Source organism: Acinetobacter johnsonii CIP 64.6, from assembly GCF_000368045.1.
Classification (GTDB): domain Bacteria; phylum Pseudomonadota; class Gammaproteobacteria; order Pseudomonadales; family Moraxellaceae; genus Acinetobacter; species Acinetobacter johnsonii.
Window position 1 is genome coordinate 608,158 of sequence record NZ_KB849236.1, and the last position, 57,671, is coordinate 665,828.

Here is a 57,671-nt window from a genome sequence, read left to right on the forward strand (position 1 = left end):
GCGTGGTAATGCGAAAATTGGTACCACTGGTCGTGGTATTGGTCCTGCGTATGAAGACAAAGTTGCACGTCGTGCAATTCGTGTTGCAGACTTGGTTCGTGGTGGCGAGCATCTTAAAGCTCAGTTAACTGAACTTCTTGAGTACCATAACTTCCAATTAACACAATTCTACGGCGTAGAAGCAGTTAAATTAGAAGATGTACTTGCGCTGTGTGATCAATGGCGTGAAGTGGTTGCACCACTTGTGATTGATGTCACTACAGAGCTGCATAATTACCGTAAAAATGGTGATAACATCATGTTTGAAGGTGCTCAAGGCTCCCTTCTAGATGTTGACCATGGTACATATCCGTATGTAACGTCTTCAAACACGACTGCTGGTGGCGTAAGCTCAGGTTCTGGTTTGGGGCCTTTACATCTTGACTATGTATTGGGTATTACTAAAGCATACACAACACGTGTAGGTGCAGGTCCGTTCCCAACTGAGTTGGTTTATGACGCTGCAAATGACGTAGGTGATGCGATTGGTAAGCACTTAGGGACTGTAGGTTCTGAATTTGGTGCCTCTACGGGTCGTCAACGTCGTTGTGGTTGGTTCGATGCTGAAATCCTTCGTCGTTCTGTAGACGTAAACTCACTTTCAGGTATTTGCTTAACTAAACTTGACGTTCTTGATGGTTTAGAAGAAGTGAAAATCTGCGTAGGTTACGAAGCGGCAGATTCTGGTTGTGTTGGTTCTTCTGATGCGCTTGCATTTGAAACTTTAAAACCAATTTACGAAACAATGCCAGGTTGGTCTGAGTCTACCTTTGGTGCGAAATCAATGGATCAATTGCCACAAGCAGCGATCAACTATGTAAAACGCATTGAACAATTAATCGAATGCCCAATCGATATCATTTCTACAGGTCCAGACCGTGAAGAAACGATTGTCTTACGTCATCCATTTGACGCTTAAGCGATAAAGCATCGAATAAAAAACCCTGTCTAGTACAGGGTTTTTTATTTGTGCGGTACATCTGTACATGAGCTTGACAGATATTGATTTAAGCTGCTGAGCTGGAATGACTTTCCCGACTAAAGTTGCATGAATAAGCACGACATAGTGTATAAGTGCTTGTTAGAATAAAATGCACAATAAACAGATGAGCAGGCAGGATGCAAAAGAATATCGCGGGAACTATTTTTTACTCACTACTTTTTGCTATGGGTGGTGCGCCAACAATCGCGATGATGATTATTCAAGGGCAAACCACCGATCCAGACGTGATTTATAGTGCACTCATTGGATTGTCTGTGATTATTGCTTGTATCTTGGTGCCGATCATACTGCTCCAAAATGCATTTCTGTTTGCAAAGCGTAAAAGTGCGACCCTTGAGGAAAAAATTGAACCCTTAAGCCACCTGTATTTGGGTTTAAATATCCTGTGTTTGGTTTATTGGCTTTTGATTCAGTTTATGTAACTAGGTTTAAGGTAGTGTGTAGATATCGCTCTAGCACGGAAATTTGGCTTATTGTGCTTAATTGTGAAGATATTTTTACATAATTGCTATGATAAAACGCGGTGATGATATTTAACACTTTAAGTCTATTCAATATAATTCAGCACATTATGTAAAATGCTTTGAGATGGATGGAGTTAAGCAATAATGAAAAATAAAATATTAATGAGTTTGTGTGCAGCAAGTGTGGTTACCATTTCAGGTTGTGCAACTTTTGCGGAAGTGGCAGGTGCAGATACTGCAACATTAAATGCAGCAGCAACCCAAGGCTTCAACAAAACAGTGAATGAAGCACGAACCACAAAGACCTTAGATACCTCATCAACAACGTATAAGCGTATTTATGGTGTATTCAATCGCTTGAAACCATATGCTGATCAAATGAACCAAACTGGAACGAAATTTGACTGGCAGTTGGCAGTACTTAAGTCAAATCAGGTCAATGCCTATGTTGCACCTGGTGGTAAGGTGGTGTTCTATACGGGTATTGTAGATAAATTGAACCTAACTGATGCTGAAATTGCAGCGGTGATGGGACATGAGATGGTGCATGCTTTAGAAGAGCATTCGAAGAGTAAAGTGGGTGCGCAGGCATTAACGGATTTGGCCTTGGGAATTGGTCTAAGTGCGGCAGGTGTAGGTCAAACAGGTTCAGCAGCAGCGCAGCTAGGTAGTCAAATTGGTATTGGCTTGCCATACTCACGTAGCCTAGAAAGTCGTGCAGACCAAGGTGGTTTAATGTTGATGGCTAAAGCAGGCTATAACCCTCAAGCCGCAATTAGTCTGTGGGAAAAAATGAATAAGCTCGATGGAGCAGGCGGTTCTTCATTCCTGTCGACGCACCCCTCAAATAGTCAACGTATTGAAGCAATGCGTAAGAACTTAGCCGCTGCTCAAGCGGTTTATAACCAAAGACGTTAATTTGTTTTTGAGTAAAAAAGGACGCCAAGGCGTCCTTTTTTATTGTCAGTTGATGATTTTGAAAATCATAAATTATTTGTTACAGATGAAGTAGTGCTTCACCTGAACAGCTAATTAAGAAATATCTATGGCGCAGGATTAGGTTGTTGCTGATGAATAGCTTGAATACCCTGTAAAACTTCTTCCGATAAATCAATCTCAAAAGCTTGAATATTTTCTTTCAGCTGGTCTAAGTTGGTCGCACCAATAATCGTACTGGTCACAAAAAACTGCTGCTTGATGAAGGCTAAAGCCAGTTGTGTCGGTGTTAAACCATGACGTTCAGCCAATTGTGCATACTGTTCTGTTGCCCATTCACTCTCTGGGTTGCTATAACGACTAAAGCGGCTGAAAAGCGTCACGCGAGCATTCGCTGGGCGTGCACCATTACGGAATTTACCTGTGAGATAGCCAAAAGCGAGTGGGGAGTAGGCGAGTAAACCAATGCCTTCATATTTCGCAATTTCCGACATGCCAATTTCATAAGTGCGGTTCAGTAGGCTATATGGGTTTTGCACAGTGACAAATTTAGACAGGCCAAGCTGTTCTGCAATCTGTAGAAACTTCATAGTGCCCCATGGCGTCTCATTAGATAAGCCAATATAACGAATACGCCCTTTTTGAATCTCTGTTTCTAATGCTTGTAGTGTTTCTTGCAAAGAGGTCACGGTTTGCGTGTTATGGGCTTCACTGTTTTCATAGCCTAATTTTCCGAAAAAGTTGGTTGGGCGCTGTGGCCAGTGTAGTTGATATAAATCAATATAATCGGTCTGTAAACGCTTTAGGTTGCCATCTAGGGCGGTAGAAATGTCGCTTGCATTAAAACGAGTCTGTCCATCACGAATATGACTACCACCTTGAGATGGCCCCGCAATTTTAGAGGCTAAAAATAGCTTGTCCCGACCGCCGCGCTGGGCAATCCATTGGCCAATAATACTTTCGGTCGCACCTTGAGTTTCAGGTTTTGGAGGAACAGGGTACATTTCCGCAGTGTCCCAAAAGTTAATGCCTTGCGCCAAAGCATAGTCAAGTTGCTCAAAGGCTTCAGCTTGAGTGTTTTGCTCACCAAAGGTCATGGTGCCGAGACAAATTTCAGGAACCAAAATACCTGTATCGGCTAAGGGTTTAAATTGCATTCAACATTTCCTTTTATGGACTGCGTTTTTTCGGTCGAATTAGATTACACAGTTATGCCCAGTAGGTTAAATCACTATTTTTACAAAGTTTGTCATGATTTTGTCAAAGCAGAAGCAGATTTAAAGACATAAAAAAAAGCAAATCCTAAGATTTGCTTTTGGCTGTATCAGCTATGGAGGAAAGTCTTATTCTTCGTCTTCATAGTCATCAGCATTCGCTTTTGACTCTTCTAAAGAGGCATCGAAAATTAAGATGGCTTTACCATCAGTTTCGATCATGCCTTGCTCTTCGAGTGTTTTCAAAACACGACCAACCATTTCACGTGAACAACCGACAATACGTCCAATCTCTTGACGCGTAATACGAATTTGGCGGCCATTTGGTAAAATCATCGCTTCAGGTTGCGACGATAAGTCGATTAGGCAACGTGCAATACGACCTGAAACATCGATAAATGCAAGGTCAGTCACTTTACGTGTGGTATTTTTTAGACGGCGTACCAGCTGTGCAAATACTGCATAGCTCAGGTCAGGGTATTGTTTGCTGAGTTCATGGAAGTTTTCATAAGTCACTTCAGCAATTTCGCAGACATCACGGGTACGCACTTCAGCAGTACGTTGTGAGTTTGCTTCGAATAGACCCATTTCCCCAAAAAAATCACCCGCATTTAAATAAGCGACTACGATTTCACGTTCATCGTCTTCACGCAGAATAATGGAGACCGAACCTTTTAAAATCAAATATAAAGATTTAGATTCTGAGCCTGCATCTACGATGGTGGTACGCTTAGGATAACGATTAATATATGCGCGTTTTAATAATGCTTTGACTGACTCGGGGAGTTGACCTGGAGACAGCGCATCAGTGCTTAATTGTGAAAAGCTTGAAGTCATGCTAACGGTTCCGAAAATGGATAAAATATAGATCGCACAGACCTAGGGTGAACTTGTCACACAGTCAGAGCTGAAATTCCTTATCAACTCAATTTATGTTAGTGTAAAGTCACTTCGTCAATCTATAGCTTTTTTTAGGTACTTGCAATGCAAACAACTGTTCATTGGTTAGAGAATGTTGCTTTCGAAGCAAAAACTCAAAGTGGTCACAGTGTTATCATGGATGGATCGCCAGAATATGGGGGTGAAAACCGTGGTCCAAGACCAATGGAATTGATCCTGACAGGACTGGGTGGTTGCGCTTCTTTTGACATCGTGACCATACTTAAAAAATCACGCCAAAAAATTACCGATGTACGCTGTGAACTCAAGGCAGAGCGGGCAGATAGCATCCCTGCAGTGTTCACAAAAATCCACTTACATTTCGTGATTACGGGTCATGCGGTGAAGGAAAAACAAGTCGCAAAAGCTGTGGAATTATCGGCAGAAAAGTACTGTTCTGCGAGCAAAATGTTGATGGATGGTGGGGTTGAAATCACCCATGATTTTGAGATTATTGAAGCAAATTAAAAGCTGACTTTTAAGTCATTTGAGGCTGATCTGGTGATCGGCCTTTTTCATGCTTCACGCTTTTGTTTTGATTCCGTAAACTGGGACACAATTCATCACACGAATAAATAGAAAAATGCGTTGCTTGTTTGATTAATAATTGATCAAATAATTTTGGTTGTCACTGATTGATAGGTCGTTGTGGTCTTTAATACATAAATAATGTGGGGTGACGCTTGAAAATAAGGCGGAGAAGACCCATCTTATAACCGAGTCTTATGAGTTTATTATTAAGATAAACTAATGAAAAATAAGTTAAAATGTAGAAAAATTAATTAAATTTGAATTGAATTTTGAGCAATTGTTCCCATATATCCATCAAGTTCGAAATTTATTGTGAGGAAAACAAGAATGCGATTTGAAAAATTCACAAACCGCTTACAGCAAGCTCTCTCAGATGCTCAATCACTTGCAGTGGGGAAAGACCATACCGCAATTGAAGGTATTCATATTTTATCAACATTGTTAGATGAAACCTCTAATCTGAGTTTGTTGCAACAAGCGGGTGCCAATTTACCTGCTTTACAAAGCAAATTAAAACAAGCACTAGCTGATGCACCAACACTGACAAATCCTACAGGAGACGTCAACTTAAGTTCAGAGGCAGTCAAAGCACTAAATCTGGCAGATAGTTTTGCACAAAAAGCAGGCGATGAGTTTTTGTCTACCGATTGGGTGATGCAAGCCTTGGCCGAAGTGGGGGCAACTAAAACGCTACTCAACAGCGTGGGCGTACAAGCAGACAGCTTACGCAAAGTCATTTTAAAAATTCGAGGTGATGAGAAAGTCATGAGCAACAATCATGAAGATCAACGCGATTCTCTGAATAAATACACCATTGATTTAACTGAACGCGCACTGGCAGGTAAGTTAGATCCTGTGATTGGGCGTGATGATGAAATTCGCCGTACCATTCAAGTTTTGTCGCGTCGTACCAAAAATAACCCAGTGTTGATTGGTGAACCAGGGGTTGGTAAAACAGCCATTGTTGAGGGCTTAGCACAGCGGATTATTAACCGTGAAGTGCCTGAAAGCTTACAAGGTAAACGTGTTTTATCCTTAGATTTGGGTTCATTGCTTGCGGGTGCTAAATACCGAGGCGAGTTTGAAGAGCGCTTAAAAGCAGTACTGAAAGATTTGTCTAAACAAGATGGTGAAGTCATTTTGTTTATCGATGAATTACACACACTGGTGGGCGCAGGTAAAGGCGATGGTGCTATGGATGCAGGTAATATGCTCAAACCTGCTCTCGCGCGTGGTGAGCTACGTTGTGTTGGTGCAACCACATTGGATGAATATCGTCAGTACATTGAGAAAGATGCTGCGCTAGAGCGTCGCTTCCAAAAAGTGTTGGTCGATGAGCCGAGTGTGGAAGACACCATTGCGATTTTACGTGGTTTGAAAGAGCGCTATGAAGTGCACCATGGTGTGAAAATTTTAGACTCTGCCATCATTGCAGCAGCGAAAATGTCACATCGTTACATCACTGACCGTCAATTGCCTGATAAAGCAATTGATTTGATTGATGAAGCGGCTTCTCGTATCAAAATGGAGCTGGACTCTAAGCCAGAAGCTCTGGATAAACTTGAACGTCGTTTGATTCAATTGAAACTACAACTTGAAGCAGTGAAAAAAGATGAAGATGCAGGTAGTCGTGCGGAAGTTGCTCATCTTGAAAAGCAAATCAGTGAAGTTCAACGCGAATACAATGATCTAGAAGAAGTTTGGAAAGCTGAAAAAACCTTAGTTGAAGGTACCAAACAAGTTCAAGCTGAATTGGATCAGGCGCGTATTGCGCTGCAAAAAGCACAGCGTGAAAACGACTTGGGTGAAATGTCGCGTCTTCAGTATGGTGTGATTCCAGAGCTGGAAAAACGTCTCAATGAAGAAGAAGTCGTTGAGGAAAAAGAAGAGCCAAAACTACTGCGCAACAAAGTCACTGACAATGAAATTGCAGAAGTCGTTAGTGCTGCTACGGGCATTCCAGTGGCTAAAATGATGCAAGGTGAACGTGAGAAACTTCTCCATATGGAAGAGTTCTTACATAACCGTGTCGTCGGGCAGGATGATGCTGTGGTTGCAGTATCCAATGCGGTTCGTCGTTCGCGTGCTGGCTTATCTGATCCGAACCGACCAAGCGGCTCGTTCTTATTCTTGGGCCCAACTGGTGTTGGTAAAACAGAGTTGACTAAAGCACTGGCAAACTTCTTGTTTGATAGTGACGATGCTATGATTCGTATCGACATGTCCGAGTTTATGGAAAAACACTCTGTCAGCCGTTTGGTGGGTGCGCCTCCTGGTTATGTCGGCTATGAAGAAGGTGGTGTGCTAACCGAAGCTGTACGCCGTAAACCGTATAGTGTCGTGCTGTTCGATGAAGTGGAAAAAGCACACCCCGATGTGTTTAACATCTTGCTCCAAGTGTTGGATGATGGTCGCTTAACGGATTCGCAAGGTCGCGTGGTTGACTTTAAAAATACTGTGATCGTCATGACATCGAACTTAGGTTCGAGTGATGTGCGTGAGTTGGGTGACAATCCGTTGGATGAAGAAGTGCGAGCAGTGGTGATGAATGCCGTGACGCAACATTTCCGTCCAGAGTTTATCAACCGTATTGATGAGTTAGTGGTCTTCCATTCACTCAAAAAAGCGCAAATTCGTGGTATTGCCGATATCCAATTGGATCGTTTACGTGATCGTTTGGTTGAAAAAGATATGCGCTTAACGGTGGATGATCAAGCCTTTGACTTATTGATTGACGCTGGTTTTGACCCAGTATACGGTGCACGCCCATTGAAACGTGCCATCCAGCAACAGGTTGAAAACAACTTAGCACAAAAAATATTGTCGGGTTACTATGTGGCTGGAGACAATATTATGATCACTGCACATGATGGTCAGTTGAGCTTTGACAAAGTGAAAATGAGTTAATCGTGTAAATGGTTCATTGAAACTAAAAAACCCAGCTTCGGCTGGGTTTTTTATTGCGGGATAGAAATGTTAAAAGCTGACATTTTTAAGCCAAAATGTGACGTAAGTTTTCACATTTATGTGATGGGTATGGCATCTAAGTGATTTATTTGCAAAACAATTATCTTTATTTAAAGATTCTCTTTATAATTTATTTTAATAAAAAACAAACAACTTGAGATAGAAGAAATGACTCAATTGAAGTGGGGTATTGGAGGCGTACTTACGCTTGCTGTGGTCGCAGTAGGGGGGAATCTTTATGCGGATAAAAGCTTGAAGGCTTATTATCAACACAGCACCAAACAATCGAATGATTTAAAGTTGCAATATCAACAATTTCAAATGGGGGCTTTAAATGGCAGTGCGAACTGGACCGCTGAATTAGTCCTAGACCCATGTAAACCGAAAGAAGTGATCCAATTGAAGGGGCAGGATCATATTCAACGGAGTTGGAATGGATATGCGATTCGTTCAGATATTAATATTACGCAAGCACCCGGCGCACTTCAGTCTTTGTTGAAGGAACCACTTAAAGTACAAAGCAAAGTGAATTGGTTGGGTACTTTGAATAGTACCTTGACTACGCCAGTGATTACCCGCAATGAAGCTCAACTCCAGTCTAGATTAGACCCGATGACATTAAAGTTTCGTGCAAAACCAATCGAACAACAGTTAAAGATACTGGATTTACAGCTTGAAATTCCGAATTTAACAGTCACCGATCCAAATATACATTTGCAAATGGTGGGGTTAAAACTAGAAAGCAACCAAGGGCTGAATGGTGAATATCTTGAGGCGGGTGAAACCAAAATTCAGATGGATTTGTTGAAAATGTCAGATCGAGATATCAATAAACCTACCAATGCCGAACTAAAGAATTTTAGTATAGAAACGCAAAGTGAACTGACAGACCGAGTTGTAAACACTGAAATGTTATTGCGTCTAGATGAAATGAAAATGCCTTCAGCGCCCGCTGTCCAAAACGTACAGTTTAATTTTAATGTACTCGATATAAACCGACAAAAATTGCAGACGTTGTTTGATATTTTGGCGAAAAGTGAAAACAGTTGTTTGGCAAAAGAGGCAATGGAAAAAGATATGGAGCCTGCTTTATTGGCAGTGATTAATGAAGGTTTCCGTTTTGAATCCAAAGAGAACCAATTTGCTATTGGGGAAGGGGTTGCACAAGCGAGTGTGACGGGGCGTATTATGCCGAGCCACCAATCGACGGTGATGGGTATGGTGAAAATGATGCCGAGTTTAATGGAATACAGAGCAGATATTCAGTTTGATAAAAATATGATCTCGCGCATCATGAATAATTATCTGCAAAAAGGAGGCATCAGCATGTCTGATCAAGAGATCGAAACCATGCTTTCAACGATGCAGAGTTCAGGACAGGTGAAACGTGAAGGGAATGTCATGAAAATGTCAGTTGATTACAAATATGGGCAAACCAATTTCCTGACTGAATAATGCAAAATATGATGATCTAACATAATAAAAGGGACGCATTTCGTCCCTTTTTTACATCTGAAAATTGTCTAATGCAAAATTTAGCGAAGATGAAATGCCAGCGGGTATTTCATCTTCAGTGCATTAGTTTTTTGGGTGGGTGATTTTCCACGCACGGTGGATTTTTTGATTGCGCTTGAAGTCAGGCCCAATAGTTTCATTGGTAATTTCTTCGACATCAAAGAACGCCAAAATTTCTTCGTCCATTTCAAAACCACGGTAGTTGTTCGAGAAGTACAAAGTACCATCCGTGGTTAAACGGTTCATCGCGCGTTTGAGCAAGGATAAATGGTCGCGTTGTACATCAAAGGTGCCATAGAACTTCTTCGAGTTTGAGAAGGTTGGTGGGTCAATAAAGATCAGCTCATATTGCTCATGACCTTCTTTTAACCACTCAAAACAGTCGCTGGCAAAGAATTGATGTTGTTCATCTGCATGATCGACCGTTAAGCCGTTCAAGACGAAGTTCTCTTTAGACCAGTTCAAATATGTATTTGAAAGATCGACGCTGGTGGTACTTGCCGCACCGCCTAATGCTGCATGTAAGCTGGCTGTAGAGGTATAGCTATACAAGTTCAAGAAGTGCTTACCACGTGCTTCTTGTGCAATGCGTAAGCGGATTTGACGGTGGTCGAGGAACAAACCTGTATCTAAGTAATCAGTTAAGTTCACTAAAATTTTCGCTTTGCCTTCTTGCACGATAAAACGCTTAGAAGCAGTACTTTGCTTGGTATATTGAGTTTTACCTTCTTGGCGAGCACGTGTTTTGATAAAGATCGCATCACGGCCTAAACCTGTTACAGCACGAATCGCCTGTAAAGCAAGATTGAAACGTTTCTTGGCTTTTTCAGGATCGATTTTTTTCGGTGGCGCATATTCTTGGACATGTAAACGTTCACCATACAAATCGACTGCGACGTTAAAGTCTGGAAGATCGGCATCATATAAACGTAAACAGTGAATGTTTTCTTTTACTGCCCATTTCTTTAAGGTCTGCATGTTCTTTTGTAAACGGTTAGCAAAGTCTTCAGCGCCTTCAATTGCTTCAAACTGCTGAGGCTGCCATGTTTCCAAGAATGGCTTGATCACTGCAACAGGTTTAACTGAACCTGAACGCACGTAAATTGGCAATTTACCATTCATCAAACGCATGGTTTGCGGGTCATTCAGTGCCAATACATCAGCTTGCTCAACGGCTGCTGCTATGACCGCTGCGGTCTGATTTGGGAAGTTCTTTTGCAGCAAAGCAGATAAGCCTAAATATAAAGCACGGTTTGAGGCTTTATCACCCAAACGCTCACCATAAGGTGGGTTGGTCACAATAAAGGCTGTTTTTCCTTCGGCTTCAAAGTTTGGCCAATCGGCTAAAGTTCGTTCTTCGATTTGGATCTGGTCAAGTACACGTTCAAAACCAGCAGCAATAATATTTTGCTTGGTGGCTTTTACCGCTTCCCAGTCTGCATCAAATGCGTAGAACTTAGGGAGAGGTTGTTCCAAGGCTGTTTGATGGCGTTCAGCTGCTTCCGCTTTAATGCTCATCCACAGATCATGATCATGGCCATTCCAGCCATTGAAACCGAAACGACGAACTAAACCAGGTGCACGGTCAGTCAGCATCATCAATGCTTCAATAATGAACGTCCCAGAACCACACATTGGGTCAAGGAAAATATCGGGTCTTTTTGCAAGGAGCTTGGCTTTTTGTAAAATCGCAGCGGCTAAGTTTTCTTTAATTGGGGCATCGGTCATATAACGACGGTAGCCACGTTTATGCAGTGAATCACCAGATAAGTCTAAACAGTAGGTGTGTTCAGTTTTTCCTGCGAGTGCATAAATGGTAATTTCAGGTTGCTTAATATCAATACTTGGACGCTTACCGACAGCTTCCATGAATGAATCCACGATACCGTCTTTTACACGTAAAGTTGCAAACTGGCTGTTCACCTTAATTTCACGTTCAATATGTAAACGAACGGCGAAGGTGCTTTGTGGTGCAAAAATCAGCGACCAGTCAAAGTTCATTGCACCTTCGTAGAGCTCTTCAGCAACATCACGTGCGTCATGGCTAAATTCCAGTTCATGGACATGAATTGGTGTGAGTACACGTGACGCAAGACGCGACCACATACAAATGCGATAGGCATGTTCCAGTGTACCTTTGAAAACTAAACGCCCAGGAAAACGTTCAATGTTTTGAACACCTAAACCTTCTAATTCTTCTTGGAGTAAGGTTTCTAAGCCATCGGCACACGTAACCCAATAGCTGCTTAAACGCGAAGCGGTTTTCATAAATTTGAGAGACCAAAATAAAACAAAATAAACTCGCTAAAGTTTAACGTATTTTGCCTCTGAATGGTTTTTTAAATATGCCTCTACTCAGCGGAAATATCAAAATAAATGAATCACCATGTGAACAATAACGTTTTTGGTACGTATTTTGCTAAATCCTTGCAAGTTAAATTTGCTGACTGATTTCTGATAGATCGTCAGTAAATATTTTTCACTTGAAAGGGGATGAATATGTCGACCAAGTTAGATCGCGGTGTTGTAAGTCATGCTGATGCTTTTTCAATTGCAACTTTACTTTATGCACGTCTGCGCCGTGTATCGGGGCGTGTAATTGATGTGATGTATTTGGTGGAAAATCCAAGTTATGCACGTCAGATGGCAGAGCTTGCTTTAAGTACGGAAGATGCTGAACTGATTCGTCTGGTGAGTCGTTTAGACAGTGTCATGGATGTTTTTAACTATGAAGAAACCGCCGTGATCGAGAAACCTAAACAGGTCGACACGACACGACATGAGTTGGAAGCCACTGAAGAAGAAATCTACCGTGCCCAAGTGTCACATCACTATATTGGCGCTTTACGATAAGAATCACTGAAGTTGGATCGCTCTCGCAAGAGAGCTTTTTAAAATGTCCACTTGGGATAAGTGAGATAAGAAACTCTATAGAATTGATATTTATAGTAATTTGATGGACTCAGAATTTGGGTGATTTAGCCTTTAATGGTTTAATTTAACTGGTTGAAATAATAGATAAGAATTTCATAATCTTAGTTTTGAAGCCGATGATAATTAAGGCAATTGTTTTAAACTGAGGTCCAAATCAAAAAGAAAATCTGTATAATGCGTTAACTTAACGTACAAGGAATCTCTCATGCACTTGGCAGCATTGCATACTCCGAGTCAGATTCAACTCAACCAAGATGGTCATCTCAAACACTTCCTCACCATCGAAGGTCTTTCTAAAGAAACTCTTACAAAAATATTGGACACCGCGCAGTCCTTTTTTAATGACCAAAATCAGCTGATTACCAACAACCTCTTAGAAGGTCGAACGGTAATGAACCTTTTCTTTGAAAACTCAACCCGTACTCGTACTACTTTTGAAGCAGCGGCAAAACGACTTTCTGCAAATGTATTAAATATCGATATCGCACGTTCAAGTACTTCCAAAGGGGAGACGCTCAGAGACACTTTGTGGAACTTAGAAGCGATGGCTGCGGATATTTTTGTGGTACGTCATTCTTCGTCGGGTGCGGCACATTTTATTGCCCAAACCGTTTGTCCACACGTTGCAATTATCAATGCAGGTGATGGCCGTCATGCACATCCAACACAAGCTATGTTGGACATGCTGACCATTCGCCGTGAAACCAAAAAGAAATTTGAAGATATTTCAATTGCCATCATTGGTGATATTAAACATTCACGCGTGGCGCGTTCAGATGTTGCTGCATTACAAACACTGGGGTGTAAAGATATTCGTGTAATTGCACCGAATACGCTGCTGCCATATGGTTTTGACGAATATGGTGAAGGTGTACGTTTATTTAATAACATGGAAGCAGGGATTCAAGACTGCGATGTAATTATTACCTTACGCATTCAAAATGAACGTATTGATTCGCCTGCGCTGTCATCTCAAGCTGAATTCTACAAAATGTACGGTTTAAACAAAGAACGTCTTGCGATGGCAAAACCTGATTGCATCGTTATGCATCCGGGGCCTATGAACCGTGGTGTAGAGATTGATTCCAGTATTGCCGATGGTCCACAGTCTGTGATTTTAAATCAGGTGACCAACGGGATTGCTGTACGTATGGCAGTTTTGGCGCTTGCAATGCAAGGTCAACTGCAAGAGCAAGGTTTGTTAGACGCGATTGCGGGATAAGGAATAAGTCATGACTGTTGTAAAAATTGAAAATGTACGTGTTCTTGACCCAATTCATCAAACAGATGCGGTTCAAACGGTATATATCGAAAATGGCAAGTTGGTTGCTGAAACAGCCAATGTCACTGAAACGATTGATGGTCAAGGCAAGTGGTTGATGCCAACCATGGTGGACTTATGTGCACGCCTACGTGAGCCGGGTCAGCAACAGCACGGGACACTAAAATCAGAAGGTCGTGCTGCGCGTGAAAATGGTATTTTGCATGTGTTTACACCGCCAGACTCAAAACCGATTGTGCAAGACAATGGTGCTTTAATTCATGGTTTGATGGAAAAAGCGATGCTGGATGGCGGCATTTATCTGGAAGTGATTGGTGCTCAAACCCAAGGTCTACAAGGTAAGCAACCTGCAAATATGGCGGGTCTCAAAAAGGGCGGTTGTACAGCCGTTTCAAATGCCAATGCGCCTTTCGCAGATGACGATGTGGTGCTGCGCACTTTAGAATACGCAGCTGGCCTTGGCATGACGGTCGTGTTTTATGCCGAAGAACCGCAAATTGCCAAAGATGGCTGTGTCCATGAGGGCTTTGTGGCATCGCGTCAGGGCTTACCGACCATCCCTGCGATTGCTGAAACCATTGCCATTGCCAAGTATTTGTTAATGATTGAAGCGACGGGTGTTCGTGCTCACTTTGGCTTATTGTCTACAGGCGCTTCTGTTGATTTGATCAAAATCGCTAAAGATAAAGGTCTGCCAGTCACATGCGATGTGGCAATGCATCAGCTGCATTTAACAGATCAGCTGATTGATGGCTTTAACTCACTTGCACACGTCCGTCCTCCGTTACGTGCTGAGTCGGATAAAGAGCTCCTGCGCCAAGGTGTGAAAAGTGGAGTGATCGATGCGATTTGTACGCATCATGAACCGCTGAGCAGCTCTGCAAAGCTTGCACCATTTGCTGAAACACAGCCAGGTATTACCGCTTTTGATACCTATGTAACTTTCGGTGTGCAATTGGTGCGTGAAGGTTTATTTAGCCCTTTGGAATGGGTCGAAAAAGTCACGATTGCACCAGCCACGGTAGCCAATATGCTTGAACGTTGGTCTGCTGAAGCTGGTTGGGTGTTGGTTGATCCTGAGTTAGACTGGATTGTGAATAAAGACAATATTTTGTCGCAAGGTAAAAATACGCCTTTGATCAATCAAGTGGTGAAAGGAAAAGTTCTAAAAACTTTTGCAGCTTAAATATTGCCTTAAACGTGGATTAAAAAGTCAGCTTCGGCTGGCTTTTTTATTGGGCCTAGGTAAAACTGATGCAAATACAATATTTTACAAAGTGTAAAAAATGAACAGATAAACTGGAAAATGATGATGAAAACAATGAGAAAAAGTGGGGTAAGACTTCATGAATGTCGATTTTATGGATTTACTAAAACAAAATGTCTCTGCAATTGTTTTAGAGGGTGATACACAACATTTACTTGAAAAAAATCAAGCAATTCAATCCTTTTTACCAATTTTACTGTCTATATTAAAGTCAAAGTCTGAACTGATTCCTGCATTTCAACAGCAGTTGAATCCACGTCTTAATGATGCTTTTGTATCGAATGTTAGTCTCAAGCAACAGTTTTTGGAGCATGTTTGCGGGGCAGCATCCGCAGATGAAATTGAAAGTACCTTGAGCCGTTCGATTACACCTACATTAGCATTTTTAACGACAGAGGCAGGTTCTTCAGAACCTGAAGCGATTTCCCATTTACTACAGGTCAACACAGATTCCATTAGTCGTGCCTTACCTGAGTGGGCAACTGCATTACTGGCCGGATTGGGGGTAAATACCTTACAAGGACAAGCTACACATGTTGCACCTGCAAGCGTACATGCTACAAAAGTAGATGATAAACGGTCATTTTTACTGCCAATTTTGGCTTTAATTATTTTTGCGGCATTGTTTGCTTTTATTTTTAGGGCTTGTACCGACAAAGCCACCACTGAAACAGCACCTGCTGCAAATGTGAATGCCAGCCAACCCGCTAAATTTCAAATCACCACTGGGGCAACAGGAGACTTGGTCACCTGCCAAATTTTCTCAGCCAATGCGGCTTATGTTGAAATTTTACAAAAAGAAGTAAAGCAAATTTTTAATAACAGCATCGGTTGTGGTGCAGATATGCAGAGTATGTATCACACTGAATTTATCGACCAAGATGCGATACCTAGTGTAATTAGTGCATTGAAAGGTGTGCCAAATATAAATTTAACCTGGTTTGGCAATCAGTTATCGATTCAATCACAAGATCCAGCCAATGCACTTAAAGTGGCAGATCAAATTAAACCTTTACTGCGCAATATGACGGTTGTGACTCAGCAACCACTGGATGTAAACCGTGCCGTTGATACCAGTATTAGTGATGCTGAGCGTGCACTGGCAGAAATTAATCCTGAGCAAGTTCGAGCACTAGACGTTGCCACGGCATTGAACTTGCAAATTATTAACTTTGATACAGCTTCATCGAGTATTCCTGATGTCAATAAGTCGATTTTGGATCAGGCCGCAGCGCTGATGCAAAAAGCACCACAAGTCAAACTGACCGTGATGGGGCATACAGATGCAACGGGAGATGCAGCAGTCAATAAAACCTTGTCACAAAATCGAGCACAAGCGGTGGTGGATTATTTAATTTTTAAAGGCGTCGATCCTGCGCAGTTGCGAGCGATTGGTTATGGCCAAGAAAAGCCAATAGCAGATAATCAAACTGATGAAGGCAAGTTTAAAAACCGCCGTATCGAGTTTGAGATTTTAAATACAGACTCGGGTGTGGTGCGTGAAGTGGATGATCGTGGTGTTGAAAAGGCCAACTAAACGATATTTTAACCTTGCTACGGCAGGGTTCTTTTATATAGCTACTCGCATAAAAGCTTATTTTTTGGTTAAATACGCTGCGAAAAACAACAGCCTTATGGTTTTATAACAATGATGAAGAAAACAATTTTTGCCAGTCTAATCTTGAGCAGTTTATTTTTAAGTGCTTGTAACCGAATCGAGAATAAAACAGAAACGGTTGCTGAACCGCAAGAAATGTCAGATTGGAGTTGTACGGCTCCTGCCAATGTCGAACAAATTCAGGCGCATTTAAAAGCTGAATACTTAAAAGCCCTAGACCGCCGTTTGCGTGATAGCCGTGAATATGAGGCCGATGAAAAATTATTAACGCAGATTAATAACGGTATTCGCTTTGAAATTAAAGGGATTTCAACGACCACAGAAAAGCCTGATACAGCGAAGCAATTGGACTGCGAAAGCCAGTTGGTGGTGATTTTCCCGAAAGGGTTACAGAAACGTGCTGAAAATGCGTTTTTAGCGCGTCCATGTGAAGAGTGTGAGGACGGTTATCAAAGTACTTTGCGTGATGTCTTAGAAGAGGGTGAATATTCACTCAACTTAGACAATGATCAGCTACAAGGTGCATTTAGCTATAACATCATTAAAACGGATAAAGAAGGCATTAGCCTGAATGTACCCAATCAAAATGGCGTGATTGATGGTGTAGTGTTGGTGACGCAGCATGCGGTTCAGTTTGCGGCATATGAAAAAGAAAATGCAGAAATACAAAAGAATATAAAACAATATAATGAGCAAGAAGTTGCGCAGATGGAACTGGCACAAAAAGCCATGAATATTCGTAAGAAGGAATTGGACGCTGACCAAGTCAAAGTGGTGGAACGTCTGAACCAAACTTGGGACAATTTCACTGAGGAGCAAAAACAGCAGCTTCAACAAGACCAAACGGATTGGTTTGAAAAACGTGATGTAGACTGTAAAGTGATTTCTCAAAAAAGTGTCTACCAAATGACGGATAGTGAAAAAGAAACTTATCAAAAGCAGTCACAATATTGGGATGATGCTTTACGTGCCCAAGATCAACAATTGCAATATACCAAGTGCTTTAATCAAAAAACCAATGAGCGCATTGTGTATTTAAATAATGTGTTTAATTAATTGGGCTACATTAAAAATACGCTTTATTGAATATTTATAGAATGAGAAAAGGACGAATATGATTCGTCCTTTTTTATTTAGATTGTGTTTTCTTCCTTGGTTTAGAAGGTAGGTGGCATATAGGTCAGGCTACGGCCTAAAATCCAAAGTAGGAAAAGCACCAAAGGTAGGTGGAAAACCAATTGAGTGACGGTAAAGCCAATCACATCTTTGGCTTTTAATTTGAGAATGCCAAGCATTGGCAGCATAAAAAATGGGTTGATTAAATTCGGCAAGGCTTCAGCAGCATTATAGATTTGCACCGACCAGCCTAAATGCACTTTTAAATCATGTGCAGCTTGCATGACATAGGGTGCTTCAATAATCCACTTACCACCGCCAGAAGGAATGAAAAAGCCTAAAATGGCAGAATATAAGCCCATCACAATGGCAAAGGTTTCTTTGGAGGCAATCGAAACAAAAAACTCAGCAATATAATGTGATAGCGACAAATCATGACTGTTCAGTGCTTGCGTCATCATAAAGGCGATACTGCCATACAGTGGAAACTGAATCAGGACACCTGAGACTGCTGGCACGGCTTTGGTGACAGCATTGAGGAAATTTCGTGGCGTACCATGTAGTGCAATACCCAGCATCAGGAAAATAAAGTTGTAGGTATTTAGGCTTGAAATGGCCAAGATCGGATTACTTTTGCTGAACTCATTGAACATCCAAACTAGACCCAAGAGCACAATCAAGATACTCAATAAAGGCGAGTTCTCTAACCAGTCTCCTGGGCGTTTTGTGGTTGCTGTCGGCTTAGTTTCTTCCTCAAACTGGATGGGGAATTGATCAATGGTTTTAATGTCTTGCCCTTTGGGTGCAGACCAAAATGCAATAGCAATCGAGGCAATAATCAATACAGCCGTCATGATCATCGACTGAGGCAAGAAAATGGTTTCGGTGAAGGGAATCACACCGGTTAGATTGTAAATCGATTCGGGCAGGCTGGCTTTGTTGGCTTGCAGTTGTGCCGCAGAAGAACTAATACCTAAGGCCCACGTTGCTCCCATACCAATAATCGCGGCGGCAGCGGCAGCACGATAGTCCATATTCAGTTCTTTGCGTTTAGCTAACGCAATCACCAGCAGGGCAGTCAGTACCGTACTCATGGCCCAGTTAATCAGCGAAATTAATAAACTGACCGTGGCAACAAGCACAATTGCACCGCGACCACTATGGGGAATTCGGGCCATTTTTTGAATCAGCAGCTCTACAGGCTTTGAAACAGAAACCACATAACCAACCACAATCAGCATACACATTTGTAAGGTAAAAGGGATCAGACTCCAAAAACCATCACCAAAGGAAACTGCGACATCTTTGGCAGGTGCGCCAATGCTGATCGAGGCAATCGCGACGATCACTACACCCAATAGGGCAAAAATATAAGAGTCTGGAAACCATTTCTCTGACCAATCACTGACACGTAGTGCAAAACGTTGCAAAATATTTTGAGAGTTTTCCATGCATTGATTCCATTTTTATCTATGGGGTATGAATTTTTGATTCAGCCTATCCGTGCTGATAGAAATGCCTTTAAAACAGGATCGCTGCTTTAAAGGCATTGGATTATTTTTCTATTGGTATAAATGATGTTGAATTAACGGATCAGAGCAACACCTGTCACTTTTTGAATGTCTTCAAAACTGACATCTTTCGCCAGTTCAACTAATTTGACACCTTCCTGCGTAATGTCCATGACACCGAGGTCAGTAATCACGCGATGTACGACATTTTTACCTGTCAGAGGCAGGCTACACTGCTCGACAATTTTCGGTGTACCATCTTTTGCAGAGTGTTCCATGAGCACCACCACTTTTTGTACTCCAGCAACCAAATCCATGGCGCCACCCATGCCTTTGACTTTTTTACCCGGAATCATCCAGTTGGCCAAATCGCCATTTTGTGAGACTTCCATTGCCCCTAAAATGGCGATATTGACATGACCTCCACGGATCATGGCAAAAGAATCTGCACTAGAGAAAAATGCGGCGCCCTGACGTGCAGTAACAGTTTGTTTTCCAGCATTGATTAAATCGGCATCGACCGTTTCCGCCGTTGGAAACTCGCCAATACCCAACAATCCATTTTCAGACTGCAACCAGACGTTGACATTTTCAGGAATATAGTTGGCCACCAGTGTGGGTAAGCCAATGCCTAAATTGACATAAAAACCATTTTCCAGCTCAAGCGCTGCACGTTGTGCCATTTCATTACGAGACCAAGCCATAGGTTAAGCCTCCTCTTTTAATGTGAGTTGTTCGATACGTTTTTCAGGGTTTGCATTCAGCACAATGCGATTGACATAAATACCCGGCAGGTGGATCTGGTCTGGATCTAAAGCGCCAATTTCAACAATTTCCTCAACTTCGACAATGCAGACTTTTCCAGCCATCGCACATACTGGGTTAAAGTTTTGTGCGGTTTTACGGAAAATTAAGTTACCTGCAGTATCGGCCTTGTATGCCTTCACGAGTGCAATGTCAGCGGTGAGCGAGTTTTCTAGAATATAAGGTTTGCCATTAAACTCACGCTCTTCTTTGCCTTCGGCAATGAGCGTACCGACACCTGTTGCGGTAAAGAAAGCCGGAATGCCCGCACCACCAGCACGGAGTTTTTCTGCCAGTGTACCTTGAGGGGTGAGTTCAACTTCAAGCTCACCACTTAAAAACTGACGTTCAAATTCTTTGTTTTCGCCTACATAGGAAGCAATCATTTTTTTGATCTGTTTGCTTTCTAATAAGAGTCCTAAGCCGAAACCATCGACGCCTGCATTGTTTGAAATACAGGTGAGGTTTTTCACGCCCGTTTGTTTTAAGGCCGTAATCAGACTTTCTGGAATACCGCATAAACCAAAGCCACCAACCGCTAAGGTTTGACCATCTTGAACTATATCTTGCAGTGCATCCTTTGCACTTGAATAAACTTTATTGACCATAGTGTTCTCGTTATCAATTGAATGGCTTAGGCACAGCGCTTTTGCCAGTAGGCATTGGCATAATTAGATGGATTGGTGCGTTGTAGTACTTGGCTGATGTTTTGGCTGGCAACCATCAGTGCATCAAGATCAATCCCTGTGTCATAGCCCATGTTGGAGAGTAGGTAGTAAAGGTCTTCTGTGGAGACATTGCCCGATGCACCTTTGGCATAAGGGCAGCCACCTAGACCTGCAATGGACGAATCAAATACACGAATGCCTTGTTCTAAAGACTGGTAAATATTGGCAATGGCCATGCCATAGGTATTATGAAAATGTCCTGCTAAACTCGCAGCATCCATTTCAGCTAAACACGCCTGCCAGACTTTTTTCACGCGGTCTGGTGTCGCCGTACCAATCGTTTCACCTAAGGACACTTCATAGCAGCCCATGTCTAGCAAACGTTGACTGACGTGTGCAACTTTGCTCGGTGCAATTGCGCCTTCATAGGGGCAGTCCACAATACAAGACACATAACCACGCACTTTGATGTTATGGGCTTTCGCCGCAGTCATGATGTCTGCAAACTTTTCAAAGCTTTCGTCAATGGAGCAATTGATGTTCTTTTGGGTAAAGCTTTCGGAGGCTGCGGTAAAAACGGCAACCTCCTGACAGCCGACTGCCAAAGCAGACTCAAACCCTTTCAGGTTCGGAGTCAGTAAACTAAAACTGATATTCGGATCTTTGGGTAAGCTGGCAAAGAGTTCGTCACTTTGTGCCATTTGTGGAACCCACTTTGCAGAGACACAAGAGCCCACTTCAATGGCACTGAGTCCTGTCTGCATTAAATCTAAAATCAGTTTGCGACGGTCATCCACGGTGAGAGGTGTCTTTTCATTTTGCAAACCATCTCGCGGCCCAACTTCGACAATTTTGACAAATTCATTCATGCGGCACCTTCCAAGCTTGAAAACTCAACCAATTCATCGCCTGCTTTGACCTGATCACCGACTTGGAAGTAAGCTGCAGAGACAATGCCATCATGTGGAGCACGAATTGAATATTCAATTTTCATCGCTTCAAGCGTGAGGAGGACATCATCTTTTTTCACTGCGCTGTTGTTTTGTACCAAGACTTGCGTAATCACACCCGGCATTGGTGCTTTTAAGTTATTGGCATCAGAAGCATCATCTTCCGTATTAAAGTTAGGCTTAATATGTGCAAATTTATAGCTTTGACCGTCTGCATACAGGGTTAGGCCCTGTGCATTTGAACTATAAGCATAGGTCTTTTTGCTTGTTGCACATTCAATTTTAGCTAAATGTGCCTCTAACAATTCACCTTGAATGAAGACGCTCTTTCCATTGTACTTCGCTGTAAAGCCTTTTGCTGTTGGGCTGAAATAGACTTTATGTTCTTCATCGTTCAGTGCCAGTTTAATGGCATAGCTGGCATTAATATTTAAACGCCATAGAGACTCGGCTTGCCATACAGGATTTGCATCTGTTTTATTGCTGGCAAAGCGAGACAAGAGCTCAATCAATGCCGCCGTGATGATGAGCTCTGAAGAAGCGGTTTCATTGTGTTGCAGTAAAAACGCTTCTTCACGTTGAATTAAGTTGGTGTCTAGGTTGGCGGTCTTAAACGATTCTGAACGGACCAAACGGTCTAAGAATGCAATGTTATTGCCCAAGCCATCGACATGAAACTGACTCAGTGCATGGTGCATTTGGGTGAGTGCTGCTTCACGATTCTTTGCCCAAACAATTAATTTGGCAATCATTGGGTCGTAAAAGGTCGTGATTTCATCCCCTTCAACAATGCCACTGTCTACGCGGACATGCTCATTTTGCTGAGGGTAGTGCAGGTAGTGGATTTTACCAATTGCAGGTAAGAAACCTTTTTCAGGTTCTTCAGCATAGACACGTGCTTCTAATGCATGACCATGAATACTGAGCTCGTGTTGTTGTTTTGGTAGTGGTTCACCAAAAGCTACACGTAATTGCCATTCCACCAAATCTTGCCCTGTAATCATCTCTGTTACAGGGTGCTCAACTTGCAGGCGGGTATTCATTTCCATGAAATACGCCGTGCCGTCTTGTTCCACAATAAATTCAACTGTCCCTGCACCGACATAATCCACTGCACGTGCTGCATCAATAGCGGCTTGGCGCATGGCTTCGAGTTTTGGCTCTGCCATTTGGGGTGCAGGTGCTTCTTCTAATACTTTTTGATGGCGACGTTGTACCGAACAATCGCGTTCAAAGAGGTGCACATAGTTACCATGTGTATCACCAAAAACTTGTACTTCAATATGGCGCGGTTGTACTACATAGCGTTCAACCAGAACATCGTCATTGCCAAAGCTTGAACGCGCCTCACTTTTACATGAAGCTAGATGGCTTAAAAAGTCTTCGCCGCGATCAACTAAACGCATGCCTTTACCACCACCGCCAGCACTGGCTTTAATCAGCACAGGGTAGCCAATGGCATCGGCTTGTTGTTTTAAAAAATCAGGATCTTGGTTGGTGCCATGGTAGCCCGGTGTCAGCGGTACGCCTGCTTTTTCCATTAAAGATTTTGAGGTGGCTTTGAGGCCCATGGCTAAAATGGCATCTACAGGTGGACCAATAAAGACAATGTTGTTTTTTTGGCAGGCATTGGCAAATTGGTCATTTTCAGATAGAAAGCCATAACCTGGATGAATTGCTTCTGCGCCTGTATCTAAGGCAGCTTGGATAATACGTTCAATTTGTAGATAGCTTTGTGCAGCAGGGGATTCGCCGATATAAATGGCTTCTTCGGCTTGTTGCACGTGCTGTGCTTGAGCGTCAGCATCTGAATAGACTGCAACGGTGGCAATGCCCATTTTTTTTGCAGTTCGGATCACACGACAAGCAATTTCACCACGGTTTGCAATTAAGATTTTATTAAACATATCGATATCCTTTCTTGTTGTTATGCCGTCGTCTTGATCCAGACTGGACTGTGTTTATTTAAAAAAGCATTTAAGCCATTTTTCGCCTCTGATCCTTGGCGTACATGGGCAATATGTTGTGCGGTTTGCAACAATAATGCTTCGGTTAACACTTGCTGATCGACCATTTGGATAAGTTGTTTTGAAGCCGTTTGTGCTTCTGGCCCACCCAAAAGTAAGGCATCGACCATTTCTGCGACTTTTTCATCCAGATGTTCAGCATCGACCACCACATGCGCTAGACCAATGTGTAGGGCTTGTTCCGCAGAAATACGTTCTGCGGTTAAAAAGTAGCGTGAAGCTTGACGTGCGCCAATCGCACGAATCACATAAGGACTAATGGTTGAAGGGGCTAAACCTAAGCGCACTTCAGATGTCGCAAACTTAGCATCGCTGCTTGCGACACAAATATCACAGGCAGAAGCTAGTCCCATGCCACCACCAAAAGCAATGCCTTGCACGCGGGCGATGGTCGGTTGTTTTAAAGTCGCTAAACTTTGTAGCATTTTCGCTAGTTTTAATGCATCGGCTTCATTTTCAGCCTGTGAGGCTTGTCCTGCTTCTTTCATCCAGTTCAGGTCAGCACCCGCCGAGAAGCTTTTGCCACGTCCTGCTAAAATCACGACACGGACATCATCACGTGTATTGAGTTCGCTAAAGCAGCGGTGCAGTTCTTCAATCACTTGAGTATTGAAGGCATTATGCATTTCTGCACGATTAATCCATACCGTTGCCACTTGGTCGCGTTGTTCGAGTTGTAAATATTGAAAGCTCATCGCTCATCTCCTACATGCGGAACACGCCGAATTTGGTCGGTTGAATGGGTGCATTTAAGGCTGCAGCTAAACTTAAACCGAGCACCTGACGGCTTTGTGCAGGATCAATCACACCGTCATCCCACAAACGCGCCGATGCATAATATGGATGGCCTTGGCGTTCAAATTGGTCACGGAAGGGTTGTTTAAAATCATCTTCTTCTGCCGCAGACCAAGACTCGCCACGTTTTTCGATTTGATCACGCTTTAAGGTCGACAATACACTTGCCGCTTGTTCACCACCCATGACCGAAATACGCGAGTTGGGCCATGTCCACATGAAGCGTGGAGAATAGGCACGACCACACATACCGTAGTTGCCTGCACCAAATGAACCACCAATCACGAGGGTAAGTTTCGGGACATTTGCGGTTGCAACAGCCATGACCAGTTTAGCGCCATTTTTGGCAATGCCTTTATTTTCGTATTGGCGGCCAACCATAAAGCCAGTGATGTTTTGGAGGAACAGTAGGGGAATATTGCGCTGCGTACAGAGTTCAATAAAGTGAGCCCCTTTTTGTGCAGACTCTGAAAATAAAATACCGTTGTTGGCAATAATGCCAACGGGCATGCCATAGATTTTGGCAAAACCTGTGACTAAGGTGGTGCCAAAGCGGGCTTTGAATTCATCAAAACGTGAACCATCGACAATGCGCGCAATCACTTCACGAATATCGAATGGTTTGCGTGCATCACTTGGCACAACACCATACAGTTCAGTTGCATCAAATAATGGTTCTTCAATCTCTGTTGCACGTGTATGTGGTGTTTTATTTAGGTTGGCCACGATATTACGAGCAATGGCAATGGCATGTTCGTCGTTCTCAGCCAAATGATCCGCCACACCAGACAGGCGAGTATGCACATCACCACCACCTAAGTCTTCACTGCTAACCACTTCACCCGTTGCTGCTTTCACCAATGGTGGGCCACCTAAGAAAATCGTCCCTTGGTTACGCACAATAATGGTTTCATCAGACATGGCAGGTACATATGCCCCCCCAGCCGTACAACTGCCCATTACCACCGCAATTTGGGCAATTCCCATGCTCGACATGCGTGCTTGGTTATAGAAAATACGCCCAAAGTGATCACGGTCAGGGAAAACTTCGTCCTGCATGGGTAAATAGGCACCACCTGAGTCCACCAAATAAATACAGGGCAGATGGTTTTGCTCCGCAATTTCTTGAGCACGTAAGTGTTTTTTCACAGTCAGTGGGTAGTACGTGCCGCCTTTTACTGTCGCATCGTTGGCGACGATCATGCAGGTCACACCATTGACCTGACCTACACCAGCAACGACACCAGCCGCAGGCACATCGTCTGCATAGACGTTTTGTGCCGCCAACTGACCAATTTCAAGGAATGCCGTGCCTGCATCAATTAACTGATCAATACGATCACGTGCTAACAGTTTTCCGCGTGCCAAATGTTTTTGTCGCGCCGCTTCACCGCCACCTAAAGCAATTTGTTCTGCTTTTTGCTTTAAGTCATCGACCAAGCTTTGCATCGCGGTTTGGTTGGTTTTGAAGTCTTCACTTCGAATATTGATCTTGCTATGTAATTGATTCATCACGAACATCCTGGTCATTTTTATTGTTGTGGAGGGTTAAGCTGTTTCATTAAACAGTTCACGGCCAATCAACATACGGCGAATTTCAGAAGTTCCCGCGCCAATTTCATAGAGTTTTGCATCGCGCCATAGACGGCCTGCAGAAAATTCATTGATATAACCATTTCCACCTAAGGTCTGAATGGTTTCACCTGCCATCCATGTAGCTTTTTCCGCAGCATATAAAATTGCACTGGCTGCATCTTTACGTAGACTACGGTTATGGTCAGCCTTATCGCATTCAGCACCCACGGCATAAACCAACGCTTTACACGCCAACCAAGTCGAATACATATCGGCAATTTTGCCTTGCATCAACTGGAACTCACCGAGCGCTTGGCCGAATTGTTTACGGTCATGGATATAGGGAATCACGGTGTCCATGCAGGCATCCATAATGCCTAAAGGACCTGCACTTAAAACCGCACGCTCATAGTCCAAACCACTCATAAGTACTTTCGTGCCGTTTCCAACACCGCCCATTACGTTTTCTTTTGGCACTTTCACGTTGTCAAAGAACAGAGGGTAAGTGTTCGAACCGCGCATACCTAACTTGTCTAAATGTGTGCCGTGGCTAAAACCTTCCATGCCTTTTTCTACAAGGAAGGCTGTCATGCCTTTAGCGCCTGCATGCAGATCAGTTTTGGCATACACCACAAGCACATCAGCATCACCACCATTGGTGATCCACATTTTTGAGCCATTTAACAGAAAGTGATCGTCACAATCTTCAGCTTTGAGCTTCATGCTGACTACGTCTGAGCCTGCGTTTGGTTCAGACATGGCAAGTGCTCCGACATACTCACCTGAAATTAGCTTTGGTAAATAACGTTGTTTTTGTTCCTCGCTACCATTTCGGTTAATTTGATTCACACATAGGTTAGAATGTGCACCATAAGAAAGACCAATCGAAGCTGAAGCACGTGAGATTTCTTGCATGGCAATGATATGTGCCAAATAACCTAGGCCTGTACCGCCATATTCTTCACTGACGGTCAGACCGAGTAAGCCTATATCGCCAAATTTTTTCCACAACTGAGCTGGAAATTCGTTGTTCTGATCGACTTGTTGAGCAATAGGAGTAATTTCCTTGGCACAAAAAGCCGCAACGGAATCACGCAGTGCAATGAGTGTTTCATCTAAACCAAAATTTAAGCTTTGTAGGGTCATTTCTTCATTCGTCCTATGAGTGTATTTATTGTTCCTGATAAAGCATTTTTGTTGTGCTTGATTTTTACAATACATCGAATTTTTAAAAAAGTGAACTAAAATTCACAAATTGATTTACAATTCATTTTATCTGGTTGAGAATAGAATTATGAGTTATAAAAGATCATCGTTGATGCAAGAACGAATGGAACAAAATCGGGAAGCGATTTTGAAATCTGCTCGTGAACTTATTGCTCAAGGGGGGATTAAAGACGCGCAAATTCAAGCAATTGCTGAACGCGCGGGTGTTTCGAGTGGTTTGGTGTATCGATACTTCGATAACAAAAGCCAAGTGTTAATTGAGGTTTTGTCTGAGGCCATTCAGCATGAGGTGAAAATTTTAAATCACATTGCTGAAAGTGAGCTCTCGTCAAAACAGAAATTGGACAAGGCGGTAACCACGTTTGTGAAACGTGCCATGAATAGCCCCCAACTTGCGTATTCACTCATGTTTGAACCAGTCGATGCTGAGTTAGAACATGAACGTTTTCGCAGTAAACAGCTGATTAAACAGAGCATCAAAGAAATACTGGCCGCAGGGAAAATTAACGGTGAGTTTGGATTTGAAGATTTAAATACCGCAGCACTTTGTGTGGTCGGCGCCATGACTTTTGTGGTGATTGAGCCTTTAAATCCGTCTCGAAATGTGATGTTTGATCAAAACTATAAAGACTACTTTGTGAAACAAATTGCCGAATTTTGTGTCAATGCAGTTCAGGTTCAGGAGGAAAAATAGTAGCAGGTGTGAACACAAGGCTTGGTGTTTGAAGGGAAGTAGTCATAGAACATTAAAGTTGAATAACAAGATTACAATGAATCAAGGAGATCGATTCGATGACACAAGAACGGTTAAGTTATGCCTATGGAACGAGCAGTCAGCCCCTATTAGGCATGACAATTGGTGAGAAATTTGATCAGGCGTGTCAGCAGTATGCGGAACAAGATGCTGTTGTCAGCCTGCATCAAAATGTCAGACTCACGTATAAGGAATTACAAGCTCAGGTCAATGCGTTTGCCTGTAGTTTACTAAAACTGGGCTTGAAGAAAGGCGATCGACTTGCGATTTGGTCACCGAACTGTGTGGAATGGACGATTACCCAGTTTGCTGCGTTTAAAGCAGGCATCATTTTAGTCAACTTGAACCCTGCCTATAAAAGTAATGAGCTCGAATATGTGTTGAATAAAGTTTCTTGTAAGGGCTTGGTCATTGCATCGCAATTTAAAAGCACGAATTATCAAGATATTCTAATGAAAATTGCACCTGAAATTAAAGGTGCTGAAAATAAAGTGTTAAAGGCAGAACGACTGCCACATTTGAAATATATTATTAAAATTGATGAAGAAGAGCATACGGGTTTGCATCGTTTTAGTGATTTGCTTACTCCCCCCAGCAAGAGACAGCTCAATCAATTAGAGCTTGTTGCAAGCGAATCGCAATTTGATGAAACCATCAATATCCAGTTTACTTCGGGCACCACAGGTAACCCGAAAGGAACAATGCTGACACATAATAATATTCTCAATAATGGTTATTTTGTTGGTGAAGCCATTCATTTAAGTCCTTCCGATCGTGTTTGTATTTCTGTACCGCTCTTTCACTGTTTCGGTATGGTGATGGGTAATTTGGCCTGTATTACGCATGGTTCAACCATGGTCTATCCATCGGCGGTGTTCAATCCTTTAGAAACGTTAAAAGCCATTCAGCAGGAAAAATGTACGGCTGCATACGGTGTACCGACCATGTTCATTGCTATTTTAGAGCATGAACAGTTCGATGATTTTGATCTTTCCAGTTTACGTACAGGCATTATGGCGGGCAGTCCTTGTCCACGTGAAATTATGCAACGTGTTATTGATCGGATGCATATGTCCGAAATTACCATTTGCTATGGTATGACTGAAACGGCACCTGTCAGTGCACAAAGTTCAACCTCGGATTCAGTTGAACAAAGGGTCGGAACTGTGGGGCGCGTCCATCCACATCTTGAAATTAAAATTGTAGACGAACAAGGCAAAGTTGTACCACGTGGTCAGTTGGGTGAGCTGTGTGTGCGTGGTTATTCGGTAATGTTGGGTTATTGGGAAGACCATGAGAAGTCACAAGAAGTGATTGATTCAGCACGTTGGATGCATACAGGTGACATCGCAGAAATGGATGAAGCTGGCTTTGTGAAAATTAAAGGCCGAATTAAAGATGTGGTCATTCGTGGCGGAGAAAACTTATTCCCGAAAGAAATCGAAGACTTCTTATATACCCATCCTGATGTCAGCGATGTCCAAGTCATTGGTCTGCCAGATGCACGTTATGGTGAAGAGTTGTGTGCTTGTATTATTTTACATGAGCATCATGAAATTACGGAAGAGTCGATCCGTCAGTACTGTGCGGAACATATTTCACACAATAAAGTCCCACGTTATGTACGGTTTTTTAATGAGTTCCCAATGACAGCCTCGGGCAAAGCGCAGAAGTTTAAATTGCAGGAATTTATGCGTAATGAACTGGATTTGAAAGAAATCGCATAAGGTTGAAGATGGACTTTCCTTTGCTGGGTTAAAGCCGAAGGAAAGTCCGAAGTGAAAAGCAAAAGGAATAGCATATGCACCTGAGAAATGATTGGACTCGCGCTGAAATACAAGCACTCTACCAACAGCCTTTTTTAGATTTGGTCTTTCAAGCACAGAAAATTCATCGTCAGTACTTTGAAGCGAATACGATTCAAGTCAGTACTTTACTATCGATCAAAACAGGCAAATGCCCTGAAGACTGCAAATACTGTTCACAGTCTGCGCGCTATGACTCAAAGCTTGAAGCTGAAAAAAGAATTGCGGTTGAAAAGGTCATTAGCGAAGCACAACAGGCGAAGGCCTCGGGTTCTACTCGGTTTTGTATGGGCGCGGCATGGCGCAATCCACATGAACGCGATATGCCTTATGTCTTGGATATGGTGCGTGAAGTGAAAGCATTGGGTTTAGAAACTTGTATGACTTTAGGCATGTTGAATGCTTCACAAGCCGAACGTTTAAAAGGTGCAGGACTCGATTATTACAACCATAACTTAGACACGTCGCGTGAATACTACCCAAATGTGATTAGTACCCGTAGTTTTGATGACCGTTTGGATACCTTAAGTCATGTTCGAGAGGCAGGCTTAAAAGTGTGTAGTGGCGGGATTGTTGGCCTAGGCGAAGAGACCAAAGATAGAATTGGCTTATTGTTTGAATTGGCGACTTTACCGATACATCCCGAATCTGTGCCGATCAACATGCTGGTTCCTATGCAAGGTACGCCTTTGGCAGAAGTTGAAAAGTTAGATGTGACCGAGTGGATTCGCACTATTGCGGTAGCACGTATCATTATGCCGAAAAGCTATATTCGTCTGTCCGCAGGACGTGAATCGTTGTCCGATGCCGACCAAGCTTTGGCTTTTATGGCAGGTGCAAACTCACTGTTTTCTGGTGAAAAATTGCTGACTACGCCAAATACAGCACAAGGCAAGGATCAACAACTCTTTCAAAAACTGGGTTTACATGCAGAAAAAGCCAAACCGCAACTTGTTGAGTTAACGGTCGATGCTATGGCTGTGGCTTAAGTGCTAGAACATGCGGTGATGAAAGTGTAGATTTAGGGCGACGAATAAAAGTAGATGAGTGAACAATAAAATGGCGAAAGACTTTCAGAGTCAAACTGTAGTGGATGGTTATGATCAACATATTCGTAAGCTCATTCCAGGATATGAGTTAGTTCATCTGCAAATTCAAGCCATTTTAAAAACACATCTACCAGAACATGCGCACGTATTGATTGTGGGATGTGGTACAGGTTATGAGCTTTCATATTTGTTGGCGCAGCATCCAACGTGGAGTTTTACCGCTGTCGACCCATCTTTGACCATGATTGAAAAAGCACAGCAGTTATTGAGCGCTAGCAATATTGATTTAACGCGAGTTCACTTTGTTCATGGTGATACGACGGCATTACAGGAAAGTGCACAGTTTGATGCCGCTTTAGCCATATTGGTGGCGCATTTTATTCCACTTGAAGCAAAGTCATTCTTCTTTGCCGACATTTTACGCTGTCTTAAAACGCAAGCCATTTTGCTCAGCTATGACCTGATGCGTTCTAGTGATGACACTGAACTCAAGGTTTTACAAACACTATGTCAGAGCAATGGTTTGACGGTGGTACAGAGTGAAAAAATGATTGAGCGCCTGCAACAAGATTTTTATTTGGTCTCGGTCAGCCAGATGCGAGAGCTTCTGACTAAAGTTGGATTTAATGAAGTACGAACTTATAGTCAACTGTTGAATTATTATGGTTTTTTTGCACAAAAGTAAAAACCAATGGCAGTGAAAAGATCCATTTTAAAGATAAGAATGAAGGAATACACATGGCAGCCTATTATCAACTTTTAAATCGTGAACAGCACAGTGATGGGAGCTGTACGGCGTCTTATCTTTCCAATATTCATGCACAAGGCGCATGGAACCCGCATGAACAGCACATGGCACCTGCAACAGGGGTTTTATGTGCGGAGTTAGAGCAGTTTCAACCACGCGATGAGATGCGCATTGGACGCGTGAGTTTAGATATTTTTGGACTGATCGCTTTTGGTGAGTTTACGGTGCATACCCGTGTCATTCGTGCTGGAAAAACCATTGAACTGATCGAGGCGGAAATGCAGGCAAACGGGAAGACTTGTATTGTGGCCCGTGCTTGGAAAATGATGAAGCAAGATACCAGTGCAATTGCAGGGCTAGAAGATCAATCGATTGTACATCCTGAAACTTTGCCAGTATGGGATGGGATGAAATGTTGGCCGGGTGGTTATATCCAAAGTATTGAGACACGTGCGGCAGAAGGGCACCGTGCTGGTAAAGGCATTGTCTGGTTACATAATGATTTGGACATGGTGGAAGCTCAGGACACATCAAGTTTTGTGCGCTTATTGGGCATGGTCGACACAGCCAATGGTATTGTCCCACGTCAAAATCCAGCATCTGGATGGGGCTTTCCCAATTTAGACCTACAACTGCATTTATACCGTTTACCCCAAGGGAAATGGTTAGGTTTGGAAGCGACTCAGCAATATGGTGATGATGGTATCGGTTTAACCAGTGCGGTTTTGCACGATGAACAAGGGCCATTTGGCCGTAGTGAACAGATTTTGACCCTGCGTAAGTTTTAGTGGGTCAGTGTCAATTTAATAAAAAAAGGATGAATTGCTTCATCCTTTTTTTATTGGCATGCTGTAGGTACTTTAAAATAGTGAAATGAAGATGCGGATCAGTTTAATTGGAGCGGGGCGGGTGGCTCATCATTTGGCCAAAGCCCTGATGTCTCAGCATGAAATCGTCAATATTTATAGCCGAAGCTTCGACAAAGCTACAGATTTGGCACAAGTCGTACATGCAAAGGCGGTCAGTCATTTTAACCAGTTAAATGCTGATGTTGATTTGGTGATTATTGCGGTAAGTGATCAGTCTATTCCGAGTGTAATTTCGGCCTTGACTGAATATATGCCGAATGTGTTGATTGTACATACTTCGGGGAGTACAGCACTTTCAGTTTTGTCTACACGGCACGCACGTGCAGGGGTTTTTTATCCCTTGCAGACCTTTAGCTTGGAACGTGAAATTGATTGGTCAAATACACCGTTGTTTGTAGAAGCCACTGAAAATACGGATCTTCAAAGACTACATACACTTGCAGAAAGCCTGAGCCAACGCGTGTATAGCTATAGCTCTGTGCAGCGTCTAAGTTTGCATTTAGCGGCCGTTTTTGCCTGTAATTTTAGTAATTATTGTTTTGACATGGCGAAACAAGTGGTGGATGCAGAGCAGGTCGATTTTAATCTGCTACAACCATTGATCTTAGAAACCGCACAGAAAGCTACACAGAATGACCCGAAGCAGATGCAAACTGGTCCTGCGATGCGTCAGGATCAGAATATTCTACAGATGCATCAACAGATGCTCGCGCAAGCTCAACGAGCGGATCTTGCTGACGTATATGCCTTAATGAGTCAGCAGATCAGTCAACGTCACAGTTAACATTTAAAATAATAAACGAAGAAGCAAGTCACAAAGAACAAGCAAAGCCACTGAAAACGTGGCTTTTTTTATGTCCTAAGATTCGGTACAGTGTTGCTTAAAATAAATACAAATAGAGGGTATATGCGTTCAGATTCATTATTAGAACAAGTGCAGTGGAAAGATCTCGTTCATTTAGGTCGTAACGATGTGATCAGTGAGTTATTTATCTCTTTACCGTGGTTGATCGTCTCTTTCATTTTTGCAAGCTTACAGTGGTATGTCTTGGCGCTGTTTTGCTCATTTATGTTTTTCTTAACAGGGCTCAGACAGGTACATAACGCTTTTCATTTTGCCTTAGGTATTAGCCGTCCTGCGACTCATTGGGTCATGTTTGTTTTGAGCATCGTGATGCTCGGTTCGATGCATGCAGTACAAATTAATCACCTCCGACACCATCAGCACTGTATGCAAGAAGAGGATATTGAAGCGAAAAGTGCAACCATGAAGTGGTGGCAAGCCTTACTTTTTGGCCCTGTTTTTCCATGGATGTTGCATAAAAAAGCCTTTGAGGTTGGGACTAAAACCCAGAAAAAATGGATGTCTGCTGAACTGGTTGCCAACGTCATTGTATTGTTTTTGGTTTTTGTGATCTTGGATATCAGTATTTTAAAATACCATGTCAGTGCTATGTTGATTGGGCAATGTATGACGGCTTTTTTTGCGGTATGGACGGTGCATCATGATACAGAAGATCATGTCTATATGGCGCGAACAGTGCGTAATGAGTTTAAACGGGTCGTAACCTACAACATGTTTTATCATGTGGAGCATCATTTGTTTCCCGCAGTGCCAACTCGTCGTTTACATATTTTGGCAAAACGTTTGGATGAACATGATCCAACGGTTGAAATTAGGCATGTGTTCTAACATTTTTAAGCATAAAAAATAGGGCACTAGGCCCTATTTTTTTGAAGATCTAAAATTTATTTAATTTTCTTAAATAAGAAGTCGTTAATCTTATGACCTTCTTCGAGTCCACGACGTTCAAATTTAGTTTGTGGACGCCAGTCTGGACGTGGATAGCTGTTGCCTTTACCTGCCATATTTTCAAGATTTGGACGGTTATCGAGTACATCAATCATCCACTCTGCATACGGCTCCCAGTCAGTTGCTGCGTGGAATGTGCCACCCATTTCCAACTTTTGCTCAACCAGTGGCATACGGTCATGTGACACGAAGCGACGTTTGAAGTGACGTTTTTTCTGCCATGGGTCTGGGAAGTACAGTTGCACAGCATTGATGCTGTTGTCTGGCATTTCACGTAAGACTTGAATGGCGTCTGCATCTAAAAGACGAAGATTGGTTAAGCCTGCAATTCCAGCTTCATACACACATTGCGCAATCCCCGGAACATGCACTTCAATCCCGACATAGTTACGTTCAGGGTTGGCCTGTGCCATCAAGACCAATGAACGTCCCATACCAAAGCCAATTTCAACCGTGAGCGGACGCTCTGGATGTTCAAACTGCTGGCGTAGGTCACCTACAGGATATTCCAAAATCATGTGACCATATTGTTCAAGCGCAGTGCGTTGCGAGGTGTTCAGCGGAGATGAACGACGCATAAATGTCACAATTTCGCGGTGTTCATTTAAGTTGTCTAGCTCGACGACTTGCTGGTCTAATTGATCATTCGTCATAATTTTGGCAGATGTAGAAATTCGAAAGCGGTATTGTAAGTCCTGAGCAGGACAAGTCAAATTTTTTACTCAGAATTTATTAAATTCAGCACCACCATGTTTGCGCAGCCTAGAAATTGTCATCATTTATTAATCATGATGTAACGAATAAAAATTAACCTGCCAGCTGATTTAACCAACTGATAAAAAAATGATGAAAAACTTTAAGCCACAGATATTAAGCCTGAGCCTGATTTTAGCGGGTTGTTCTTTTCCTGCGTATGCACAACTATTATTTAGTCAGTATGTGGATGGAACTTCAAATAAGAAAGGATTGGAAATTTATAATCCAGACCCGACGACGGTCAATTTGGCAGAATATCAGATCAAGCAGTTCGCAAATGGCAGTACCAGTGCAAATTTGACAGTGAATTTGACAGGTCAATTGGCGGCAAGGGGGCATTACTTGGTCGGGCATTCTGCTTTAAAAGAAGCTCTGGGCGATGCAGTGCAACAGCAGGCGAACTTAGCTTTCAATGGTGACGACACTTTGGTGCTTTATCATAATGGCGTTGCGATTGACCGCTTTGGTACAGTGGGCGAAAGACCAAGCACTGGATGGGGTAGTGTTGCAACAGCGAATAGTTTTAAACGCACTTTATTAAGCAATAATGTTTCTAGTACGGGGATTGATGTTACCGCACCGTTTGATTTGGCATCGGCATGGGAAAAATGGTCAGATCGAGATGCTTTTTCCAGTTACCTTGCTGGAAATACGGAACCACCCCTAACCACTGTGAGCTGTAGTACGACAGCTATCCCAATTGCGGCATTGCAAAGTGCAGCGCAAGATGCGGAATATGTGGTGAAAGGCGTAATCACGGCTGATTATCGTTATAACAATGGTTTCTCAGGTTTCTTTGTCCAAACCCCAGATACTCAGGCAACTGCAAATACCAGTAATGCGGTGTTTGTCTATGTGCCATCTTCAAGTAGCGTGACAGGTGGGCAAGTGGGGCAGGAAGTAATTTTCAGAGGCAAGTTAAAAACCTATCAGAACCAATTACAGCTTCAAGATTTAAGCAGTAATATTAATGTCTGTAATCCTTCGGCGAGTGACTTGGTTAAACCAATGGCGATCAATTTGCCTTTTGATAATTTGACTGAAACTTCAGGCCATGCACCAAAACGCTATCAAGGCATGTTGGTCAATATTCCTCAAACGCTAACGGTCAGTGAAAACTATGACTATGGACGTTATGGTCAGTTGGCTTTAAGCCCCGCGCGTTTATATATCCCAACCAATCTATATCCTGCTCATTCAACGGAAGCCAAAGCGCTGGCACAACAGAATTTACGTTCTAAACTTATTTTGGATGATGGCTATAACAATCAGAACAGAACGCCGTGGTTGCCAAGTGCTTTTAGTGCTAAAAATACCCTACGTACAGGTGCACAACTGCAAAACGTACAAGGCATTTTAGAATACCGCTATAACCAATGGCGAATTCAACCTGTGCTTGGTGCAACAGCGCCACAAGTCTTAGACGCGACAAACCCACGTGCAAGCGTTCCAGCAAAGGCTACACAACAAGTTCGTGTTGCAGCATTTAATGTACTGAATTATGACAATGGTTTGGCACAAGGTTTTCCTACGGAACGTGGTGCAAGTTCCGAAGCTGAGTTTAAAAAGCAGCATCAGAAAATTGTCAGTGCATTAAAAGCGATTGATGCGGATGTCTATGGTCTGATGGAAATTGCCAACAATGGTTATGGCGAGCGTAGTGCAGTTGCTTATTTAGCCCAAGCTCTGGGGAGTGACTGGAAATATGTAACGCCTCCGAATGCTGACAAACTTGGAACTGATGCGATTGCTGTTGCCATTATTTATAATGCCAAGCGGGTCAAACCAATCAATGTTGCAGCGGTCTTTGATGACCAGAGCCAGAAAAACCGAGTCACGATGGCGCAAACCTTTCAAGCTTTATCAGGTAGGAAGACTTTTACGGTTATTCCGAACCATTTGAAGTCTAAAGGTAGCTGTCCAGATGATAAAACTTCGATAGAGGCAGATCAGGGCGACGGTCAAGGTTGCTGGAATCCAACCCGCGTTAAAGCGGTACAAGCGTTAATGCAGTGGGTCGCGAAGAATCCAACACAGGTGAGTAAACCAAATGTCTTACTGTTAGGTGATCTGAACAGCTATGCCAAAGAAGATCCAATTCTGGCGCTTGAACAAGCTAACTATAAAGTATTGTTGAATGATGAAAAAATTGGTCAGGGGAAAACAGCTTATAGCTATGTTTTCGGCGTAGCCAGTAATGCTCAAGGTTATGGTGGTGCAGGAAATCTAGATCATGCGATTGCCGATGCAGCACTTTATCCTTTGGTGAAAAAAGCATTTGCATGGCATATCAATGCAGATGAACCGACGGCACTAGACTATAACGAAGAATATAAAACTGAGGAGCAAATTGCTGCATTTTATGCGGACGATGCTTATCGCTCTTCTGACCATGACCCCGTGATTGTGGATTTAGACTTAAACGATGCAGTGGTTAACGATGAGGATAAAACCAGTGCGGGAAGTACAGGGTTGTGGTCTGCATTAGGGTTAATTGGTTTGGCCTTGTATGGCAGTTTAAGACGTCGCAAGAATCAGTCTTAACTTGCTTTATGGATAATAATAAAAGGGCGTCATCGCCCTTTTAATTTGTTTATGATTTGAAACCTTTTATGAGCTGATACGGTCAATGAGGGTAGTGCTGGCTTCATTTAAGCCTAACACCTCGACCACAACACCTTGGGCTTCAAACTTTTCAACTACAGCATTTAACATTTGGACTGAAGTCATATCCCAAATATGTGCATTACTGAGTTCAATTTCAACCTTCTGAATATGTTCATTAAAGTCAAAAAACTGAAAGAATTTCTCTGAACTACTAAAGAAAATTTGACCGCCTACTAGATAGCGACGGGTATGGTTATGTAGTTCCGACTGGACATGAACCGTACTTTCCAGCTTGTTTATGAAAAATAATGCAGACAGTAAAACTCCGACAAAGACACCTAAGGCAAGATTATGTGTGGCTAAGACAATCATCACGACACTCAACATCACTACATTACTTTGTAGCGGGTGTTTAGCGATGTTTTTAACCGAGTCCCATTGGAATGTAGTAAACGCCACCATGATCATAATGGCAACCAAAGCCGCCATCGGAATATAAGCTAGCCAATCCTTAAAAAACACCACTAAACATAGCAGAAATACACCTGCTACTAGGGTCGAAAGTCGAGTACGCGCACCAGAGCTGACATTAATCACAGACTGCCCAATCATGGCACAGCCTGCCATACCGCCCATAAAACCACTCACAATATTGGCCATGCCTTGTCCACGACATTCTTGATGACGGTCGCCTTCGGTGCCTGTAACTTCATTGACTACCGTGGTGGTCATCATGCTCTCAAGCAGGCCCACGGTTGCCAGTGTGATGGAGTAAGGAAAAACAATCTGGAGCGTTTCAAAGTTCAGTGGAATATCAGGCAGTAAAAAAATAGGTAAAGTATCGGGAAAATGACCTAAGTCACTGACCATACGCATATCCGCACCTAAAAACAGCGCCAAAGTGGTGAGAACAATAATACAAATCAGAGGCGAGGGGATCGCTTTACCTATTTTAGGAATATAAGGGAATAGGTAAATGACAGCGAGGCCAAGGGCTACAAAGACATAACCCATACTGTCCATTCGGTTTAATTCGGGCAGTTGTGCCACAAAAATCAATATCGCCAATGCATTTAAAAAGCCATAGACCACGGACTGTGAAACAAAGCGCATCAGTTTAGCGACTTTAAAATAACCCGCTATGATCTGAATCACACCAGTGAGAATGGTTGCTGCCAGTAAATACTGTAGGCCATGCTCTTTGACCAGCGTGATCATGAGTAGTGCCATCGCGCCTGTTGCTGCTGAAATCATGGCTGGACGGCCGCCAAAAAAAGCAATGCTCACTGCGATACAAAAGGAGGCATACAGTCCAACTTGAGGGTCGACACCTGCAATGGCTGAAAAAGCAATAGATTCGGGTATGAGTGCAAGTCCTACGACTAAACCAGCAAGAACATCGGTACGAATGTTAGAAAACCATTCATCTTTTTTAAGGCTAATCACAGATCAAATTCATTTTTAGGGACAAGGGAGCTATGTTAAAACAACTCTGTTGCAAATTGCAGTGTTGTTGTACTTGAAAAAAAATGTGAATTAGACAATATTCAATAGGCGAACGAATGATTTTTCGTTTACGCTTTTTTGCAATTTACAGGTTTTGATCACTTGAAAGTTTGTTAGAAGCCATTTAAAACAGAGAATAGAGTTATAACAAGGATCAGATATGAAGCTTTATTATGCACCGGGTGCGTGCTCACTTGCGGCGCACATTATCCTCAATGAAATTAATGTTGACTTTGATTTAGTCCGAGTAGATTTAAAAACACATAAAACAGAAAAAGGTGCTGATTATTACGAAATTAATCCAAAAGGATATGTACCCGCTTTAGAGATTAATCCAGGTTTGATTCTGACTGAAAATGTAGCCATTTTGCCATTTTTAGCACAACATGATCCAAAACAAGATCTTATTCCGCCATCGGGTTTGGGGCGTGCCAAAGTTTTAGAATGGTTAGGTTATTTAAATTCTGAATTGCACGATGCTTATGCTGTTTTCTTCGGTGCGCCATTAGATGCAGCTGCCAAAGAAAAAGCCTATGCAGAGATTGATCGTTTACTCAGCTATATGGATAAACAAATTGGTGAGTCGGATCATGACTATTTGGTCGATGATAATTTTGGCCCCGCAGATGCGTATTTATTTGTCCTCACCAATTGGTCAAATGGCATCGAACATGATTTATCACCATATAAAAATATTATCTTTATCCGTAATAAAGTGGCTGAACGTCAGTCAGTACAAATTGCAATGCGAGATGAAGGTCTAATTCCGTAATTCTAATGCATTGAAGAAGCGCCGAAAGGCGCTTTTTTTATACTTTAAAGTTTATTGTTGATATTTAGTCAATAATATTTTGCAGATTAACTACTTTTTAGCGCTGAAAAGAGCCTTTATAGTGCCTGCATAGATTTTGGCTTTTAGGTTCTTCCCATGAAAAATATTTTATTAATTAACGGTGCGAAAACTTTTGCACACTCGAATGGTCAGTTAAACGATACCTTAACTGAACTTGCACAAGAGGTCTTGTCAGACTTAGGACATCAGGTTCAAGTGACACGCGCCGACAGCGAATATGATGCAAAAGCTGAAGTGGAGAAATTTCTGTGGGCAGACACCGTGATTTACCAAATGCCAGGTTGGTGGATGGGTGCGCCGTGGACTGTGAAAAAGTATATCGATGATGTCTTTACCGAAGGGCACGGTAGTCTGTATGCCAATGATGGTCGCTCACGTTCGGACGCTTCAAAAAAATATGGTTCAGGCGGTTTGATTCACGATAAAAACTATATGCTGTCGTTGACATGGAATGCGCCAATGGATGCATTTAACGACGCTGAACAATTTTTTCATGGGGTTGGGGTCGACGGGGTTTATTTACCTTTTCACAAAGCCAATCAATTTTTAGGGATGCAAACCTTACCGACTTTTATTGTCAATGATGTGATTAAAGCACCTGAAGTTGAAGCCTATATGGCACAGTACCGTGAGCATTTGACGCAAGTTTTTGCTTAATTGGGAGATGTGAGTATGTTAACTGTCATTGCTGAAATTATTTGTCATTCAGAGCAAGATTTTAAAGCGGTTCTTGATTCATTCAACAACATCCGTGAGCAAGTATTACAAGAGCCTGGTTGCCATCTCTATGATGTGCATATCGACCATCCTGCTGTTGAGAGTGCATTACAAACCAAAGTACCGTTTTCAATCATGATGTATGAAAAATGGGAAAGCATGCAGCATTTAGAAACACATATGCACAGTGTCAATATGCAGCAACATGCTCAAGCAACTGAAGGTGCAGTTGCTCATGTACAAATTCGTATTTTAGAAGCGCAATAAGCTACGCATATGAGTTTGACCGCGCTTTTCTTCGCTCCGTTTGTTTAAACTCCAGTGCTTCATTAAACTGAACCTGTTCGAGTTTCAATGCGTAGCGCTGTTTGAGTGTTGTCCATTGAACTTTGACAGGTTGTGTTGTTTCAGCAAACTCATTTTCACCTGTCGTATTTTTTACTTTACCTGTCATAAAGTTAATACTTCGCGCCGTGATGTCGCCTGATGCACGGTGGAAATCATCGACATCATAACCAATCAGCTTAAATGCACGGTCTTGGTATCGGAAAGTATACGTGTGATTGGTCACATACCACGAACCACAGCTTAGCCAGTAGTGCAGATGAATTTTGAGCACACCTTTTTGAATGCTTAACGCTTCAGTCTCACCGAGTGGATCAGCGAGGCAAGGGGACTCTATGTCACCTTCTGTCGGCAAAGTAGTATTAGTCGCCGAAAGTTGATAACCATGCGTTTGCTTCAATAAAACCAAAAGCTTTCGTTCATTGATATTGAGGACATCACTCCCTAAGCGATCATTTTTAACGAAATGTTCAGGATTGGTGTCTTCAATAATCAGGGCAATATCCGCTTGACCATCTTGGTTTAAATCGCCTTGGACTTTTTCTAAAATCTTCCAGTTTTTTGGCACAAAAGATTGGTAACTTACTTTGAGAGTCGGTTTTTCCTCTACTTTGGCCCAAGCATTGCTTGCGAGTGTTATGAAAAATAGGGCATTAACTATGAGTGTTGGTCTGATCCATTTTTGCATGGGCATCGTTTCCTCTCATTTTTATATGGTTATAGATATTTGAAGATGGATATTATTGAGTGTATCAAAGAGTACGACGGCATGTCCCTATAAGCTAGGTCAGCATAAAATACTGTCTTTATGTTGAAATAAATAAAAAAGGACTACGAAGAGTCCTTTTTTATTGCTTAAAACAGATTAAAAGATTATTTAAAGAAATAACCTGTTTCTGGTGAGCTTGCATTCGCCATACGTTTGCGAGGCATACGGCCTGCGAGAAATGCTTCTCGACCCGCTTCAACTGCTTTTTTCATTGCAGAAGCCATTAAAATTGGCTGTTGAGCGGCAGCAATCGCGGTATTCATCAACACGCCATCACAGCCGAGTTCCATGGCAATGGCTGCATCGCTTGCCGTACCCACACCTGCATCCACCAACACAGGCACTTTGGCATTTTCTTTAATAATAGAAATCGTGTGTGGATTTAAAATACCTAAACCCGAACCAATCAAACTGCCTAAAGGCATGATGGCAACACAGCCCATGCTTTCAAGCTCTTGCGCCACAATTGGGTCATCCGAGGTATAGACCATGATTTCAAAACCATCGTCAATCAAGGTACGTGCCGCTTTTAATGTTTCGGTAATGTTTGGATATAGCGTTTTTTCATCGCCCAATACTTCAAGCTTGACCAAGTTATGACCGTCTAATAATTCACGCGCCAACATACAGGTACGCACGGCACTATTGGCATCAAAACAGCCTGCTGTATTCGGGAGAATGGTGTATTTTTCAGGTGGGACCACGGACAATAAGTTTGGTTGGTCGGGGTGTTGACCAATATTGACGCGACGAATCGCAACCGTCACGATTTCTGCGCCACTGGCTTGAATGGCCAAATCGGTTTCTTGCAGGTCCTTATATTTACCTGTGCCCACCAGCAGACGAGATTGAAATGATCTAGAACCAATGATGAGAGGGCTGTCTTGCATGTGAACTCCGTATTAACCGCCACCGACGGCATGAATAATTTCAATTCGATCCATTGCACAAATTGGGGTGTGTTCCAATTTACTTTTACTAATAATATTTTCATTTTGCTCAACAGCAAAACGTTTGCCTTCAAGTGCAAAAGTTTGCACCAACTCAAGCAGGTTTTTACATTCGGTGTGCTGTAGTTCGCCGTTTAAATAAATCTGCATCGTACTTATCTCTAGTTGTTTACTTGGCATATTTCATGGCATTCCATGCCAGAACTAACCAACCTGCAATCATCAATGCGCCACCAATTGGGGTAATCGCACCTAGGCCACGCGGTAAGCCCAATGCCATGACATAGAGGGAACCACAGAAAAAGAAGATGCCGACTTGAATCAGTAAAAAGCTGATTTTGATGGGAAGCTTGGGAAGGACTTTGGCCAAAATGCCGAGCGCCAATAAACCAAGCGCATGGTAAAAAAAGTAATCAGTTGCAGTTTGCCACCAAGCCAATTGGGCTTCAGTAGCACGTGCTTTGAGACCATGTGCGCCAAAGGCACCTAATATAACGGCAAACGCTAAATTCAGCGCTGAAATCGCAATCCACATATGCAATGCTTTACTTATATCACTGTGCGCAACAAAGTAGCATATTTTGAAGAAAGGTTAAAAGACAAAAAGCCTCATTTATTGGTAAAAAGAAAAGGGCATTTCGCCCTTTTCTGTATTGGTATCATCTTAGTTCGATGACATCGCCACTTTAATTTTTTCCATGGCATTTTTTTCAAGCTGACGAATGCGTTCTGCCGAAACATTATATTCAGCAGCTAGTTCGTGCAGTGTCGATTTTTCATCATCTAACCAACGGCGCTGTAAAATATTACGCGAACGGTCATCAAGTTGTTCCATCGCATCATGCAAAGCATTGGTGCTCTGTTCTTCGTAATCTTCTTCTTCAGCCAAACGTGCAGGGTCGTAGCGGTTATCTTCAAGATAGAGCGCAGGTGCAACATGGGTTGAACCATCATCGTCATCATCGCCCTGAGCTTCAAACGCTGCATCATAAGCAGTTAAACGACCTTCCATTTCTAACACTTGTTCAGGTGTTACATTGAGGTCATTTGCAATCGATTGTGCTTCTTTTAGAGTGAGCTTTTTAGACGATTTTTTTAGACTACGTAAATTAAAGAACAGTTTACGCTGTGCTTTAGTCGTCGCAATTTTGACAATACGCCAGTTACGAATCACATATTCGTGAATTTCTGCTTTAATCCAGTGCACCGCAAAAGAAACCAAGCGTACGCCCATGTTTGGGTCGAAGCGTTTAACGGCTTTCATTAAGCCCAAGTTACCTTCTTGAATGAGGTCACTTTGAGGTAAGCCGTAGCCTGCATAACTGCGGGCAATATGAACCACAAAACGTAAATGCGACATAACTAAAAGTTTAGCGGCATCGAGGTCTTGGTCATAATAGTAGCGTTCAGCTAACTCTTTTTCTTGTTCCGCTGTCAAAATCGGGATTTGGTTGACAGTACTAATATAAGCGCCCAAGTTTACACCTGGTGCCGATAATGACAGGGGCATCAATTGATTGCTGCTGTCACTCATGTGTTCTCCTTAGGGATTTCATTTTTACCCAACAATTGAATTTATCTTAATCCAATCTTCCGCTGAATAATGGAAAATTGGGTATAGAAATGTAAACTTTTATGCAAATGTGAATAGACTTAGTGTAATTGAAAAGAATTAAGATTCAATGAAGTAGTGAAATTCATGCTCATTAATTTGTTTCAAAACGCAAGTTAAATGATGGATTTCGCAATAACGCGTGATATCGATCTGACTGTGCGGATCAGACGATTTTAATAGAAAATGCTGCGCCGGACTCTTCTTAAGTGCGCGTTTAAGCAACAACAGAGGCATAGGACATGGTTGCCCCATTGCATCAATAATGTTGGTATTTTGTTCGATATCACTCATATAGCTAAGGCAGGCTTCACAACATTTAGGTGGGTAGAAATATTAGCAAATTCAGTGCCAAAACCCAAATATTTCATGTGTTATAGGCCTATAGTCGCTATATCTAAAATTACAAATAACTAGTTAAAAAATATGCTGAATTAAAAAGACGATTAATCAAAAAAAAGTGTATGAATTGTTTTTAACCCATGTTAAGCTCGTCGCGTACTGGGATTTAACACAACCATAAATTGTTTTAAAGCCTATTTTACAAATGGATGTAACCGGGATTTTGTTAATAGTTATACAGAATGATTACAAGCTTAGAAATAATAAATATTTTTAAACCTTGTTTGGTCTGCTGTTTGCAACACCGGGTGGTCCTTCTTTTAGATACAATGAGGATTAACTTATGACAGCTCGTGAACAAGGCGTAGTTAAATGGTTCAACGACACTAAAGGCTTCGGCTTTATCCAACGCAATGGCGGCGACGATGTATTCGTTCACTTCCGTGCAATCCAAGGCGACGGCCACCGTTCACTACGTGACGGCCAACGCGTTGAATTCAGCGTTGTAAAAGGTCAAAAAGGCTTCCAAGCTGAAGAAGTACAACCTTTAGACTAATTGTCTGAACGTACTTTAAAACGCCCCAATGTAAATTGGGGCGTTTTTGTTTATACTACAGATCAATTTTCGTGATTTTTCGTCAGAGCGCACTTATATGTCATCAGGTTTTGAAACCTTAAATTTACATCCTCAACTTAAACGAGCTATTGATGCTTTAGGTTTTAAGGATATGACGCCTATTCAGCAAAAGGTTTTAAAATTCACTTTGGCGGGACACGATGCAATTGGTCGTGCGCAAACAGGTACAGGTAAAACAGCGGCATTTTTGGTGAGCGTGATTAACGACTTGCTGAATAACCCAATTCAAGAGCAGCGCTACCGTGGTGAACCTCGCGCCTTGATTTTAGCACCGACTCGAGAGCTTGCACTGCAAATCGAAAGCGATGCGAAAGAACTCACAAAATTCTCAGATTTACATGTCGTGACGCTTTTAGGCGGCGTTGACTTTGATAAACAAAAAGCACAACTCGATAAAAAACCTGTCGATATTATGGTGGCGACGCCAGGTCGTCTGATTGACTTTGTTGAGCAAAAAGAAGTTTGGCTCGACCAGATTGAATTTTTGGTGATTGATGAAGCCGATCGCTTATTAGATATGGGCTTTATTCCTTCAGTCAAACGTATTGTTCGTTTCTCACCGCGTAAGGAACAACGTCAGACTCTGATGTTCTCTGCAACGTTTAGTTACGATGTTTTAAACCTTGCACAACAATGGTTGTTTGAACCTGTAACTGTTGAAATTGAGCCAGAGAAGAAGACCAATGCGGACGTCGAGCAACGTGTGTACATGGTCGCAAAGTCTGATAAATATAAATTGCTACAAGACATTCTGCGCGATGAGCCTATTGAAAAAGTGATGATTTTCGCAAATCGTCGCGATCAAGTGCGTAAGCTCTATGACAACTTAAAGCGTGATGGCTATAAAGTGGTGATGTTGTCAGGTGAAATTGCACAAGACAAACGTTTGAAAATGCTAGATCAATTCAAAAATGGTCAACATAACATCATGATTGCAACCGATGTTGCGGGTCGTGGTATCCATGTGGATGGTGTATCGCATGTGGTGAATTTCACCTTACCTGAACAGTCGGATGACTATGTACATCGTATTGGTCGTACAGGCCGTGCAGGTAAGCGTGGTGTGAGTATTAGTTTCTTATCTGAAGATGATGCGTTCTATCTACCCGAAATTGAAAAAGCCATTGGGCAAAAACTACCGTTGACACGTTTAGAAGGCTATTGCTAATCGTTTGACGTGATTGGCGTAAAAAAACCGCTCAGATGAGCGGTTTTTTGATGGCATCTTTATTTTGCTTTACAAGAAAAAGTCAGGATTGTTTGATAGTCACTGTCTTGATTAATGCCTGAGTTTGTACCCGAAATAGAACCCAGTACAGAAGCGGCTGCTTGGATCATTTTTCCAGTTTCATCGCTCACGACACCCTTTAAAGCACCTTGATATTCGGTTTTTTCATCACTCACAATCGCCGTTGCTTTAGAGCCACACGTTTTAGCTGCTGCTTCAATGGCGTTGTTTTTTGCAATCAATGCAGTTTTACCAATACCCGTAACTTCGTATTGATTGTCAGCTTTTTGGATCGCTAAAGAGTTGCTTGGTGTCGATGCACAAGCGCTTAGAAGTAGTGTTAGTGTTGCTGCTCCAGCTATAGCGATATTCTTTTTCATTTCATACCCCAGTCATGTTTTATTAAATCATTGTTTATTGGAACATAGCTTGTAGGATGAATCATGTAAGAAATGTATGAAAAATGCAGTCTTATCGAACAGTTTAAAAAGTGCTCGGAATTTTAAAATTAGTTTTGCCGAAACTGAGTATTTCATACTGAAGCGCTAGAGCAAACTTTTCAGAGTGTGCTACTCTAAAACGTATTGTTTAATATGAAAGATTAAGAGCCTAATGACGGAACTCGCGGTAGATATCGTTCACCAGAATATGCATCAACGTCAATCGATTGGCCATTTGGTCGAGCCTGCTCCCAATGCAGAACAATTAGAGCGGGCATTTCAAGCCGCATTGACTGCGCCAGATCATCATCGTTTAAAGCCGACACGTTTTATCGTAATTGCTGAAGATCAACGTGAGGCATTTGGTGAGTTATTGTCACAAGCCTTGGCTGATTTGGGTGAGACTGAGTCAGCACAGTTAGAGCGTGTTAAAAATCATCCTTTTCGTGCCCCATTACTGGTTTTGGCACTGACTAAATTTCAATCGCATCCGAAAGTCCCTAATTTTGAGCAGACTTTAAGTAGTGGGGCGGCTATTCAGAATTTTATTTTGTCCTTACAAGCTCAAGGTTTTTCGAGCATGTGGCGTAGTGGGGCAGTGGTGGAATCGGTGCATTTCAAACAGGCTTTAGGCCTCAGCGCAGATGATTTGATCTCAGGTATTTTATATATTGGTACGGCATTTAAAGCGATTCCGCCACGTGCCGAAATTCAAACCCAAGATTATGTAAGTTATTGGAATCAATAGTTCCATTTTAGGATATAAAAATAATGTCAGAGTTAAAGTTTTCAGATTTGGTTGAACCTGTAGCAGTAGATCAAAAAACGGCACTACGTATTACCGTTTTGGGTGGCGGTAGTTTTGGGACGGCCATGGCGAATACCGCCGTTCGTAATGGCTGCGATACCATGATTTGGATTCGTGATGAAGCGGTTGCGGCTGATATCAATGCGACACATGTGAATAAACGCTATTTGCCCGATTTTAAACTTGAAGATGGTTTACGGGCAGTTTCAAATATAGAAGAGGCGGTTCGTGATCGCGACATTATTTTGGTGGCGATTCCGAGTCATTCTTTCCGTGATGTCCTTAAACAAATTAAACCGTTTATTACTTCGCAAGCAGTGGTGTCTTTGACCAAAGGTATTGAAGCGAAGACCTTTAGTTTTATGAGTGACATTATTCGCTCAGAGCTACCAGAAGTGCCTTATGGCGTGTTATCTGGGCCAAACTTGGCCAAGGAAATTGTGGCAGGACAACCAGCGGGAACAGTGATTGCAAGCCAGTCTGACTTAGTGCGTTACGCTGTACAACAAGCTTTGCATAGTGCCTTGTTCCGTGTTTTCGCCAGTGATGATGTGCATGGTGTAGAACTCGGTGGTGCGCTTAAAAACATTTATGCGGTTGCGATGGGAATGGCTGCTGCATACAAAGTCGGTGAAAATACCAAGAGTATGATTTTGACTCGTGCTTTGGCGGAAATGAGTCGTTTTGCTGTGAAGTTAGGAGCAAATCCACTGACCTTCTTAGGTTTGTCTGGTGTCGGTGATTTATTTGCAACGTGTAGCAGTCCACTGAGTCGCAACTATCAAGTCGGTTTTGCACTGGGTCAAGGCAAGAGCTTGGAACAGGCGACCACTGAATTGGGACAAACAGCAGAAGGCATTAACACCATTGTACAAGTCAAAGCACGTTCTGAAGAGCTAGATGTGTATATGCCGATTACTAGCGCTTTATACAGTGTTATTTTTGAAAATGCGCCACCAATGACAATTGCATTATCCTTAATGAAAAATGGGCACCGCAGTGATGTGGAGTTTGTTTTGCCGCATCATGAGGTTTAAAGTCACTTAAAAAACGAAATAAAATGAGCGTTTAAGTGGGTAGAATGACTGAATTGTCATAAAAATTAATTAAAATAATCAGGATTTGAATAAGGATTTTTTATGCAACTGACTTTGGTCCGTCATGGCGAAGCTGCACCACCGATCATGGGGAATGACACTAAACGCCCACTCACTGAACGTGGGCATGCACAGGCAGAGCAAACTGCTGACTTTTTAAAGTCACGGATTCAACCTGATGTCTTTGTGGTTAGCCCATTGCTGCGTGCACAAGAAACATTGGCGCACATTAAAGAGCACTTTGTGGATGTGCCTGTTGTAATTTGCAATACTATTAAGCCAGATGATGATGCAAAAGCGGCTGTGGAATGGTTATCACATTTGCCGTATGAGTCTATTGTGGTGGTGTGCCATATGAATGTGGTGGCGCATATGGCCTCGATTTTGGTGACAGAATTTTTCAATCCTTATGCTTTGGCCGAAGCGCGGATTTATGAGCAAGCAGTTATCGCGGAAGGCTTGTCGACACAAACAAAAGCATTTATACCTAGCATATAAAAACCAATTAAAACGGCAGAATATAATACATGTTGCAAATTTGGATGCCCGAAGCCGATGGAACATGGCACTGGTCTATAGGCGAAAGATGGCAATCTGCTCATACACTTGAGCAATTGATCCAAGATATACAAGCGCATCATGGTGAGGAAGCAACTGTTTTCTTTCCAAGCCGTGATGTGCAAATTATTCAGCAAAATATGCCTAAGGCCCAATACAAGCAGTTGGGGGCTGAAGGTGTGAAGTATTTGCTGGAAGAATATACATTGAGCTCAATCGAACAGATGAAAGTATTACATCACTTTCAAGCGCCTGAGCAACTCACTGTTTTGGGTATCTCAAAGCATCGTTTAGAGACTTTGCAGCATGCCTTGAGTTTGATTCCTGTGAAGCTAGTCAGTCTATTGCCTGATTTTCTGATTTTGCCTGTACCTGACGCAGAGCAGGTAATCTTGGGTTGTATTGAAGAGCGACTCTTATTTCGCTCTAATACTTGGTTGGGCGGATCAATTGATGATCTTGCTGTATTTTTAGATTATCAAGCAGCCAATCAAAAATATAAAATTTGTAACTTTAGTGCTTCGCACATGCATAGCTTAAACGCCAGTGTGACGCAGGAGCAGCTTGAGTCTTTCCATTATGAATGGGCGGCATTGCCAAGAGCAAAACAACATCCATGGAATCTTTTGCCGAAGGTGAGAGAGCAACATGTTTCAACGGGTTATTGGAAAGCCTGTGCAGCGGTATTGGCTGCATTGATTGTGACGCAATTGACCTATGATGCGACGCGTTGGTATCAAAATAAAAAGCTTGCAGAGCAAGTGGCTGTTCAGGCGGTCGATCAATTTAAATATTGGTTTGGTGCGAACTATCCTGTGACCGAGCAAACCCTGCGAAGCCAGTTTGAATATCAACTGAAGATGAATAAACAAGCGGATGCGCAAGCTTTGTCTTTATTGAGTCGCGTTGGGCCTGTGCTCATGCAACAGCAAATTGTGGCGAATCAGGTGGTGTATGAAGCGAATAGCCTAAATATGCAACTTAAAGCCAATTCGGCAGAGGCTTTACAAACACTCACTCAGCAGCTTAATCAACAGGGTTTTCAGGTTGAGTTAGGTAATATTCAGCCGACCACGGGTGGGGCAATTGGAATGGTGAAAATACAATAATGAAAGCCATGCAAAATTTACAAACAGTTGTGGATCAGCGTTTAGAGCTGATCAGTACTTATTTTGATCGTCTTACACCGCGCGACCGTGTATTAGCCATCTTCTTGCTCATTTTCGTATTGGTGAGCTCGATAGGGGCTGCACTTTGGTATACCCATGCTGCGGCAGAGAAACAGCAAAAACGCGTGAACCAGCTCAAAGAAACCATGACATGGATGCAGAGCAATGCAGTCACCATGAAATCGAGCTCAGATGGTCAACTAACCCCGATGGAACAGATCCAGCGTATTGCACAGCAGCAAGGTTTGTCGGTTGCTTCGCAGCAGAATGCTGAACAAATTCAGTTGGTGGTAAGCCATGCAAACTATGTGGTGTTGGCCAACTTTTTGACCCAACTAACGCAAAATGGTTTGAGTATTGAAAAAATGGAGTTGGTCTCAGATGCAGGGCAGATTAAATTATCGGCTAGCGTTAAATAATCGCTAAAAATAAAGCCAGACGAAGCATGGTGTTTTAGCGAGGCTATGCCTATAATATGGCGACTTAAAAAGCAGTAGACTTTTACAGATATGTTGTATTCTCTTGCCCGCCCTTTGTTGTTTACTTTAGCACCAGAGCGTGCACATGAGCTAACACTATCGCTATTGAAATCAACGCATAAGCTAGGCTTAATGCGTCAAAATATAGCGGCTAAACCGGTGACATGTATGGGCATCGAGTTCCCCAATCCTGTAGGTTTGGCTGCTGGTCTAGATAAAAATGGTGCTTATATTGACGCACTGGCAGGTCTAGGGTTTGGTTTTATTGAAATTGGAACCATTACTCCGCGTCCACAGCAGGGCAATCCTCTACCGCGTTTATTCCGTATTCCACAAGCTAAAGCCATTATTAACCGTATGGGTTTTAACAACGCTGGTGTGGATCAACTGATTGAAAATGTCAAAGCGGCAAAGTTTAAAGGTGTTTTGGGGATTAATATCGGTAAAAATGCGGATACCCCAGTCGAAAAAGCAGTAGATGACTATCTCATTTGTTTAGAAAAAGTCTATAACTATGCGTCTTATATTACCGTCAACATTTCTTCTCCAAATACTAAAAACCTGCGTAGTTTGCAAAGTGGTGATGCTTTAACCGAGCTACTAGAGACGCTGAAAAAACGTCAGTTAGAGTTGGCTGAAGAGCAGCAGCATTATGTACCCTTGGTGCTGAAAGTTGCGCCGGATTTGGAAGCGGAAGATATTCAATTTATTGCGAAACAACTGCTTCAGTTTAAAATTGATGGGTTGATTGTGACCAATACGACTTTGTCTCGTGAAGGGGTGGAAAACTTACCTTTTAGTGATGAAGCGGGTGGTTTATCTGGTGCGCCTGTGTTTGAGAAAAGTACAGCGTGTTTAAAAGCCTTTGCTGAGGTTTTAAAAGGTCAGATTCCTTTGATTGGTGTGGGTGGGATTTTGTCGGGTGAGCAGGCGCTTGCAAAACAAAATGCAGGGGCAAACCTTGTACAAGTTTATAGTGGCCTCATCTATATAGGACCAACCTTAATTCAAGACTGCGTCTCTGCAATGAAAACAACATGAATGCCATTGATATCTTCATATTGATTGTATTGCTCATTGGAGGGCTCAACGGTTTGCGTCAAGGATTTGTTAAAGCCTTTGCGAACTTGATAGGATGGATTTTAGCGCTGATTGTTGGTGCTAAATTTGCAAGCGTTCTAGCACCTTCGATGGTCTCACTCAGTGAAGATCCAGTGGTTCAAAAAATTGCAGCTTTTGCATTTATTGTATTGGTTATTGTGGTTTTGACGTGGATAGTCACGGCATTACTGAATAACATATTGAAGAGTTTAAAACTCGGGCCTTTGAATCGATTAGCCGGCGGTGCTTTTGGTTCATTAAAAGGGTTGTTAATTGTTCTGATTACGATGCAAGGTGTCGGGTCTTGGGTTGAAAGCTCTCCATATTGGAGACAATCCAAATTTGTCCAAACACTTTTGCCTTACGCGCCTTGGGCGATGGAGCTTTCTAAAGAGGCTGCAAGCGAGGCGATGTCACATATCAAGTCTAAAGATACACATGTATCTTCAGATTCTTCACCGAAAATTTCCTCGAAAAATGCTGAGGGACAGGGTGAGTCAACAAATAATCCTTTTTATTAATCCTAGCTTGTCTGCGAGGTTGCTATGTGTGGAGTAGTTGGTATAGCTGGTAAATCAGCTGTTAACCAAATGTTGTTTGATGCATTAACGATGTTACAACATCGTGGGCAAGATGCAGCTGGGATAGTAACCTGCCACGAAGGTCGTTTATTCTTACGTAAAGACAATGGCATGGTTCGTGATGTGTTCCACACTCGCCATATGCGTGCATTACAAGGTAACTATGGTATTGGGCATGTGCGTTATCCAACGGCGGGTTCATCGAGCAGCGCTGAAGCGCAGCCCTTCTATGTGAACTCACCTTACGGGATCACGTTAGCGCATAATGGTAACTTAACCAATGCTGAAGAAATTCATGACGACCTGTTTAAAACAGACTTACGTCATATGAATACGGATTCAGACTCAGAAGTACTGTTAAACGTGTTTGCGCATGAGTTGCAAAAACGCGGCAAATTGATGCCTACAGCAGACGACATTTTTCATGTGGTGAGTAAAGTACATGAGCGCTGTAAAGGTGGTTATGCTGTAGTTGCAATGCTTACTGGGCATGGCTTGGTGGGTTTCCGTGATCCAAATGGTATTCGTCCACTGATTTATGGTTCGCGTGAAACTGATGCAGGTATGGAATATATCATTGCATCTGAGTCTGTCGCTATTACGGCACTCGGCTTTAAAGTTGAGCGTGATATTGCGCCGGGTGAAGCGATTTTTATCGACTCACAAGGACAGATGTTTACCAAGCAGTGTGCTGAAGCGCCTGAATACCGCCCATGTATTTTTGAATATGTTTACTTTGCGCGTCCAGATGCGATCATTGATGGCATCTCAGTCTACAAAGCACGTTTAAAAATGGGCGAAAAGCTTGCTCAGAAAATCCTGACAGAGTGGAGTGAAGAGCACGATATCGATGTCGTGATCCCAATTCCAGATACCTCGCGTACCTCTGCACTTGAACTTGCAAATATGCTGGGCGTGAAGTTCCGCGAAGGCTTTATGAAGAACCGCTACATCGGGCGTACCTTCATTATGCCGGGTCAGCAATTACGTAAGAAATCAGTGCGTCAAAAGTTGAACCCTGTTGAACTTGAGTTCCAAGGCAAAAATGTACTTTTGGTGGATGACTCGATTGTACGTGGTACGACGTGTAACGAAATTATCCAAATGGCACGTGATGCGGGTGCGAAAAAAGTCTTCTTTGCTTCTGCTGCGCCGATGGTGAAATATCCAAACGTGTATGGCATTGATATGCCAGCAAAAGAAGAGTTGATTGCATCTGAGCGTACCGTTGAAGAAATTCGTGAAATTATTGGTGCAGATCGTCTAATTTTCCAAGATTTGGAAGACTTAAAAGCCGCTGTGCGCACCAGCAAAGTACCAGATTTACAAGAGTTTGATTGCTCGGTATTTGATGGTAAATATGTTGCTGGTGGTATCGATGAAGCTTATTTAGATGAATTACAAGCGAAACGTCGTGAAACATCGAAAAAGAAAGACAGCTATATTGATGTCAATATTGATGCAGCTTCCGTTGATTTGACGGGTGTGAAAGAAGTCTAATTGATTTAGATTTGAGAAAAGCGGGAGTTTCCCGCTTTTTTCATTTATGATGGATTGATTCAAACAATGTAAGAAAAAGGATTTACATTGAAGGGTGTAAGTTATTCAATCATAAAGAATAAAAATATGTTGTGGTCTGCCAGTATCTGCTTGCTTGCGGTACTTTTGTCGCTATTTATTTTAAATACTGTGGCTGGACTGCTGGTTTTTTATTTTGATTCGAGTCAAAGCATTTTTTGGCATAGCTTGAGTATTTATATCATTGGTTTATTGCTCTTGGTGATGAGCTATTCCGTGGTGTATGAACTGTATGTGTTCCGTTCAGGCGGACACAGTCTGGCCAAGCAACTGCGTGCACGACGTTTAAGTTTGATTGAAAGTACACCAGAAGAAAGTATTGCGCTGAAAATTACAGAAAAACTAGCTGATACTTTTTTAATTGAAACACCTGCTGTCTATGTTTTGCCCGATGAGGTGGGGGTAAATGCCTTAACCGCTGGTTTTTATCCCAAAGATATTGCGATTATTTTAACGTGGGGCGCCCTGCAAAATCTTGATGAACTTGAGCTGACGGGGTTATTGAATCATGAGTTCAATCAAATTTTATCAGGTGAGACTGCTGAAAATACACGGTTAAAAATTTTATATAGTGCTCTCACGACCTTTAGTCAGTGGGGCAGTAAAATTGCTAAATTGGGATTTTCAACTCATCATAAAAAGTCACAAAGTTTTGAAACGACTTTTGTTGCAACAGGTGGTTTGATTTGGTTGGTCGGAAGTTTGGGGGTGCTGGTTACACGCTGTATTAAATTTCTGACGTTGGGGGGGCGTACTTTAAAAAATGATATGAAAACACGTCGTCTGATGCAAAATGATGCCAATATTCAAACCCTCATGCGTATCTATGTACATCACGCAGGTTCACAAATTCACAGTGAATACTCTGAGTCGATAGCACACATGTGTTTTGCCAACTCATTAAGTGCACAAAGTTGGATGAATATTCATCCAAGCATTGAAGAGCGTATTTATGAAATGAATCCGAATTTGGTTCAAGACATACAGTTGGAAAACCTAGAAAAACTGCGCAACCGTCCGTTATTTGGTTTGTTTCGTTCCCTAGAAGAGCAGTACGCGGATTTCCAAGCCCCTTGGACTTCACCGCAGCCTTTGCCTTTATTACGATTGTCTCCGATTAGTTTTGCCATTAAAGATGCGATTAAACCGCTTAACCCTGAAGTACGTGCGCATATTGAACGTCCAGAGCTAATTCAGCGTGCTTTACAGACCTCAACAGGTTCACGCGAGCTGATGGTCGCGATTTTGATGATTCGCCAATTCCGTGAGTTTATTCCTGCTGAGGCTGAAGTCAGTCGTGCCATTGTTGATTCATTGTTAAACCTAGATGGTCGTGTTCATATTTCAATTTTCCATGAGGCATGCCGAAATATTGGTGGCATGCCAGCAACAATTGCACGCCAGTTTTTATTAAAGTTGGCGAGGATTATTCAAGAAGACGGTGAAATTGGACTGTTAGATGCGCTGTTACTCGAACGAGTTAAGTTTGAGCTGAATCTGTTGCCTGTACATACACCTGCGGCCCTAGATGAAGTTAAACCGCAGATTGTACGTTTAATTGATGCTTTGTTACATGTGCAACAAATCAATAGTGAAACACAGCTGGAAGTACGAGAGAAAATTTTACGTCGCGTTTTAACTGTGCAAGAGTTGGAGCAGTATGCGGAAATTTCAGATGAGCCGATTGATCTGGCTGAAATTTTAAATGATATGGCGGGGCTGCTGCTGCGGGATCGGTTGAGTATTTTGGGAGTGGCTGAAATTTGTCTATGGAATGACCGCATTATTACTCAAGATGAGCAGGATGTTTTGGAGTTGCTCTATTGGCGTCTCGGTTTTGACAGTGAAGAGATCGTTGAACAAATGCAAAAGAAGAATCGCTTGATGATTGTTTAATTGAGTGGTGAATTTGGCCTTGAGCATGTTCTTGATATTTGCCTAGTGTCTATGCGAATAAAATGTGAAAAGAACAGCATCTCTAGGCATTTCTCGATAGAATATGCACTGAATGAAGTGTGAAGGTATAAGATGATCGGGCATCAGCGTGAGGTTTTGGCGAGTTTAGGAATTGATTTGTGGGTTCCAGATTTTTTGCCGTCTCAACAAAATGTAGCCACATCGATCTGGCGAGATCAAAGCGCGACTGAGATTATTTCTGAAATTGTGCGACCTCAATCTCAGCCCGAAGCCAAAAGCATTCCTGAACCTCCACTTGTACAGAATAAGCTTCCACATCCAGCGCCTCCTGCTGAAATTGCAACGCAGCCGATTGAACAAGAAGTTGTTACAGGATTAAAAGAAGAAATTGTCCGAGAGGCCATCCATGTTGAGGCTTTTCAGTTGCAAGCTGTTTCCTTGGAGCACTGCGCCTTGGTCATTGAAGCGACACAATTGAGCGTGGAGCAGCAACAGCTGTGGCAAAATATTGTGCAAGCCTTACCTGCGCAAAAGTATGCGCTGAATTGGCCTTTTCCTTTGTTGAATTTCCAAGATGGGCGCGGCGTTCAGAGTTATATTCAAGGTTTCATTGATGGTGTAAGTCAGGGTAAAACTGTTATTGCATTGGGCTTTATACCAAATGCTAATAGTATAAAAGTCACACAATCAGCAAGCTTACAAGAAATGCTTGATCAGCCATTACTTAAAAAAGCCCTGTGGCACATGATGCGAGCAAAACAACAAAATATGGAATAGGTATGAAGCAGAAAGTCGTTGTTTTTAGTCAAATAGATGCAGAAGTATTACAGTGCTTAGAGCAGCGTTATCACGTGGTGGTCATCAACCCGAAAGCAGGTGATGTAAATACGCAAATCCGTGAGCAAGTTGCGGATGCGGATGCCATGATTGGTGCAGGGCGTTTACTGAATCAAAACAACCTAAAAACTGCGAAACAGCTCAAAATTATATCTAGTGTCAGTGTTGGCTATGACAATTATGATCTGAACTACTTAAACCAAGCAAAAATTTGGCTCAGCCACACCCCTCATGTGCTGACTGAAACCACTGCCGATTTGGCCTTTACGTTGTTGATGAGTGCGGCGCGTCAAGTGCCTTATTTGGATCAATGGACCAAAACAGGTCAGTGGTCGCGTACTGTCGGGCAGGCACAATTTGGTCA

General features: G+C 42.4%; 55 protein-coding genes (2 of these 55 only partly in view). 35 read left to right on the forward strand and 20 right to left on the reverse strand.

Going from position 1 to position 57,671, the window contains the following annotated elements; genetic code table 11:
• The 3 genes from F986_RS14100 to F986_RS14110 all read left to right on the forward strand — a co-directional run.
• On the forward strand, positions 1 to 958 hold the 3' portion of the coding sequence (locus F986_RS14100; protein WP_004696178.1) for an adenylosuccinate synthase. 362 nt of this gene lie to the left of the window's left edge; the window shows 958 of its 1,320 coding nt (coding positions 363-1,320); the start codon falls outside the window, past its left edge; it ends in the stop codon at positions 956 to 958.
• Between the two features lie 200 nt (positions 959 to 1,158).
• Positions 1,159 to 1,464, forward strand: a complete 306-nt coding sequence (locus F986_RS14105; RefSeq protein ID WP_004696180.1) for a hypothetical protein — start codon at positions 1,159 to 1,161, stop codon at positions 1,462 to 1,464.
• Between the two features lie 186 nt (positions 1,465 to 1,650).
• Positions 1,651 to 2,424: a M48 family metallopeptidase gene (locus tag F986_RS14110; RefSeq protein WP_004696181.1), complete on the forward strand. Its 774-nt coding sequence runs from the start codon at positions 1,651 to 1,653 to the stop codon at positions 2,422 to 2,424.
• A 125-nt stretch (positions 2,425 to 2,549) separates the two neighbouring features.
• On the opposite strand, the gene F986_RS14115 is transcribed toward F986_RS14110, so the two are convergent.
• Complete coding sequence (locus F986_RS14115) at positions 2,550 to 3,599, reverse strand: NADP(H)-dependent aldo-keto reductase (RefSeq protein ID WP_004696182.1); 1,050 nt, start codon at positions 3,597 to 3,599, stop codon at positions 2,550 to 2,552.
• A 186-nt stretch (positions 3,600 to 3,785) separates the two neighbouring features.
• A complete protein-coding gene (gene crp, locus F986_RS14120) occupies positions 3,786 to 4,493 on the reverse strand; it encodes a cAMP-activated global transcriptional regulator CRP (protein ID WP_004696183.1) in 708 nt (235 codons plus the stop codon).
• A gap of 147 nt (positions 4,494 to 4,640) precedes the next feature.
• Here crp and F986_RS14125 point away from each other — a divergent pair, with 147 nt between their 5' ends.
• From F986_RS14125 to F986_RS14135, 3 genes are all read left to right on the forward strand, one after another.
• Positions 4,641 to 5,063 carry an OsmC family protein gene (locus tag F986_RS14125; RefSeq protein ID WP_004696184.1) on the forward strand — a complete coding sequence of 141 codons (423 nt, stop codon included), beginning with the start codon at positions 4,641 to 4,643 and terminating at the stop codon, positions 5,061 to 5,063.
• 390 nt (positions 5,064 to 5,453) lie between these two features.
• Positions 5,454 to 8,033, forward strand: coding sequence for an ATP-dependent chaperone ClpB (gene clpB / locus F986_RS14130; RefSeq protein WP_004696186.1), 2,580 nt, complete (start codon positions 5,454 to 5,456; stop codon positions 8,031 to 8,033).
• A 228-nt stretch (positions 8,034 to 8,261) separates the two neighbouring features.
• Positions 8,262 to 9,548 carry a DUF945 family protein gene (locus F986_RS14135; RefSeq protein WP_004696188.1) on the forward strand — a complete coding sequence of 429 codons (1,287 nt, stop codon included), beginning with the start codon at positions 8,262 to 8,264 and terminating at the stop codon, positions 9,546 to 9,548.
• Between the two features lie 123 nt (positions 9,549 to 9,671).
• Here F986_RS14135 and rlmKL read toward each other — a convergent pair whose 3' ends face one another.
• Positions 9,672 to 11,876: a bifunctional 23S rRNA (guanine(2069)-N(7))-methyltransferase RlmK/23S rRNA (guanine(2445)-N(2))-methyltransferase RlmL gene (gene rlmKL / locus F986_RS14140; RefSeq protein ID WP_004696190.1), complete on the reverse strand. Its 2,205-nt coding sequence runs from the start codon at positions 11,874 to 11,876 to the stop codon at positions 9,672 to 9,674.
• 231 nt (positions 11,877 to 12,107) lie between these two features.
• On the opposite strand from rlmKL, the gene F986_RS14145 reads away from it, so the two are divergent.
• From F986_RS14145 to F986_RS14165, 5 genes are all read left to right on the forward strand, one after another.
• Complete coding sequence (locus tag F986_RS14145) at positions 12,108 to 12,461, forward strand: hypothetical protein (RefSeq protein WP_004696191.1); 354 nt, start codon at positions 12,108 to 12,110, stop codon at positions 12,459 to 12,461.
• A gap of 286 nt (positions 12,462 to 12,747) precedes the next feature.
• Positions 12,748 to 13,764: an aspartate carbamoyltransferase catalytic subunit gene (locus F986_RS14150; RefSeq protein WP_004696193.1), complete on the forward strand. Its 1,017-nt coding sequence runs from the start codon at positions 12,748 to 12,750 to the stop codon at positions 13,762 to 13,764.
• A 10-nt stretch (positions 13,765 to 13,774) separates the two neighbouring features.
• On the forward strand, positions 13,775 to 15,010 hold the full coding sequence (locus F986_RS14155) for a dihydroorotase (RefSeq protein ID WP_004696195.1): 1,236 nt from the start codon (positions 13,775 to 13,777) through the stop codon (positions 15,008 to 15,010).
• A 160-nt stretch (positions 15,011 to 15,170) separates the two neighbouring features.
• The gene (locus tag F986_RS14160) at positions 15,171 to 16,628 is read left to right on the forward strand and encodes an OmpA family protein (protein WP_004696197.1); all 1,458 of its coding nucleotides are present in this window, start codon (positions 15,171 to 15,173) and stop codon (positions 16,626 to 16,628) included.
• Positions 16,629 to 16,742: 114 nt separating this feature from the next.
• Entirely contained in the window at positions 16,743 to 17,765 is a 1,023-nt protein-coding gene (locus F986_RS14165; RefSeq protein WP_026056398.1) for a hypothetical protein, read from the forward strand.
• 101 nt (positions 17,766 to 17,866) lie between these two features.
• On the opposite strand, the gene F986_RS14170 is transcribed toward F986_RS14165, so the two are convergent.
• The 8 genes from F986_RS14170 to F986_RS14205 form a co-directional block, all read right to left on the reverse strand.
• On the reverse strand, positions 17,867 to 19,276 hold the full coding sequence (locus F986_RS14170) for a short-chain fatty acid transporter (protein WP_004696201.1): 1,410 nt from the start codon (positions 19,274 to 19,276) through the stop codon (positions 17,867 to 17,869).
• Between the two features lie 134 nt (positions 19,277 to 19,410).
• Positions 19,411 to 20,040: a CoA transferase subunit B gene (locus F986_RS14175; protein WP_004696203.1), complete on the reverse strand. Its 630-nt coding sequence runs from the start codon at positions 20,038 to 20,040 to the stop codon at positions 19,411 to 19,413.
• Positions 20,041 to 20,043: 3 nt separating this feature from the next.
• Positions 20,044 to 20,748 (reverse strand): CoA transferase subunit A, encoded by a 705-nt coding sequence (locus tag F986_RS14180; protein WP_004696205.1) that lies wholly within the window; start codon positions 20,746 to 20,748, stop codon positions 20,044 to 20,046.
• A 26-nt stretch (positions 20,749 to 20,774) separates the two neighbouring features.
• Positions 20,775 to 21,677: a hydroxymethylglutaryl-CoA lyase gene (locus F986_RS14185; protein ID WP_004696207.1), complete on the reverse strand. Its 903-nt coding sequence runs from the start codon at positions 21,675 to 21,677 to the stop codon at positions 20,775 to 20,777.
• Positions 21,674 to 23,665 (reverse strand): acetyl/propionyl/methylcrotonyl-CoA carboxylase subunit alpha, encoded by a 1,992-nt coding sequence (locus F986_RS14190; RefSeq protein WP_004696209.1) that lies wholly within the window; start codon positions 23,663 to 23,665, stop codon positions 21,674 to 21,676. Before F986_RS14190 ends, F986_RS14185 begins: the two co-directional genes overlap by 4 nt.
• Positions 23,666 to 23,685: 20 nt before the next feature.
• Entirely contained in the window at positions 23,686 to 24,480 is a 795-nt protein-coding gene (locus tag F986_RS14195) for an enoyl-CoA hydratase/isomerase family protein (RefSeq protein WP_004696211.1), read from the reverse strand.
• 10 nt (positions 24,481 to 24,490) lie between these two features.
• Positions 24,491 to 26,092, reverse strand: coding sequence for a carboxyl transferase domain-containing protein (locus F986_RS14200; RefSeq protein WP_004696213.1), 1,602 nt, complete (start codon positions 26,090 to 26,092; stop codon positions 24,491 to 24,493).
• Between the two features lie 36 nt (positions 26,093 to 26,128).
• Entirely contained in the window at positions 26,129 to 27,301 is a 1,173-nt protein-coding gene (locus tag F986_RS14205) for an isovaleryl-CoA dehydrogenase (protein WP_004696214.1), read from the reverse strand.
• A gap of 148 nt (positions 27,302 to 27,449) precedes the next feature.
• Here F986_RS14205 and F986_RS14210 point away from each other — a divergent pair, with 148 nt between their 5' ends.
• From F986_RS14210 to F986_RS14240, 7 genes are all read left to right on the forward strand, one after another.
• Positions 27,450 to 28,076 (forward strand): TetR/AcrR family transcriptional regulator, encoded by a 627-nt coding sequence (locus tag F986_RS14210; protein WP_004696216.1) that lies wholly within the window; start codon positions 27,450 to 27,452, stop codon positions 28,074 to 28,076.
• Positions 28,077 to 28,174: 98 nt separating this feature from the next.
• On the forward strand, positions 28,175 to 29,863 hold the full coding sequence (locus F986_RS14215; protein ID WP_004696218.1) for an AMP-binding protein: 1,689 nt from the start codon (positions 28,175 to 28,177) through the stop codon (positions 29,861 to 29,863).
• Positions 29,864 to 29,937: 74 nt separating this feature from the next.
• Positions 29,938 to 30,930 (forward strand): biotin synthase BioB, encoded by a 993-nt coding sequence (gene bioB, locus F986_RS14220; protein WP_004696220.1) that lies wholly within the window; start codon positions 29,938 to 29,940, stop codon positions 30,928 to 30,930.
• A gap of 70 nt (positions 30,931 to 31,000) precedes the next feature.
• Entirely contained in the window at positions 31,001 to 31,675 is a 675-nt protein-coding gene (locus F986_RS14225; RefSeq protein WP_004696222.1) for a class I SAM-dependent methyltransferase, read from the forward strand.
• 53 nt (positions 31,676 to 31,728) lie between these two features.
• Entirely contained in the window at positions 31,729 to 32,526 is a 798-nt protein-coding gene (locus tag F986_RS14230; protein ID WP_004696223.1) for a thioesterase family protein, read from the forward strand.
• Between the two features lie 91 nt (positions 32,527 to 32,617).
• Complete coding sequence (locus F986_RS14235) at positions 32,618 to 33,391, forward strand: Rossmann-like and DUF2520 domain-containing protein (protein WP_026056397.1); 774 nt, start codon at positions 32,618 to 32,620, stop codon at positions 33,389 to 33,391.
• Positions 33,392 to 33,514: 123 nt separating this feature from the next.
• Positions 33,515 to 34,300 carry a fatty acid desaturase family protein gene (locus tag F986_RS14240; RefSeq protein WP_004696228.1) on the forward strand — a complete coding sequence of 262 codons (786 nt, stop codon included), beginning with the start codon at positions 33,515 to 33,517 and terminating at the stop codon, positions 34,298 to 34,300.
• Between the two features lie 56 nt (positions 34,301 to 34,356).
• Here F986_RS14240 and trmB read toward each other — a convergent pair whose 3' ends face one another.
• Complete coding sequence (gene trmB / locus F986_RS14245) at positions 34,357 to 35,073, reverse strand: tRNA (guanosine(46)-N7)-methyltransferase TrmB (protein ID WP_005400603.1); 717 nt, start codon at positions 35,071 to 35,073, stop codon at positions 34,357 to 34,359.
• Positions 35,074 to 35,266: 193 nt separating this feature from the next.
• On the opposite strand from trmB, the gene F986_RS14250 reads away from it, so the two are divergent.
• A complete protein-coding gene (locus F986_RS14250) occupies positions 35,267 to 37,720 on the forward strand; it encodes an ExeM/NucH family extracellular endonuclease (protein ID WP_026056396.1) in 2,454 nt (817 codons plus the stop codon).
• A 66-nt stretch (positions 37,721 to 37,786) separates the two neighbouring features.
• On the opposite strand, the gene F986_RS14255 is transcribed toward F986_RS14250, so the two are convergent.
• Complete coding sequence (locus F986_RS14255; protein WP_004696234.1) at positions 37,787 to 39,229, reverse strand: SulP family inorganic anion transporter; 1,443 nt, start codon at positions 39,227 to 39,229, stop codon at positions 37,787 to 37,789.
• Between the two features lie 220 nt (positions 39,230 to 39,449).
• On the opposite strand from F986_RS14255, the gene F986_RS14260 reads away from it, so the two are divergent.
• From F986_RS14260 to F986_RS14270, 3 genes are all read left to right on the forward strand, one after another.
• Positions 39,450 to 40,061, forward strand: a complete 612-nt coding sequence (locus F986_RS14260; RefSeq protein ID WP_004696236.1) for a glutathione binding-like protein — start codon at positions 39,450 to 39,452, stop codon at positions 40,059 to 40,061.
• A 156-nt stretch (positions 40,062 to 40,217) separates the two neighbouring features.
• Entirely contained in the window at positions 40,218 to 40,799 is a 582-nt protein-coding gene (locus F986_RS14265) for an NAD(P)H-dependent oxidoreductase (RefSeq protein WP_004696237.1), read from the forward strand.
• 15 nt (positions 40,800 to 40,814) lie between these two features.
• A complete protein-coding gene (locus F986_RS14270; RefSeq protein ID WP_004696239.1) occupies positions 40,815 to 41,126 on the forward strand; it encodes a putative quinol monooxygenase in 312 nt (103 codons plus the stop codon).
• A 1-nt stretch (position 41,127) separates the two neighbouring features.
• On the opposite strand, the gene F986_RS14275 is transcribed toward F986_RS14270, so the two are convergent.
• The 6 genes from F986_RS14275 to F986_RS14300 all read right to left on the reverse strand — a co-directional run bounded on the left by F986_RS14275 (position 41,128) and on the right by F986_RS14300 (position 44,829).
• Positions 41,128 to 41,892 carry a hypothetical protein gene (locus F986_RS14275; protein ID WP_004696241.1) on the reverse strand — a complete coding sequence of 255 codons (765 nt, stop codon included), beginning with the start codon at positions 41,890 to 41,892 and terminating at the stop codon, positions 41,128 to 41,130.
• A gap of 185 nt (positions 41,893 to 42,077) precedes the next feature.
• Positions 42,078 to 42,863 (reverse strand): thiazole synthase, encoded by a 786-nt coding sequence (locus tag F986_RS14280; RefSeq protein WP_004696243.1) that lies wholly within the window; start codon positions 42,861 to 42,863, stop codon positions 42,078 to 42,080.
• A gap of 12 nt (positions 42,864 to 42,875) precedes the next feature.
• Positions 42,876 to 43,073 carry a sulfur carrier protein ThiS gene (gene thiS, locus F986_RS14285; protein ID WP_004696245.1) on the reverse strand — a complete coding sequence of 66 codons (198 nt, stop codon included), beginning with the start codon at positions 43,071 to 43,073 and terminating at the stop codon, positions 42,876 to 42,878.
• Positions 43,074 to 43,092: 19 nt separating this feature from the next.
• Complete coding sequence (locus F986_RS14290) at positions 43,093 to 43,458, reverse strand: DUF423 domain-containing protein (protein ID WP_004696247.1); 366 nt, start codon at positions 43,456 to 43,458, stop codon at positions 43,093 to 43,095.
• Between the two features lie 129 nt (positions 43,459 to 43,587).
• Positions 43,588 to 44,457 (reverse strand): RNA polymerase sigma factor RpoH, encoded by an 870-nt coding sequence (rpoH, locus tag F986_RS14295; protein ID WP_004696249.1) that lies wholly within the window; start codon positions 44,455 to 44,457, stop codon positions 43,588 to 43,590.
• Between the two features lie 138 nt (positions 44,458 to 44,595).
• A complete protein-coding gene (locus F986_RS14300) occupies positions 44,596 to 44,829 on the reverse strand; it encodes a sulfurtransferase TusA family protein (RefSeq protein WP_004696251.1) in 234 nt (77 codons plus the stop codon).
• A gap of 391 nt (positions 44,830 to 45,220) precedes the next feature.
• Between F986_RS14300 and F986_RS14305 the strand changes: the two genes are divergently transcribed.
• Both F986_RS14305 and rhlB read left to right on the forward strand, forming a co-directional pair.
• A complete protein-coding gene (locus F986_RS14305) occupies positions 45,221 to 45,433 on the forward strand; it encodes a cold-shock protein (protein WP_004648643.1) in 213 nt (70 codons plus the stop codon).
• Between the two features lie 97 nt (positions 45,434 to 45,530).
• Entirely contained in the window at positions 45,531 to 46,682 is a 1,152-nt protein-coding gene (gene rhlB, locus F986_RS14310; protein WP_004696253.1) for an ATP-dependent RNA helicase RhlB, read from the forward strand.
• A 59-nt stretch (positions 46,683 to 46,741) separates the two neighbouring features.
• On the opposite strand, the gene F986_RS14315 is transcribed toward rhlB, so the two are convergent.
• Positions 46,742 to 47,122, reverse strand: coding sequence for a hypothetical protein (locus tag F986_RS14315; protein WP_004696255.1), 381 nt, complete (start codon positions 47,120 to 47,122; stop codon positions 46,742 to 46,744).
• A gap of 232 nt (positions 47,123 to 47,354) precedes the next feature.
• Here F986_RS14315 and F986_RS14320 point away from each other — a divergent pair, with 232 nt between their 5' ends.
• From F986_RS14320 to F986_RS14370, 11 genes are all read left to right on the forward strand, one after another.
• A complete protein-coding gene (locus F986_RS14320) occupies positions 47,355 to 47,930 on the forward strand; it encodes a nitroreductase family protein (RefSeq protein WP_004696258.1) in 576 nt (191 codons plus the stop codon).
• A 23-nt stretch (positions 47,931 to 47,953) separates the two neighbouring features.
• Positions 47,954 to 49,027, forward strand: coding sequence for an NAD(P)H-dependent glycerol-3-phosphate dehydrogenase (locus F986_RS14325; protein ID WP_004696260.1), 1,074 nt, complete (start codon positions 47,954 to 47,956; stop codon positions 49,025 to 49,027).
• A gap of 102 nt (positions 49,028 to 49,129) precedes the next feature.
• Complete coding sequence (locus F986_RS14330; protein WP_004696262.1) at positions 49,130 to 49,585, forward strand: SixA phosphatase family protein; 456 nt, start codon at positions 49,130 to 49,132, stop codon at positions 49,583 to 49,585.
• A gap of 29 nt (positions 49,586 to 49,614) precedes the next feature.
• The gene (gene gspL, locus F986_RS14335) at positions 49,615 to 50,754 is read left to right on the forward strand and encodes a type II secretion system protein GspL (protein WP_004696264.1); all 1,140 of its coding nucleotides are present in this window, start codon (positions 49,615 to 49,617) and stop codon (positions 50,752 to 50,754) included.
• Positions 50,754 to 51,233 carry a type II secretion system protein GspM gene (gene gspM, locus F986_RS14340; protein ID WP_004696266.1) on the forward strand — a complete coding sequence of 160 codons (480 nt, stop codon included), beginning with the start codon at positions 50,754 to 50,756 and terminating at the stop codon, positions 51,231 to 51,233. The genes gspL and gspM overlap by 1 nt, the downstream gene beginning before the upstream one ends.
• Before the next feature lie 90 nt (positions 51,234 to 51,323).
• Positions 51,324 to 52,334: a quinone-dependent dihydroorotate dehydrogenase gene (locus F986_RS14345; protein WP_004696268.1), complete on the forward strand. Its 1,011-nt coding sequence runs from the start codon at positions 51,324 to 51,326 to the stop codon at positions 52,332 to 52,334.
• Positions 52,331 to 52,915: a CvpA family protein gene (locus tag F986_RS14350; protein WP_004696270.1), complete on the forward strand. Its 585-nt coding sequence runs from the start codon at positions 52,331 to 52,333 to the stop codon at positions 52,913 to 52,915. Before F986_RS14345 ends, F986_RS14350 begins: the two co-directional genes overlap by 4 nt.
• Before the next feature lie 24 nt (positions 52,916 to 52,939).
• On the forward strand, positions 52,940 to 54,475 hold the full coding sequence (purF, locus tag F986_RS14355; protein WP_004696272.1) for an amidophosphoribosyltransferase: 1,536 nt from the start codon (positions 52,940 to 52,942) through the stop codon (positions 54,473 to 54,475).
• An 87-nt stretch (positions 54,476 to 54,562) separates the two neighbouring features.
• On the forward strand, positions 54,563 to 56,449 hold the full coding sequence (locus F986_RS14360) for a M48 family metalloprotease (protein WP_004696274.1): 1,887 nt from the start codon (positions 54,563 to 54,565) through the stop codon (positions 56,447 to 56,449).
• A 132-nt stretch (positions 56,450 to 56,581) separates the two neighbouring features.
• Positions 56,582 to 57,247: a hypothetical protein gene (locus F986_RS14365; RefSeq protein ID WP_004696276.1), complete on the forward strand. Its 666-nt coding sequence runs from the start codon at positions 56,582 to 56,584 to the stop codon at positions 57,245 to 57,247.
• A 2-nt stretch (positions 57,248 to 57,249) separates the two neighbouring features.
• Positions 57,250 to 57,671 carry the 5' end (the start) of a 2-hydroxyacid dehydrogenase gene (locus F986_RS14370; protein ID WP_004696278.1) on the forward strand. 547 nt of this gene lie beyond the right edge of the window, so 422 of the gene's 969 nt are visible here — the first part of the coding sequence; it begins with the start codon at positions 57,250 to 57,252; the stop codon falls past the right edge of the window.

Excerpts from the sequence above, each read along its gene's own strand:
- F986_RS14105 (WP_004696180.1), top strand. The coding sequence starts at position 1,159 with ATGCAAAAGAATATCGCGGGAACTATTTTTTACTCACTACTTTTTGCT.
- F986_RS14110 (WP_004696181.1), top strand. The coding sequence starts at position 1,651 with ATGAAAAATAAAATATTAATGAGTTTGTGTGCAGCAAGTGTGGTTACC.
- F986_RS14115 (WP_004696182.1), bottom strand. The coding sequence starts at position 3,599 with ATGCAATTTAAACCCTTAGCCGATACAGGTATTTTGGTTCCTGAAATT.
- crp (WP_004696183.1), bottom strand. The coding sequence starts at position 4,493 with ATGACTTCAAGCTTTTCACAATTAAGCACTGATGCGCTGTCTCCAGGT.
- F986_RS14125 (WP_004696184.1), top strand. The coding sequence starts at position 4,641 with ATGCAAACAACTGTTCATTGGTTAGAGAATGTTGCTTTCGAAGCAAAA.
- clpB (WP_004696186.1), top strand. The coding sequence starts at position 5,454 with ATGCGATTTGAAAAATTCACAAACCGCTTACAGCAAGCTCTCTCAGAT.
- F986_RS14135 (WP_004696188.1), top strand. The coding sequence starts at position 8,262 with ATGACTCAATTGAAGTGGGGTATTGGAGGCGTACTTACGCTTGCTGTG.
- rlmKL (WP_004696190.1), bottom strand. The coding sequence starts at position 11,876 with ATGAAAACCGCTTCGCGTTTAAGCAGCTATTGGGTTACGTGTGCCGAT.
- F986_RS14145 (WP_004696191.1), top strand. The coding sequence starts at position 12,108 with ATGTCGACCAAGTTAGATCGCGGTGTTGTAAGTCATGCTGATGCTTTT.
- F986_RS14150 (WP_004696193.1), top strand. The coding sequence starts at position 12,748 with ATGCACTTGGCAGCATTGCATACTCCGAGTCAGATTCAACTCAACCAA.
- F986_RS14155 (WP_004696195.1), top strand. The coding sequence starts at position 13,775 with ATGACTGTTGTAAAAATTGAAAATGTACGTGTTCTTGACCCAATTCAT.
- F986_RS14160 (WP_004696197.1), top strand. The coding sequence starts at position 15,171 with ATGAATGTCGATTTTATGGATTTACTAAAACAAAATGTCTCTGCAATT.
- F986_RS14165 (WP_026056398.1), top strand. The coding sequence starts at position 16,743 with ATGAAGAAAACAATTTTTGCCAGTCTAATCTTGAGCAGTTTATTTTTA.
- F986_RS14170 (WP_004696201.1), bottom strand. The coding sequence starts at position 19,276 with ATGGAAAACTCTCAAAATATTTTGCAACGTTTTGCACTACGTGTCAGT.
- F986_RS14175 (WP_004696203.1), bottom strand. The coding sequence starts at position 20,040 with ATGGCTTGGTCTCGTAATGAAATGGCACAACGTGCAGCGCTTGAGCTG.
- F986_RS14180 (WP_004696205.1), bottom strand. The coding sequence starts at position 20,748 with ATGGTCAATAAAGTTTATTCAAGTGCAAAGGATGCACTGCAAGATATA.
- F986_RS14185 (WP_004696207.1), bottom strand. The coding sequence starts at position 21,677 with ATGAATGAATTTGTCAAAATTGTCGAAGTTGGGCCGCGAGATGGTTTG.
- F986_RS14190 (WP_004696209.1), bottom strand. The coding sequence starts at position 23,665 with ATGTTTAATAAAATCTTAATTGCAAACCGTGGTGAAATTGCTTGTCGT.
- F986_RS14195 (WP_004696211.1), bottom strand. The coding sequence starts at position 24,480 with ATGAGCTTTCAATATTTACAACTCGAACAACGCGACCAAGTGGCAACG.
- F986_RS14200 (WP_004696213.1), bottom strand. The coding sequence starts at position 26,092 with ATGAATCAATTACATAGCAAGATCAATATTCGAAGTGAAGACTTCAAA.
- F986_RS14205 (WP_004696214.1), bottom strand. The coding sequence starts at position 27,301 with ATGACCCTACAAAGCTTAAATTTTGGTTTAGATGAAACACTCATTGCA.
- F986_RS14210 (WP_004696216.1), top strand. The coding sequence starts at position 27,450 with ATGAGTTATAAAAGATCATCGTTGATGCAAGAACGAATGGAACAAAAT.
- F986_RS14215 (WP_004696218.1), top strand. The coding sequence starts at position 28,175 with ATGACACAAGAACGGTTAAGTTATGCCTATGGAACGAGCAGTCAGCCC.
- bioB (WP_004696220.1), top strand. The coding sequence starts at position 29,938 with ATGCACCTGAGAAATGATTGGACTCGCGCTGAAATACAAGCACTCTAC.
- F986_RS14225 (WP_004696222.1), top strand. The coding sequence starts at position 31,001 with ATGGCGAAAGACTTTCAGAGTCAAACTGTAGTGGATGGTTATGATCAA.
- F986_RS14230 (WP_004696223.1), top strand. The coding sequence starts at position 31,729 with ATGGCAGCCTATTATCAACTTTTAAATCGTGAACAGCACAGTGATGGG.
- F986_RS14235 (WP_026056397.1), top strand. The coding sequence starts at position 32,618 with ATGCGGATCAGTTTAATTGGAGCGGGGCGGGTGGCTCATCATTTGGCC.
- F986_RS14240 (WP_004696228.1), top strand. The coding sequence starts at position 33,515 with ATGCGTTCAGATTCATTATTAGAACAAGTGCAGTGGAAAGATCTCGTT.
- trmB (WP_005400603.1), bottom strand. The coding sequence starts at position 35,073 with ATGACGAATGATCAATTAGACCAGCAAGTCGTCGAGCTAGACAACTTA.
- F986_RS14250 (WP_026056396.1), top strand. The coding sequence starts at position 35,267 with ATGAAAAACTTTAAGCCACAGATATTAAGCCTGAGCCTGATTTTAGCG.
- F986_RS14260 (WP_004696236.1), top strand. The coding sequence starts at position 39,450 with ATGAAGCTTTATTATGCACCGGGTGCGTGCTCACTTGCGGCGCACATT.
- F986_RS14265 (WP_004696237.1), top strand. The coding sequence starts at position 40,218 with ATGAAAAATATTTTATTAATTAACGGTGCGAAAACTTTTGCACACTCG.
- F986_RS14270 (WP_004696239.1), top strand. The coding sequence starts at position 40,815 with ATGTTAACTGTCATTGCTGAAATTATTTGTCATTCAGAGCAAGATTTT.
- F986_RS14275 (WP_004696241.1), bottom strand. The coding sequence starts at position 41,892 with ATGCAAAAATGGATCAGACCAACACTCATAGTTAATGCCCTATTTTTC.
- F986_RS14280 (WP_004696243.1), bottom strand. The coding sequence starts at position 42,863 with ATGCAAGACAGCCCTCTCATCATTGGTTCTAGATCATTTCAATCTCGT.
- thiS (WP_004696245.1), bottom strand. The coding sequence starts at position 43,073 with ATGCAGATTTATTTAAACGGCGAACTACAGCACACCGAATGTAAAAAC.
- F986_RS14290 (WP_004696247.1), bottom strand. The coding sequence starts at position 43,458 with ATGTGGATTGCGATTTCAGCGCTGAATTTAGCGTTTGCCGTTATATTA.
- rpoH (WP_004696249.1), bottom strand. The coding sequence starts at position 44,457 with ATGAGTGACAGCAGCAATCAATTGATGCCCCTGTCATTATCGGCACCA.
- F986_RS14300 (WP_004696251.1), bottom strand. The coding sequence starts at position 44,829 with ATGAGTGATATCGAACAAAATACCAACATTATTGATGCAATGGGGCAA.
- F986_RS14305 (WP_004648643.1), top strand. The coding sequence starts at position 45,221 with ATGACAGCTCGTGAACAAGGCGTAGTTAAATGGTTCAACGACACTAAA.
- rhlB (WP_004696253.1), top strand. The coding sequence starts at position 45,531 with ATGTCATCAGGTTTTGAAACCTTAAATTTACATCCTCAACTTAAACGA.
- F986_RS14315 (WP_004696255.1), bottom strand. The coding sequence starts at position 47,122 with ATGAAAAAGAATATCGCTATAGCTGGAGCAGCAACACTAACACTACTT.
- F986_RS14320 (WP_004696258.1), top strand. The coding sequence starts at position 47,355 with ATGACGGAACTCGCGGTAGATATCGTTCACCAGAATATGCATCAACGT.
- F986_RS14325 (WP_004696260.1), top strand. The coding sequence starts at position 47,954 with ATGTCAGAGTTAAAGTTTTCAGATTTGGTTGAACCTGTAGCAGTAGAT.
- F986_RS14330 (WP_004696262.1), top strand. The coding sequence starts at position 49,130 with ATGCAACTGACTTTGGTCCGTCATGGCGAAGCTGCACCACCGATCATG.
- gspL (WP_004696264.1), top strand. The coding sequence starts at position 49,615 with ATGTTGCAAATTTGGATGCCCGAAGCCGATGGAACATGGCACTGGTCT.
- gspM (WP_004696266.1), top strand. The coding sequence starts at position 50,754 with ATGAAAGCCATGCAAAATTTACAAACAGTTGTGGATCAGCGTTTAGAG.
- F986_RS14345 (WP_004696268.1), top strand. The coding sequence starts at position 51,324 with ATGTTGTATTCTCTTGCCCGCCCTTTGTTGTTTACTTTAGCACCAGAG.
- F986_RS14350 (WP_004696270.1), top strand. The coding sequence starts at position 52,331 with ATGAATGCCATTGATATCTTCATATTGATTGTATTGCTCATTGGAGGG.
- purF (WP_004696272.1), top strand. The coding sequence starts at position 52,940 with ATGTGTGGAGTAGTTGGTATAGCTGGTAAATCAGCTGTTAACCAAATG.
- F986_RS14365 (WP_004696276.1), top strand. The coding sequence starts at position 56,582 with ATGATCGGGCATCAGCGTGAGGTTTTGGCGAGTTTAGGAATTGATTTG.